40 protein-coding genes are annotated in these 51,384 nt (G+C 69.1%); 20 read left to right on the plus strand and 20 right to left on the minus strand.

Annotated features, from left to right (window positions below; genetic code table 11):
• Nucleotides 1–205 (plus strand): hypothetical protein (locus H7F49_RS19345; RefSeq protein ID WP_214647820.1); only part of this gene is annotated, 205 nt, incomplete at its 5' end.
• A 107-nt stretch (nt 206–312) separates the two neighbouring features.
• Here the strand turns inward: H7F49_RS19345 and H7F49_RS13550 are convergent.
• The 7 genes from H7F49_RS13550 to H7F49_RS13580 all read right to left on the minus strand — a co-directional run bounded on the left by H7F49_RS13550 (nt 313) and on the right by H7F49_RS13580 (nt 12,853).
• Nucleotides 313–1,935: an NAD(P)/FAD-dependent oxidoreductase gene (locus H7F49_RS13550; RefSeq protein WP_185684116.1), complete on the minus strand. Its 1,623-nt coding sequence runs from the start codon at nt 1,933–1,935 to the stop codon at nt 313–315.
• A gap of 48 nt (nt 1,936–1,983) precedes the next feature.
• Complete coding sequence (locus tag H7F49_RS13555; protein WP_214647821.1) at nt 1,984–2,646, minus strand: hypothetical protein; 663 nt, start codon at nt 2,644–2,646, stop codon at nt 1,984–1,986.
• A gap of 66 nt (nt 2,647–2,712) precedes the next feature.
• Nucleotides 2,713–3,279, minus strand: coding sequence for a hypothetical protein (locus tag H7F49_RS13560; protein ID WP_185684118.1), 567 nt, complete (start codon nt 3,277–3,279; stop codon nt 2,713–2,715).
• Nucleotides 3,280–3,401: 122 nt separating this feature from the next.
• Complete coding sequence (locus H7F49_RS13565) at nt 3,402–4,835, minus strand: glutamate synthase subunit beta (RefSeq protein WP_185684119.1); 1,434 nt, start codon at nt 4,833–4,835, stop codon at nt 3,402–3,404.
• 17 nt (nt 4,836–4,852) lie between these two features.
• Nucleotides 4,853–9,493: a glutamate synthase large subunit gene (gltB, locus tag H7F49_RS13570; RefSeq protein WP_185684120.1), complete on the minus strand. Its 4,641-nt coding sequence runs from the start codon at nt 9,491–9,493 to the stop codon at nt 4,853–4,855.
• 203 nt (nt 9,494–9,696) lie between these two features.
• A complete protein-coding gene (locus H7F49_RS13575) occupies nt 9,697–11,502 on the minus strand; it encodes a hypothetical protein (protein ID WP_185684121.1) in 1,806 nt (601 codons plus the stop codon).
• A gap of 76 nt (nt 11,503–11,578) precedes the next feature.
• Nucleotides 11,579–12,853, minus strand: a complete 1,275-nt coding sequence (locus H7F49_RS13580; RefSeq protein ID WP_185684122.1) for a TIGR04063 family PEP-CTERM/XrtA system glycosyltransferase — start codon at nt 12,851–12,853, stop codon at nt 11,579–11,581.
• 65 nt (nt 12,854–12,918) lie between these two features.
• Here H7F49_RS13580 and H7F49_RS13585 point away from each other — a divergent pair, with 65 nt between their 5' ends.
• The 3 genes from H7F49_RS13585 to H7F49_RS13595 are packed head-to-tail and all read left to right on the plus strand — an operon-like array spanning nt 12,919 to nt 15,642.
• Nucleotides 12,919–13,149, plus strand: coding sequence for a hypothetical protein (locus tag H7F49_RS13585; protein WP_185684153.1), 231 nt, complete (start codon nt 12,919–12,921; stop codon nt 13,147–13,149).
• Nucleotides 13,142–14,551: a DUF5935 domain-containing protein gene (locus H7F49_RS13590; RefSeq protein WP_185684123.1), complete on the plus strand. Its 1,410-nt coding sequence runs from the start codon at nt 13,142–13,144 to the stop codon at nt 14,549–14,551. The genes H7F49_RS13585 and H7F49_RS13590 overlap by 8 nt, the downstream gene beginning before the upstream one ends.
• A complete protein-coding gene (locus tag H7F49_RS13595; protein WP_185684124.1) occupies nt 14,548–15,642 on the plus strand; it encodes an acyltransferase family protein in 1,095 nt (364 codons plus the stop codon). The genes H7F49_RS13590 and H7F49_RS13595 overlap by 4 nt, the downstream gene beginning before the upstream one ends.
• 28 nt (nt 15,643–15,670) lie before the next feature.
• Here H7F49_RS13595 and H7F49_RS13600 read toward each other — a convergent pair whose 3' ends face one another.
• The gene (locus H7F49_RS13600) at nt 15,671–16,903 is read right to left on the minus strand and encodes a polyhydroxyalkanoate depolymerase (RefSeq protein ID WP_185684125.1); all 1,233 of its coding nucleotides are present in this window, start codon (nt 16,901–16,903) and stop codon (nt 15,671–15,673) included.
• A 167-nt stretch (nt 16,904–17,070) separates the two neighbouring features.
• Between H7F49_RS13600 and H7F49_RS13605 the strand changes: the two genes are divergently transcribed.
• From H7F49_RS13605 to ribA, 9 genes are all read left to right on the plus strand, one after another.
• Nucleotides 17,071–18,888, plus strand: coding sequence for an ABC transporter transmembrane domain-containing protein (locus H7F49_RS13605; RefSeq protein WP_185684126.1), 1,818 nt, complete (start codon nt 17,071–17,073; stop codon nt 18,886–18,888).
• Between the two features lie 128 nt (nt 18,889–19,016).
• On the plus strand, nt 19,017–21,179 hold the full coding sequence (locus tag H7F49_RS13610; RefSeq protein ID WP_185684127.1) for a M13 family metallopeptidase: 2,163 nt from the start codon (nt 19,017–19,019) through the stop codon (nt 21,177–21,179).
• A gap of 116 nt (nt 21,180–21,295) precedes the next feature.
• Nucleotides 21,296–22,108 (plus strand): undecaprenyl-diphosphate phosphatase, encoded by an 813-nt coding sequence (locus tag H7F49_RS13615; protein ID WP_185684128.1) that lies wholly within the window; start codon nt 21,296–21,298, stop codon nt 22,106–22,108.
• A gap of 140 nt (nt 22,109–22,248) precedes the next feature.
• Complete coding sequence (locus tag H7F49_RS13620) at nt 22,249–22,518, plus strand: GlsB/YeaQ/YmgE family stress response membrane protein (RefSeq protein WP_185684129.1); 270 nt, start codon at nt 22,249–22,251, stop codon at nt 22,516–22,518.
• Nucleotides 22,519–22,594: 76 nt separating this feature from the next.
• On the plus strand, nt 22,595–22,906 hold the full coding sequence (locus tag H7F49_RS13625) for a hypothetical protein (protein ID WP_185684130.1): 312 nt from the start codon (nt 22,595–22,597) through the stop codon (nt 22,904–22,906).
• A 190-nt stretch (nt 22,907–23,096) separates the two neighbouring features.
• The gene (gene rpmG / locus H7F49_RS13630) at nt 23,097–23,264 is read left to right on the plus strand and encodes a 50S ribosomal protein L33 (protein ID WP_068089980.1); all 168 of its coding nucleotides are present in this window, start codon (nt 23,097–23,099) and stop codon (nt 23,262–23,264) included.
• A 72-nt stretch (nt 23,265–23,336) separates the two neighbouring features.
• A complete protein-coding gene (locus tag H7F49_RS13635) occupies nt 23,337–24,029 on the plus strand; it encodes a LolA family protein (protein WP_235982160.1) in 693 nt (230 codons plus the stop codon).
• 352 nt (nt 24,030–24,381) lie between these two features.
• Nucleotides 24,382–25,173, plus strand: coding sequence for an exodeoxyribonuclease III (locus H7F49_RS13640; protein ID WP_185684131.1), 792 nt, complete (start codon nt 24,382–24,384; stop codon nt 25,171–25,173).
• The gene (gene ribA / locus H7F49_RS13645) at nt 25,170–26,240 is read left to right on the plus strand and encodes a GTP cyclohydrolase II (protein WP_214647823.1); all 1,071 of its coding nucleotides are present in this window, start codon (nt 25,170–25,172) and stop codon (nt 26,238–26,240) included. The genes H7F49_RS13640 and ribA overlap by 4 nt, the downstream gene beginning before the upstream one ends.
• A 209-nt stretch (nt 26,241–26,449) precedes the next feature.
• Here ribA and H7F49_RS13650 read toward each other — a convergent pair whose 3' ends face one another.
• Both H7F49_RS13650 and H7F49_RS13655 read right to left on the minus strand, forming a co-directional pair.
• Nucleotides 26,450–26,674 (minus strand): toxin-antitoxin system HicB family antitoxin, encoded by a 225-nt coding sequence (locus tag H7F49_RS13650; protein WP_185684133.1) that lies wholly within the window; start codon nt 26,672–26,674, stop codon nt 26,450–26,452.
• A gap of 19 nt (nt 26,675–26,693) precedes the next feature.
• Nucleotides 26,694–27,617, minus strand: a complete 924-nt coding sequence (locus H7F49_RS13655; RefSeq protein ID WP_235982161.1) for an SPFH domain-containing protein — start codon at nt 27,615–27,617, stop codon at nt 26,694–26,696.
• A gap of 335 nt (nt 27,618–27,952) precedes the next feature.
• On the opposite strand from H7F49_RS13655, the gene H7F49_RS13660 reads away from it, so the two are divergent.
• Nucleotides 27,953–28,120, plus strand: coding sequence for a YdcH family protein (locus H7F49_RS13660; protein WP_185684134.1), 168 nt, complete (start codon nt 27,953–27,955; stop codon nt 28,118–28,120).
• A gap of 43 nt (nt 28,121–28,163) precedes the next feature.
• Here H7F49_RS13660 and recQ read toward each other — a convergent pair whose 3' ends face one another.
• The 7 genes from recQ to H7F49_RS13695 form a co-directional block, all read right to left on the minus strand.
• Nucleotides 28,164–29,963, minus strand: a complete 1,800-nt coding sequence (gene recQ, locus H7F49_RS13665; protein ID WP_407940312.1) for a DNA helicase RecQ — start codon at nt 29,961–29,963, stop codon at nt 28,164–28,166.
• 126 nt (nt 29,964–30,089) lie between these two features.
• Nucleotides 30,090–30,344, minus strand: a complete 255-nt coding sequence (locus H7F49_RS13670) for a hypothetical protein (RefSeq protein ID WP_185684135.1) — start codon at nt 30,342–30,344, stop codon at nt 30,090–30,092.
• Nucleotides 30,345–30,475: 131 nt separating this feature from the next.
• Nucleotides 30,476–31,690, minus strand: a complete 1,215-nt coding sequence (locus tag H7F49_RS13675) for a serine hydrolase domain-containing protein (protein WP_235982162.1) — start codon at nt 31,688–31,690, stop codon at nt 30,476–30,478.
• Nucleotides 31,691–31,758: 68 nt separating this feature from the next.
• On the minus strand, nt 31,759–33,141 hold the full coding sequence (locus tag H7F49_RS13680) for a putative 2OG-Fe(II) oxygenase (RefSeq protein WP_185684136.1): 1,383 nt from the start codon (nt 33,139–33,141) through the stop codon (nt 31,759–31,761).
• Nucleotides 33,142–33,151: 10 nt separating this feature from the next.
• Entirely contained in the window at nt 33,152–34,660 is a 1,509-nt protein-coding gene (locus H7F49_RS13685; RefSeq protein ID WP_185684150.1) for a tryptophan halogenase family protein, read from the minus strand.
• Between the two features lie 113 nt (nt 34,661–34,773).
• Nucleotides 34,774–37,284 (minus strand): TonB-dependent receptor domain-containing protein, encoded by a 2,511-nt coding sequence (locus tag H7F49_RS13690; protein WP_185684137.1) that lies wholly within the window; start codon nt 37,282–37,284, stop codon nt 34,774–34,776.
• 200 nt (nt 37,285–37,484) lie between these two features.
• Nucleotides 37,485–39,764 (minus strand): alpha-galactosidase, encoded by a 2,280-nt coding sequence (locus H7F49_RS13695; RefSeq protein WP_235982163.1) that lies wholly within the window; start codon nt 39,762–39,764, stop codon nt 37,485–37,487.
• A 236-nt stretch (nt 39,765–40,000) separates the two neighbouring features.
• On the opposite strand from H7F49_RS13695, the gene H7F49_RS13700 reads away from it, so the two are divergent.
• The 3 genes from H7F49_RS13700 to H7F49_RS13710 all read left to right on the plus strand — a co-directional run bounded on the left by H7F49_RS13700 (nt 40,001) and on the right by H7F49_RS13710 (nt 43,288).
• Nucleotides 40,001–41,248 carry a cation:proton antiporter gene (locus H7F49_RS13700; protein WP_185684139.1) on the plus strand — a complete coding sequence of 416 codons (1,248 nt, stop codon included), beginning with the start codon at nt 40,001–40,003 and terminating at the stop codon, nt 41,246–41,248.
• 68 nt (nt 41,249–41,316) lie between these two features.
• Nucleotides 41,317–42,231, plus strand: a complete 915-nt coding sequence (locus H7F49_RS13705; protein WP_185684140.1) for an ROK family protein — start codon at nt 41,317–41,319, stop codon at nt 42,229–42,231.
• A gap of 25 nt (nt 42,232–42,256) precedes the next feature.
• Entirely contained in the window at nt 42,257–43,288 is a 1,032-nt protein-coding gene (locus tag H7F49_RS13710) for a LacI family DNA-binding transcriptional regulator (RefSeq protein WP_185684141.1), read from the plus strand.
• Nucleotides 43,289–43,292: 4 nt separating this feature from the next.
• Here the strand turns inward: H7F49_RS13710 and H7F49_RS13715 are convergent, their stop codons facing one another.
• Both H7F49_RS13715 and H7F49_RS13720 read right to left on the minus strand, forming a co-directional pair.
• Nucleotides 43,293–44,405, minus strand: coding sequence for a glycoside hydrolase family 68 protein (locus tag H7F49_RS13715; RefSeq protein ID WP_185684142.1), 1,113 nt, complete (start codon nt 44,403–44,405; stop codon nt 43,293–43,295).
• Between the two features lie 53 nt (nt 44,406–44,458).
• Nucleotides 44,459–45,844: an MFS transporter gene (locus H7F49_RS13720; RefSeq protein ID WP_235982164.1), complete on the minus strand. Its 1,386-nt coding sequence runs from the start codon at nt 45,842–45,844 to the stop codon at nt 44,459–44,461.
• A 278-nt stretch (nt 45,845–46,122) separates the two neighbouring features.
• Between H7F49_RS13720 and H7F49_RS13725 the strand changes: the two genes are divergently transcribed.
• Entirely contained in the window at nt 46,123–47,967 is a 1,845-nt protein-coding gene (locus H7F49_RS13725; protein WP_185684143.1) for a DUF885 domain-containing protein, read from the plus strand.
• Nucleotides 47,964–49,535 carry a M28 family peptidase gene (locus H7F49_RS13730; protein ID WP_235982165.1) on the plus strand — a complete coding sequence of 524 codons (1,572 nt, stop codon included), beginning with the start codon at nt 47,964–47,966 and terminating at the stop codon, nt 49,533–49,535. Before H7F49_RS13725 ends, H7F49_RS13730 begins: the two co-directional genes overlap by 4 nt.
• A gap of 92 nt (nt 49,536–49,627) precedes the next feature.
• Here H7F49_RS13730 and H7F49_RS13735 read toward each other — a convergent pair whose 3' ends face one another.
• Nucleotides 49,628–50,218, minus strand: coding sequence for a DUF2306 domain-containing protein (locus H7F49_RS13735; RefSeq protein WP_185684144.1), 591 nt, complete (start codon nt 50,216–50,218; stop codon nt 49,628–49,630).
• Nucleotides 50,219–50,384: 166 nt separating this feature from the next.
• Here H7F49_RS13735 and H7F49_RS13740 point away from each other — a divergent pair, with 166 nt between their 5' ends.
• A complete protein-coding gene (locus H7F49_RS13740) occupies nt 50,385–51,179 on the plus strand; it encodes a LytTR family DNA-binding domain-containing protein (protein WP_185686597.1) in 795 nt (264 codons plus the stop codon).
• Nucleotides 51,180–51,384: the final 205 nt, after the last annotated feature.

A 51,384-nucleotide genomic window follows, 5' to 3' on the forward strand; every position in this document is an offset into this window, starting at 1 on the left:
TTGGTTGAAAGGAGCCGCGATCGTCTGCCTACTCGCCGCAGACCTCAACTTCGACCAGGCTGCAGATCAGCGGGCTGACCTCAAGGCAAGCACCACTCCCGCGCCAGCGGGTTCGTACAAGTCCCAAGATCTGCCCATGCGCGAGGTGATTCGGCTAGGAGTGCGCCATTCTCGATTCCGGCTTTGGGAATTGAACCCATTTTGAATTCAGCCGTGATGGACCGATTGATGGATTGGCGCTCCAACTGCCCAACAAAATATAAGACATTCAGACTATTGCTTCACCAATTGGATTCCGGCTCGGCCCTTTCCCTAGCCCAGCAGATCGGCCGCCAGCGCCTCGGCGACCTTGATCCCGTCGACCGCGGCCGAGAGGATCCCGCCAGCATAGCCCGCGCCTTCGCCTGCGGGATAGAGACCGCGGGTGTTGAGACTCTGGAAATCCGCGCCGCGGGTGAAGCGCACCGGCGAGGATGTGCGCGCCTCGACCCCGGTCAGCACCACGTCGGGGTGATCGTAATCCTTGATCTGGCGCCCGAACACCGGCAGCGCTTCGCGGATCGCGGCGATCACGAAGTCGGGCAGGCAGAGCGACAGGTCGGTCAGGGTCACGCCCGGCTGGTAGCTGGGCACCACCGCGCCGAAATCGCCCGAGGAGGGCCGCCCGGCCAGCAGGTCACCCACCTTCTGGCCCGGCGCGCGGTAGTTGCTGCCCCCGGCGGTGAAGGCCAGGCTTTCCCACTTGCGCTGGAAATCGATCCCGGCGAGCGGCCCGCCCGGATAGTCGCGCACCGGATCGATATCCACGACCAGGCCCGAATTGGCATTGAACTCGGCCCGGGAGTACTGGCTCATGCCGTTGGTGACGACACGCCCCTCCTCGCTGGTCGCGGCGACCACCCGGCCACCCGGGCACATGCAGAACGAATAGACCGTGCGCCCGTTGCTGGCCCGGTGGCTCAGCGCATAGGCGGCGGCGCCCAGCACCTTGTTGCCGGCGTTGGGGCCATAGCGTGCCCGGTCGATCCAGCTCTGCGGGTGTTCGATCCGCACCCCGATGGCGAAGGGCTTGGCCTCGACGAAAACGCCCCGGTCATGCAGCGCGTGGAAGGTGTCGCGCGCCGAATGGCCGACCGCGCAGATCACGTGGCGGGCGGGCAGATAGCTGCCGTCGGACAAGTGCAGCCCGGCCAACTCGCGTCCGCCGTCGGCTGTGGTCTCGATCGCGAAGTCCTCGACCCGGGTCTCGAAGCGGTACTCCCCGCCCAGGCTCTCGATCGTCTCGCGGATCGACATGACCATGGTGACCAGGCGGAAGGTGCCGATGTGCGGGTGCGCCTCGGTCAGGATATCCTCGGGCGCGCCGGCCTTGACGAATTCGGTCAGGACCTTGCGCGACAGGTGGCGCGGGTCCTTGATCCGGCTGTAGAGCTTGCCGTCGGAAAAGGTCCCGGCCCCGCCCTCGCCGAACTGGACATTGCTTTCCGGCTTCAGCTCGGAACGGCGCCACAGGCCCCAGGTGTCCTTGGTCCGCTCGCGCACGGCCTTGCCGCGTTCGATGATGATCGGCTTCAGCCCCATCTGGGCCAGGATCAGCGCCGCCATCACCCCGCACGGGCCCGCCCCGATCACCACCGGACGTTCACCCCCATAGCCCGCGGGCGCGCGCACCGGGAAGCGGTAGGAGGTGTCGGGGGTCGGACGCACGTGACTGTCGTCGGCATGACGCGCCAGCACGGCAGCTTCGTCGCGCACCACCAGATCGATCACATAGACCAGCTTGATCGCGGTCTTCTTGCGCGCATCGTTGCCGCGCCGGACCACGGTGAAGCGCTCCAGCGCGCCGGGGGTCAGGCCAAGCCGGTCGACGATCGCCGCTTCCAGCGCGTCGGGGCCGTGGTCAAGCGGCAGGGCGAGATCGGACAGCCGGATCATGGTGCCCGCGCTAGCCTGCTTGGGCCAGCGAGGGAAGGGGATGGACGATCAGGCGGCGATCGACCGCAGCCCGGTCAGGTCAAGATCAGGGATCGGCGCGGTGGCATCCACCCGCACCAGCCGGGGCCGTGTCGTGCGCGACCACTGCCAGGACCCGATCCTCAGGAAGCTGTGATGGGCCACCACCGTGCCCCCCATCCGACGATGCGCGGTCAGCGCGGGCAGGTTGTAGTCGGCGATACGGCTGAGCGAGCAAGTCAGCCCGCGCTGGTCCATCCACTCGGCCACCCCGGCCCACAGCGCGGCGAAGCTGCGGCCGAGCCGATGGCGCGGGTTGATCCATAGTCCGGTGTCCCAGCATGCGCCCGACGGCAGGTGGAAGCGCACCGCGACCTCGTCCTCCCGATAGGTTCCGGTGCCCAGCCAGATCAGCCCGGTGAGCGCCCCGCGCGGATCGAACACGCCGAGGCAGGTGAGCCCGGCGGCAAAGCGCAGCGCCCGGGTGGCGGCGTCGGCATCGACCTCGTGCGCCGCCAGGGCCGCAGGCTCCAGTTCGACCACCCGATAGCCGCGCGGCATGGCCGGCAATCCGGCGCGCGGCTGGGCCAGGATGGCATAGCGGTGGAAGGCACCCCGCCGACTGGCACGCGCCACCCGCGCCGCGAGGTAAGACGCCGCGCCAATCACCCCGAGCATCTGGACTGTGTGCATCACCGGCATGCCCGGCCAGCTAACAGGGCTTTGCTAAGGAACCGCAAAGGCCCCCGCGCGGGGGGATCAGGCGCAACCTTCGACCAGCGACAGGGACGAGGGCAGGCCGATATGGATCTGGCCGACCGTGCCGTCCGGATCGATCTCGAACCGCAGCCCGACCGCATCGGGGGCGAGGCGGGACGAGGTCAGGTACTTGGCGGGAGCCTCGGCATACTTGTGCGGTTCGGCCATCAGGTCCGGCAGGGCGCGGCGCACTTCGTCTTCGGTGCTGCCGGGGGCCAGGCCGTTCGGCAGGCGGAAGCCGGAGCCGCGGCCGAAGGTGACCCGTTCCAGCCGCCCCGCGATGACGATGGCATAGGATCGGGGAAAGGCCCGCGCGGTGTAGGTCCGGCACTCATCCGAAATCTGGGCAGCATCGGCCCGCCACGCGCCTCCTGCCGGGATGGGCTGGCCGAAGCTCAGTCCCGGCAGAGCCGGGATCGGCGCGACCGGCGGTGCGGGTGTCGCGGCAGCCTCGACCGAGGGCGCCGCAGCCGGCGTGGCCGGCGCATCGGATGCCGGGGGGGGCTGATGGCAGGCCGTGGCCAGCAGGATGGCGGCGATCGCGACGGGACCGGACAGACGGGACATGCGCATGGACCTTTCCGCTGGGCTGACCACAGGCCAGGCCATGATGGCCGGCTGCGGAGCGATCGCCAACCGAACAGGGCGGACCGCGCGGCCCGCCCTTTCCCTGTCCCGGTTGGCCCCGCTCAGCGCGGCAGTTGGCTCTGGCCCATCAGCGCCAGATCGACCGCGCGGGCGGCCTGGCGGCCTTCGCGGATCGCCCAGACCACCAGGCTTTGCCCGCGCCGCATGTCGCCACAGGCAAAGATCTGCGGATCGCTGGTCTGGTAATCGACCACGTTGGCCGCGACATTGCCGCGCGGATCCAGATCGACCCCGGCCTGGTCGAGCAGACCCTGCTTCCTGGGACCGACGAAGCCCATCGCCAGCAGGATGAGGTCGGCCTGCAGCGTGAATTCGCTGCCGGGGACCTCCTGCATCTTGCCGTCGACCCATTCGATCCGGACGCATTCCAGGCCGCTGACGTCGTTTTCGCCCACGACACGCTTGGTCAGGACCGCGAAGTCACGCTCGCAGCCTTCCTCGTGGCTGGACGAGGTGCGCAGCTTGAGCGGCCAGTTCGGCCAGGTCAGCGCCTTGTTTTCCTTCTCGGGCGGCTTGGGCATGATCTCAAGCTGGGTGACCGAGAGCGCGCCCTGCCGGTTCGAGGTGCCGACGCAGTCCGACCCGGTGTCGCCGCCGCCGATCACGATCACGTGCTTGCCCGTGGCGGTCAGCGATCCGCGCGGGGCGGCGCGCAGCTCGTCATCGCCGGCGTTGCGCTTGTTCTGCTGGGTCAGGAACTCCATCGCCAGCCGGACCGAAGGCAGCTCCGCCCCCGGGATTTCCAGCTTGCGGGGATCCTCGGCCCCGCCGGCCAGGACGATCACGTCGAAATTGGCCTTCAGCGATTCGACCGAGACATTGACCCCGATTTCGGTCGAGGTGCGGAACTGGACGCCTTCGGCCTCCATCTGCACCGCGCGCCGGTTGATCAGGTGCTTTTCCATCTTGAAGTCGGGAATGCCGTAGCGCAGCAGACCGCCGATCCGGTCGTTCTTCTCGAACACGGTCACCGAATGGCCTGCCCGCGCCAGCTGCTGCGCCGCCGCCAGTCCGGCCGGGCCCGAGCCGACCACGGCCACGGTCTTGCCGGTGCGCTCCTTGGGCGGCTGCGGCGTGATCCAGCCCTCTTGCCAGCCCTTGTCGACGATCGCGCATTCGATGGACTTGATCGTCACCGGCTGGTCGACGATGTTCAGCGTGCAGCTCGCCTCGCACGGGGCGGGGCAGATGCGGCCGGTGAACTCGGGGAAGTTGTTGGTCGAATGCAGCACTTCCAGTGCATTCTTCCAGTCCCCTTCATAGACCAGGTGGTTCCAGTCCGGGATGATGTTGTTCACCGGACAGCCGTTGTGGCAGTAGGGAATGCCGCAGTTCATGCAGCGCGAAGCCTGGGCCTTCAGCTCAGGCTCGGGATGCGGAACGACGAATTCCTTGTAGTGCTTCAGGCGCTCCTTGGGGTCCGCATAGCCGCGGTCCTTGCGATCAAGCTCGAGAAAGCCGGTTTCCTTGCCCATGATGTGCTTACCCTAACTTATTCCGCAGCCACCGAAGCGGCGGCGAGCCGTTCGGCCTCGAGTTGCTTGAGTGCCTTCGCATAGTCACGCGGCATCACCTTGACGAACTTCGCCAGAGCGGCGTCGAAATCGTCGAGCAGGGCGCGCGCGCGCTTGCTGCCGGTGTGGAGGTGGTGGCGTTCGAGCAGGATGCGAATGCGATCGGCGTCATGACGCAGCATGTCGCCCATGCCCGGATCGGAAGCGCCGTTGGTGCGCTGCTGCGGCCGACCGGCACCTTCGTCCTCGTCGCGACCCGGGGCGATCGGCAGCAGGTCAACCTGGGCCATGTTGCAGAGCTGGCCGAACTGGCCATGCTCGTCATAGACATAGGCGACACCGCCCGACATGCCCGCGGCGAAGTTGCGCCCGGTCCGGCCGAGCACCATCACCACGCCGCCGGTCATGTACTCGCAGCCGTGGTCCCCGGTGCCCTCGACCACCGCGACCGCGCCCGAGTTGCGCACCGCGAAACGTTCACCGGCCACGCCGTTGAAGAACGCCTCACCGGCAATCGCGCCATAGAGCACGGTGTTGCCGACGATGATGTTTTCGGTCGGATCGCGATCGACATGGGTCGGCTGGCGGACGATCACCCGGCCGCCCGACAGGCCCTTGCCGACATAGTCGTTGGCGTCGCCGGTCAGGTCGAGCGTGATGCCGTGAGCCAGGAAAGCCGCGAAGGACTGCCCGGCCACTCCGGTCAGCGCGATGTTGATCGTGTTGTCGGGCAGGCCGGCATGGCCATAGCGCCGGGCCACCTCGCCCGACAGCATCGCGCCGACGGTGCGGTTGACGTTGATCACCTTGCGCTCGATCCGCACCGGGGCCTTGCTGTCGAGAGCCTCGGCGGCGGCGGCGATCAGATCGTTGTCGAGCGCGTGTTCCAGCCCGTGGTCCTGCGTGCCCGACCAGTTGAGCGTGGTCCCCGGCACCGGATCGACCTGGTGCAGCAGGCGCGACAGATCGACGCCCTCGGCCTTCCAGTGGTGGATCGCCTTGCGGGTGTCGAGCCGGTCGACCCGGCCGACCATCTCGGCCAGGGTGCGGAAGCCCATCTCGGCCATGATCGCCCGCAACTCCTCCGCGACGAAGAAGAAGTAGTTGATCACGTGTTCCGGCTGGCCGGTGAAGCGCGCGCGCAGCACCGGGTCCTGGGTGGCGACCCCGACCGGACAGGTGTTGAGGTGGCACTTGCGCATCATGATGCAGCCGGCCGCGATCAGCGGCGCGGTGGCAAAGCCGAACTCGTCCGCGCCGAGCAGCGCGGCCACGGCCACGTCCCGCCCGGTGCGCAGGCCGCCGTCGGCCTGGACACAGACACGGCTGCGCAGGTTGTTGAGCAGCAGCGTCTGCTGGGTTTCGGCCAGGCCGATCTCCCAGGGCGATCCGGCATGGGTCAGGGAGGTCAGCGGCGAAGCGCCGGTGCCGCCTTCATAGCCCGAGATCGTGATGTGGTCGGCCCGCGCCTTCGAAACGCCGGCCGCCACGGTCCCGACGCCCACTTCGGACACCAGCTTGACCGAGATCCGCGCCTTGCCGTTCACGTTCTTGAGATCGTGGATCAACTGGGCGATGTCCTCGATCGAATAGATGTCGTGGTGCGGCGGCGGCGAGATCAGGCCGACCCCCGGGGTCGAATGGCGGGTCGCGCCGATCGTCTTGTCGACCTTGTGGCCGGGCAACTGGCCGCCCTCGCCGGGCTTCGCGCCCTGGGCCATCTTGATCTGGATGTCGTCGGCATTGACCAGGTATTCGGTGGTCACCCCGAACCGGCCCGAGGCCACCTGCTTGATCGCCGAGCGCATCGAATCGCCATTGGGCAGGGGCAGGAAGCGCTTGGGATCCTCGCCGCCCTCGCCGGTGTTCGACTTGCCGCCGATCCGGTTCATGGCGAGCGCGAGCGTGGTGTGCGCCTCCCACGAGATCGAGCCATAGCTCATCGCGCCGGTGGCGAAGCGCTTGACGATCTCGCTGGCGGGTTCGACCTCGTCGATCGGCACCGGCTGATCCGCCTTCTTCAACTCCATCAGCCCGCGGATGGTCAGCATCCGCTCGGACTGGTCGTTGATGGTCTGGGCGAATTCCTTGTACTTCTCGGGCATGTTGCCGCGCACCGCATGCTGCAGCGCGGCGATGTTCTGCGCGGTCCAGGCGTGCTCCTCACCCCGCAGACGCAGGCCGTACATCCCGCCCACATCCAACATGTTGCGGTAGATCGGACTGTCGCCATAGGCGGCAGCGTGGCGGCGGACGGTTTCCTCGGCCACCTGCTGCAGCCCGACGCCCTCGATCGTGGTCGCCGTGCCGGTGAAGTACTTTTCGATGAACTGGCTCGACAGGCCGACCGCGTCGAAGATCTGGGCGCCGCAGTACGACTGGTAGGTCGAGATGCCCATCTTGGACATGACCTTCAGGATGCCCTTGCCGATCGCCTTGATGTAGTTCTTCTGCACCTCGTAGGCGGTCAGCGGCAGGCCCTTGCGGACGCGGATGTCCTCCAGGGTCTCGAAGGCGACGTAAGGGTTGATCGCCTCCGCGCCATAGCCCGCCAGCACGCAGAAGTGATGCACCTCGCGGGCCTCGCCGGTCTCGACCACCAGCCCGGTCTGCATGCGCAGGCCCTGGCGGACGAGGTGATGGTGCACCGCCGCCGTCGCCAGCAGCGCCGGCATCGGAATGCGGTCCGGTCCCTGGGCACGATCCGACAGGATCAGGATGTTCTTGTCGGCCAGCACCGCGTCGGTCGCGGCCCAGCACATTTCCTTGATCGCCATTTCCAGCCCGGCGGCGCCGCTGGCGGCGTCCCAGGTCATGTCGATGGTGTGGGTGCGGAACGCCCCGTCGAGCGCCGCCTCGACCGAGCGGATCTTGGCGAGGTCGGCATTGGTCAGGATCGGCTGGTCAACCTCGAGCCGCTTGTGCGTGCCGGCGTCATGGCCCAGCAGGTTCGGGCGCGGGCCGATCATCGACACCAGGCTCATCACCAGCTCCTCGCGGATCGGGTCGATCGGCGGGTTGGTGACCTGGGCGAAGTTCTGCTTGAAATAGTCGTAGAGCAGGCGCGACCGGTTCGACAGCACCGCGATCGGGGTGTCGGTGCCCATCGACCCGATCGGATCGTCTCCCTGCGCGCCCATCGGCTCGAGGAACTTGGTCACATCCTCCTGGGTGTAGCCGAAGGCCTGCTGGCGATCCAGCAGGCTGGTCGTCTCCACCGGCAGGGCGGCCAGTTCGGGCTCGATCACCTCAAGGTCCTTGAGGTTGTACTGCGCCGCCTCGAGCCAGTCCTCATAGGGCTCGGCGCTGGCGAGCTGGGCCTTGATCTCCTCGTCCTCGATGATGCGGCCTTCGGCGAAGTCGATCAGCAGCATCTTGCCCGGCTGGAGCCGCCACTTGCGGACGATGTTGTCCTCCTTGATCGGCAGCACGCCGCTTTCGGAGGCCATGATCACCAGATCGTCGGCGGTCACGCAGAACCGGGCGGGGCGCAGGCCGTTGCGATCCAGCGTGGCGCCGATCTGCTGACCGTCGGTGAAGGCCACGGCGGCCGGACCGTCCCACGGCTCCATCAGCGCGGCGTGGTATTCGTAAAAGGCGCGGCGCTTGGGATCCATCAGCGGGTTGCCGGCCCAGGCTTCCGGGATCAGCATCATCACCGCATGGGCCAGGCTGTAGCCGCCCGCGACCAGCAGCTCGAGCGCGTTGTCGAGGCAGGCCGTGTCCGACTGGCCGTGCGGGATCAGCGGCCACATCTTGTCGAGATCGGGGCCGAGCAGCTCCGATTCCATCGTGCGGCGGCGCGCGTTCATCCAGTTGACGTTGCCGCGCACGGTGTTGATCTCGCCATTGTGGGCGATGAACCGGAACGGGTGCGCCAGCTTCCAGCTCGGAAAGGTGTTGGTCGAAAAGCGCTGGTGAACCAGGCCAAGCGCCGAGACGCAGTCCGGGTTGCGCAGATCGTCGTAGAACGAGCCGACCTGGGTGGCGAGCAGCAGACCCTTGTAGACAATCGTCCGGGTCGAGAAGCTGGGCATGTAGAGCTGCGCGACGCCCGGCAGGCCGTGCTTTTCGGCCAGGGCCGCCAGCGGGTTCTGGGTCTGCTTGCGGATCGCCAGGATCTTGCGCTCGAAGGCGTTCTGATCGGCGCAGTTCTCCCCCCGGCCGACGATGCACTGGCGAATCAGCGGCATCGATTCGAGCACGGTCTGGCCGAGCCCGTCGAGCGTGACCGGCACGTCGCGCCAGCCGAGCAGCTTCTGCCCTTCCTTGGCGATGAACTTCTCGAAGGTCTCGACGATCAGGGTGCGGCTGGCCTCGTCCTGGGGGAGGAAGCACATGGCCACGGCATAGTCGCCCGGCTGCGGCAGATCGATCCCGGCGCCCTGCGCCCATGTGCGGAACAGTTGATCGGGCAACTGGATCAGGATGCCCGCGCCGTCCCCCAGCAGCGGATCGGCGCCGACGGCACCGCGATGATCGAGGTTTTTGAGGATTTCCAGCGCCTGGGTAATGATCGCATGGCTCTTGGCGCCCTTGATATGGGCGACAAAGCCGACACCGCACGCATCGTGCTCGTTCCGTGGATCATAAAGGCCCTGGGCCTGCGGAAATCCCATCGATTGTCCTATCCTGTACGCCGCACGCCCCCCGTGGCGCCGGTTCCATGGCGAGTACTAAAATGCGACTCAAGCCACCGCAAAAAGCGATGATGTGTCGCAAAGACCGCCCATGACGACAGGATAATCATTTTGCAACCGCGAACCTAGTGCGGTTCGCCGCTCGATACGAATTCGCCCGAGGATCGGGACTTGCGGGAGGGTCAGGCCGCTCCGCTCATCCGCTGCAGCGCAGCCAGCGCATTGCGCAGGGCCTCCTCGGTCACCGCCGGATCGCCCGGCTGGCCATCGGCCAACTGGCCCCCACCCGCCAGGCGGACCGGCGCCGGCGCATCCTCGGCCGGGCGCGGACGGATGCTGGGCTTCATGCTCAGCAGCGAACTGAAGCGATCCCCCGGGGCTTCATCGTCCTCGGCATCATCCTCGAACGGACCATCGGCCGAACCGAACTCGCCGAACCCGGCCTCGTGACCATGGTCATGGGCTGTGACGTCTGCCGTCGCAGCCGGGAAGCCGGATCGCTCGTCGGACAGGCGGGGGGGCAACAGCGACGCCAGGGCGTGGTCGGCCTCGTCCTCGTCGTCGAACCATTCGACGTTCCCGCCCGGCAGGGGCGAACGGAGCATCTCGGGCACGTCGAACGGACGCCCGGGAGCGGACTTGGCGGGAGCGGACTGGGCCGGAGCGGCGAAGGGAGGCGGCGCGGCCAGTTCGGGCGCGGGAGCCCGGATCAGCGCCGGACGGGGGGCGGGAGATGCGGTCGGGGCGGGAGCGGGCGCCACCCGGGGGGCAGCGAAGGGGTTCGCCGCGGGCTCAACGGCCCGCGCGGTCGCGGGAGTGGGCTCCGCCTGCGCTTCCGCGCGGGCGGCATCGCGGTCGGCACGGGCGGCGAGGGCCAGGGCGAACCGCTCGACCAGTTCGACCACACCCAGCGATTCGAGCGGCGCCTCGCGGAGAATCTGTGCCGCGTTGCCGGCCCGTGGGACCAGTCGGCGCGGGGTGGAGGCCGCGGGCTCGGGCGGAAGATCCTGCGGGAGCGTCGCTGCTGGTTCGACCCTGTCGGCAGGATGCGCCGAGGCATCAGCCGTAACCGGGGGCGCGGGCGGGGCCGGGAAGGACAGGATCACCTCGGGCTCGGCCGCGGCGAGCAGCGCGGAGCCACCACGGGCGGCCTCGAGCGCGGCAGCCAGGGCGCGGGGTCCGAAGGGCGACACGACGATCGGGTCCGCGATGTCGGCCGGCTTGTCCTCATGCGCCGGGCCTGTGGCGGCGAAAGGCGCGGACAGGGGTTCGGGCAGGGGTTCGGGGTGGGCCTCGGGCAGGGCCTCGGAACGGGCCGGCCAATCCTGGCGGCCGCTCGGCACCGCGGGTTCTGGCGCGCGCCACTCAGGCGTGGCGAAGGGTGGCGGGAGATCGTCGGCGACCGGCGGAAGCGGCGGGGGCGGCATCAGCGGCTCGACCGCTTCGAGATCGCCCAGATTGAGGATCGAGGGCCCGGGCAAGGATCCCGGCACCGCGGCGTAAGGGTCTTCGCCGGGGGCGCTGTCGGGCGCTGTCGCGGTCAGTCCGCCCAGCCCGCGCCGACGCACCGGCGCGGCTTCGCGGGCGGCATCCAGCCGCGCCAGATCATCGTTGTCGTCCGCCGTGGCAGCCGCCGGGTCGGGCTGAGCGCGCCGGGACTTGCCACGGGCCGACTTGCCACGGGCCGACTTTGCGGGGGAAGGCTTTGTCCGGGACGTCTGGGCCCGACCCCCGCGCCCGGCACCCCGGGCCACGACCACCCGCGCCAGCAGGAAGCCCAGCGCGGCACCGAACAGGGCGAACAGGAGGGCGATCAGCAGGCGCGCGGTGAAACCGAGCGGTGGGGCCGCAGCGGGCACGACCAGATCGATATGCAGGGCACGGACGGCGCCTTCCAGCGTCTGGGCCCGCAGGACCATGCTCGCCATGCCGAACAGCGTGGCGAACCACACCGCGATGGCGGCCGGGAACAGCGGGTGGCTGCTCATCGGGGCCCCGGTCCTGGAGATTGGCCTTGCCTTGGACGTCATCGTTTCCGCCAGCTTCTCACCTTCTCGGCGGCGATCATGCCGCATCCGGCAGCTCTTGCCGATTCCCTGCCCTTAGCACGGTTTGGTAAACGGCCTGATAACGACTCACGTTGCGGGACCAGTCATGGTGGCTGCGGACGTGTTCACGACCCTGGTCCCGCAGGCGGTCCCAATCGTCCCGCCGGGCTGCCAGTTCGGCCAGGGCCGAGGCGCAAGCGGCCGGGCTGTCGGGCGGAAACAGCACGCCGTTGACCCCGTCGGCAATCAGTTCGGCATGTCCGCCGACCGCCGAGGCGGCGACGATTTTGCCCTGGGCCATGGCCTCGAGCGGCTTGAGCGGAGTCACCAGATCGGTCAGGCGACTCGCCTTGCGGGGATAGGCCATGATGTCCATCAGCGCGTACCAGCGCTCGACCTCGGCATGGGGCACGCGGCCGGTGAAATGGATCGCATCGGCAACCGGGGAGGCTGCCGCCTGGCTGCGCAGCGCCCGGTCCATCGGCCCGCCACCAACCAGCAGCAGGCGGGCCCCCGGCTGGCGCGCGATCAGCCCGGGCATGGCGTCGATCAGCACGTCGAGCCCCTCGTAATCGTAAAAGCTGCCGATGAAGCCGATCACCGGGCCGCTGGCGGTCCCGTCACCAGCCGAGAGGCCAAGCCGGGCCGCCAGGGCCGGATCGGGCGCGGCGACGGCGCCGAACAGCGACAGGTCCACGCCATTGGGGGACAGGGTGATGCGGCCCGGGGCCACCCCGCGCGCCACCAGATCGTCGCGCAGGCCGGCGCAGATCGTCACGATCGCATCGGCGCCGGCGATCACCCGGTTCTCCAGCCCGCGGGTCAGCCGGTAGCGCAGCGATCCGGCCCGGCCGGTGCCGTTGCCGACCGCGGCATCCTCCCAGAAGGCGCGGATCTCGTAGACCACCGGCAGGCACAGCCGGGCCCCGGCGCGGAGCGCGGCCATGCCGCAGAGCGCGGGGGAGTGCGCATGCAGCACATCGGGCCGCCATTCGCCGCAGACCTGCTCGATCGCGCGGGCCAGGGCGGCGATCTCGCGCCATTCGCGCAGCCCCGCCGGACCGCTCACCTCGCCCGGGGTGCGATGGAACACCAGGCCATCGACCTCGTCGCGATCGGCCGCCGTCCCCGGGCGGGTCGTCGCGGCTCCGCCCTGGTGCTGCCGGATCCCGGTGATTCCGCGCACGTCGACCCCGGTCGCCTGCTGGGCCTTCATGATCGCGCGCGTGCGGAAGGTATAGCCACTGTGCAGCGGCAGCGAGTGATCGAGGACATGCAGGACGCGGAGCATGGCTGCGGTGCTAGCCGGTAAGGCTTAACGCGCCGTCAACCGCGTGCGTGTAGGCCGGGGCGACCATGGTGGACTATTTCTCGCTCGCGCTCACGCATGCGCTGATGGCGCTGGCCGTCTGGCGCCTGCTGCTGCGCGACGATCTCGATCAGGACCCCGATCCGGCGCAGGAGCGCGCCTCGGACGGGCGGCGTCCCCGCCCCGCGACCGGGGTCAGCCGGACACTGCGGCTGCCCAACGAAGCGACGGACAGCCATGGCCCGGGCGCCGGGACGGGATCGGACAGCCATGCTTGACCTGTCCCTGGCCGGATTCCTGTTCGGCCTGCTGGCCATCGGCCTGCGCCGGCCGTTCCTCTGGGTGCTGGCCTACCTCTATGTCGATATCCTGACGCCGCAGAAGATCTCGTACTTCCTGCTGGCTTCGCTCCCGGTCTCATTGATCACCTTCGTGCTCGCCTTCGGGGGGTGGCTCGCGCTGGATGAGAAAACGGGCAGCCGGTTCACCTGGCGCCAGGGCCTGATCCTGCTGCTGCTGATGTACTGCGGGGCCACGACGCTTGCCGCCGACTTCCCCGATTCTGCCGCCGACAAGTGGGCCTGGGTGTGGAAATGCCTGGTCTTCGCCCTGTTCCTGCCGCTGGCGCTGCGCACCCGGCTGCGCATCGAGGCCGCGGTGCTGTTCATGGTGCTGACGGCCGGAGCCATCGTGATCGACGGCGGGATCAAGACGATCGCCTCGGGTGGCGGGGGCTATGGCGAGCTGGTCACCCTGGTGGCCGAGAACGCCGGGCTTTACGAGGGCAGCACCCTGTCCACCGTGGCGGTCGCGGTCATCCCGCTGATCGCCTGGCTGGCCCGCCACGGCACGATCTTTCCGCCAAGCCGGGCGGTCACCCTGTTCGCCGTGGCGCTGGGCTTCGCCTGCGCGCTGATCCCGATCGGCACCCAGACCCGCACCGGCCTGATCTGCCTGGTGATCCTGGCGCTGCTGGCGCTGCGCTCGGTCAAGCGCCGGATGCTGTACCTCGCGCTGATGGCCGCCGTGCCGGTGATTGCCCTGCCCTTCCTGCCGGAAAGCTATACCGCGCGGATGAGCACGATCGAGAACCACGGCGCCGACCAGTCGGCCTCGACCCGGGTGGCGGTGTGGAAATGGACCGTGGGCTATGCGCTCGACCATCCGCTGGGTGGCGGCTTCGACGCTTACCGCGGCAACCGGGTCACCGTGGTGCTGCGCGATGTGGCGACCAGCGGCAGCCAGACCTCGGTCACCCAGCGCATCGCCCAGGACAAGTCCCGCGCTTACCACTCGGCCTATTTCGAGATGCTGGGCGAACAGGGCTGGCCGGGGCTGGCGATGTGGCTGACGCTCCAGCTGTCGGGGCTGGTCCAGCTCGAATTCATCCAGCGCCGCCTGCGCCGCAGCGAGGACCGGCTGGATCGCCAGGACCGCGCCCTGGCCCAGGCCCTGCAGGCGGGGCACTGCGTCTATCTGTTCGGCGCCATGTTCGTCGGCATCGCCTTCCAGCCCTTCATGTTCATGCTGATCGGGCTGCAGATCGCCCTCGCCGAACAGGTGCAGCGGCGCCATGGCGGCCCTGACCGGGCCACGCCCCGCCCGGGGGACCGCCAGGCCTCGGGCCTGCGCCATGGGCTGCGCCACGGTCTGCGACTACCGCAGGAGGCAACGCCGTGAGCGCCGCCCCGGCCGCCCGGCTCGAAGCCCTCACCGGGCTGCGCGGCCTCGCGGCGTGGTACGTGGTGTTCTACCACATCCGCCTGACCCTGACCGGACTGCTCCCGGCCCCGCTGATCGCGGTGCTGGCCAAGGGCTATCTCGCGGTGGACCTGTTCTTCATGCTGTCGGGCTTCGTGCTGTGGCTGAACTATGGCGCGCGCTTCGCCCGGCCGGATGCGGCCACGGTGGGCCGGTTCTGGTGGCGGCGGATTGCCCGGATCTGGCCGCTGCACGCGGTGGTCCTCGCCGGGTTCTGCGGCTTCGTCGCGCTGCTGGCGCTGACCGGGCGTGATCGCGCCGGCTATCCGCTGGGCGAACTGCCGCTCCACCTGCTGCTCGTCCAGAACTGGGGCTTCACCCCGCGGCTGACGTGGAACCACCCGGCCTGGTCGATCAGCGCCGAGCTGGGCGCCTATCTGCTGTTCCCGCTGATCGCCTGGCTGACCCGTCGCGAATGGAGCCCGGCCGCGCTGCTCGGCGGTCTGGCCGTGCTGCTCACCGTGCTCCACGCGCTCTTCGCGGCGGGTGGTCACCGCATCCTGGGCGCGGAGATCGTCCACCTCGGCCTGCCGCGGTGCCTGATCGAGTTCACCGCCGGCACCCTGGCGGCGCGCCTGTGGCAGCATTGGCACGATCATCCCGCCGCCGCCCGGTTCGCCTGGCTGGGGGGCGCCGGAGCCCTGGCGACCGGCGCGGCCGGCCTGGCCCTGGACCTGCCCGAAACCGCCTGGGTTCCGGCCCTGTTGCTCCAGCTCCTGCTCGGCCTGGCGCTGGCGCGCGGACCGATCACCGCGCGACTGGCGCGCGGACCGCTGCACTGGCTGGGCGAGGTCAGCTATTCGACCTACCTGTGCCACTTCGGCCTGTTCATCGCGTTCAAGCTGCTGCTGGTGGATGACGCGCTGCAGCTCGACGCCCTGCGGCTGGCCCTGTTCATCGCGGTGCTGCTGATCGTCTCCGGACTGTCCCACAGGTGGATCGAGCTGCCGGCCCAGCGCGCGCTCAATGCCCCGGGGCCCCGCCCCAGACTGCGCCCTGGCCCAGCCTGATCGGGTCCGGCAGGCGCCGACAGTCGGCTCAGCCCTTGCGGCGGCCGTGGCGGGCGATGAAGCCCTCCACCTCGGGCGCGATCCGCGTGCGCCAGCGGCTGCCGTTGAAGATCCCGTAATGCCCGACTTCGGGCGCGAGCAGATACTGCTTGCGCGATTCCTTGAGCCCGGTCGTCAGCTTCAGCGCGGCCTTGGTCTGGCCGATCCCCGAGATATCGTCGTTCTCGCCCTCGATCGCCAGGATCGCGGTGTCGGTGATGGCCCCCAAATCGATTCGCTTCCCGCGATGCTCCAGCTCGCCCTTCGGCAGCGAGTGGCGCTGGAACACGTGCTCGATGGTCTGGAGGTAGAATTCGGCGGTCATGTCGCAGACCGACCGGTACTCGTCATAGAACGCCTTCTTCGCGTCGGCGCTCTCGCCATCGCCCTCCACAAGGTGCTGGAACATCTGCCAGTGGCTCATCAGGTGGGTCTGGAGGTTCATCGACAGGAACCCGGCGAGCTGCAGGAAGCCCGGATAGACCCGCCGCCCGGCACCCGGATAGCCCAGCGGCACGGTGGCGATGACATTGTGCTTGAACCACGACAGCGGGCGATTGACCGCGACGTCGTTGACGCTGGTCGGCGCCTCGCGGGTGTCGACCGGGCCGCCCATCATGGTCAGTGTCGCCGGCCGGCAGGGGTGCCGGTTGGCGCCCATCACCGCCGTGGCGGCCAGCGCCGGGACCGAAGGCTGGCACACCGCCAGCATATGCGTGCCGGGACCGATGTATTCCAGGAACCCGACGATGTAGTCGATGTAGTCGTCCAGATCGAACGGGCCTTCCTCGGTCGCGACGAACTTGGCATCGGCCCAGTCGGTGATGAAGACCTCGGCGCTCTCCAGCATTCGCGCCACAGTGCCGCGCAGCAGGGTGGCGAAGTGGCCACTCATCGGGGCGACGATCAGCAGTTTCGGCGCTCCGGCGGGCAGCCCGGGATGGCTGAAGCGCAGCAGGTTGCCGAAAGGCCGGCGCATCACGATCGCTTCGGTCACGGGGTGGGCAACGCCCTGCACCGTCACGGTGGCGATGCCGAAGTCGGGCTTGCCGCGCGGCGCGGCGGCATGGGCGAAGACGTCGAGCGCCGAGGCCATGACCGGGCCCAGCCCCATGTAGCCCATGGGCAGGGCCGGGTTGTTGAGCAGCTCCGCGGTGACCGATGCCCAGGCGCTGGCACTGGTCAGCAGCGCACGGTTCAGTTCATAGGCGTTGTACAGCACTTCGGTCTTCCTGTCCTGCGGCGCCGGGCGCGCATCTCCCGAGGGGGCAGAGATGCGCCCGGGCCGCCCGTTTTGCAATGCAACAAAGGTTGCATGGCCGGGTTAAATTTCGTCAAGCCCGCGTGTGCATCTTTTTCCGGAGCCCGCGCTGCGCTAGGGGCCGGACCATGGCTCGAAGACCTTCTGCCCGTGTTGCCACGTCCGACGTGCCGGAAGGCAAGCCTGCCCGCGATCTCGGTCCGCTGCGGATGGTCTGGGCCATGGCCGGCCGCTATCCGCGCCAGATCCTGTTTGCGGTCACGGCGCTGCTGACCTCGTCGCTGGCGACGATGGCCATCCCGATGCGGGCCCGTATGATCGTCGATCATGGCTTCGGGGCCGGCGCCAGCACGGACGAGATCAACCACGCCTTCGAAGGCCTGCTGGTGATCATCCTGGTGCTGGGCCTGGCGACGGCGGTCCGTTTCTACTGGGTATCTTGGCTGGGCGAACGGGTCGTGGCCGACCTGCGCGAGGCCGTGCAGCGCAACCTGCTGCGGCTCCCCCCCAGCTTCTTCGAAGCCAACAGCCCCAAGGAAATCTCTTCACGGATGACCTCGGACACCTCGCAGATCGAGGTGGTGGTGGGGACAACGGTCTCCATCGCGCTGCGCAACCTGATCACCGGGATCATCGGCACGGGCTATCTGTTCTACCTGTCGCCCAGCCTCACGCTGCAGCTGGTAATCGCCATTCCGCTGATCATCGCGCCCATCGTCTGGTTCGGACGCCGCCTGTCCAAGGCCTCCCGCCTCAGCCAGGACCGGGTTGCCGATGTTGGCGCGCTGGTGACCGAGGTGCTCGGCGCGATGCGCGTGGTCCAGTCCTTCAACCAGGAAGACCGCGAGGCGGATCGGTTCGCCACTTCGGCGGAGGCGATTTTCGCGGCGGCGCGGCGCCGGATCAAGATTCGCGCGGTCATGACCGCCATGGTCATGGTCCTGGTGTTCGGATCGATCGCCGTGATCATGTGGCAGGGGTCGATCAGCGTGGCCACCGGGGCCCTCAGCAGCGGCACGATCACCGCGTTCGTGCTGACCGGGCTGCTGGTTGCCGGGGCCTTCGGCGCCCTGACCGAGGTCTATGGCGACCTGCTGCGTGGTGCCGGGGCGGCGAGCCGGCTGAACGAGTTGCTCAACGAAAAGCCCCTGATCGCGGCGCCCGAGCGGCCGATCGCCCTGCCGGCGCCCCCGCGCGGCCAGTTGAGCTTCGAGCGGGTCTCGTTCCGCTATCCCGCACGCCCGGACATGGCCGCCATCAGCGAGTTCAGCCTGACCATCGAGCCGGGCGAGACCGTCGCCCTGGTCGGGCCTTCGGGCGCGGGCAAGTCCACCGTGTTCCAGCTCGCCCAGCGGTTCTACGATCCGCAGGCGGGCACGATCAAGCTCGACGGGGTGCCGCTCGCCTCGGCCGATCCCGCCGAAGTGCGCCGGCGCATGGCGATCGTGCCGCAGGAGGGCATCCTGTTCGCCGCCAGCGCGCGTGACAACCTGCGCTATGGCAACTGGGACGCCTCGGACGAGGCGATCTGGGAAGCCGCCCGCGCCGCCAATGCCGAATCCTTCCTCCGCGAGCTGCCCGAAGGGCTCGACAGCTTCCTCGGCGAGAACGGCGCGCGCCTCTCCGGCGGGCAGCGCCAGCGGATCGCCATCGCCCGCGCGCTGCTGCGCCAGGCTCCGATCCTGCTGCTCGACGAGGCGACCAGCGCGCTCGACGCCGAGAGCGAGCGACTGGTCCAGGACGCGCTCGACCGGCTGATGGCCAGCCGCACCACCCTGGTGATCGCGCACCGGCTCGCCACAGTGCGCCAGGCGGACCGCATCGTGGTGATGGACGGCGGGCGAATCGTCGAGCAGGGAACCCACCAGCGGCTGATCGCCGAAGGCGGGCTCTATGCGCGCCTGGCCTCGCTGCAGTTCGACGACCAGACCGTTCCCGCGACCTGAAGCGGCGCACATCGGCCCAAAAACCGCCCCATAACAGGACGGTTGCGCCAAACGCACGAGGCGATATGGTGCCCGCATGGTTGCATCCGTAACCGCATCCCCTGCCAACTGACCGGACCAAGTTCCTCATGACCAAGGCTTTCCTGCTCGCCGCCAGCGGAGCTGCGCTGGCGCTCACCCTGATCGCCCCCGCGACCGCCCAGACCGCCGCCCCGACCCCGTCCGCACCGGCCGCCGCCGCCGCTGCCGCCAGCGACGAGGTGGGTGACTGGGGCAAGGCCGGGCTCCAGACCCAGTGGATCGACCGCGCGGTGAAACCGGGCGACGATTTCTTCCGGTACGTGAACGGCAAGTGGGTCGACCAGTTCGAGATCCCCTCCGATCGCACCGCATGGGGCTCGTTCCACCAGCTTCGCGCCCTGTCGGAATCCCGCGTCCGCGCGATCCTCGACGATCTGGCGGCGAAGAAGCCCGCGCCGGGCAGCGACGAAGGACGCATCCTGGCGGTCTACACCGCCTTCATGGACCAGGACGCGATCGAGGCGGCCGGGCTCACCCCGGCGCGGCCCCTGCTGGACAAGATCGCCGCGGTGCGCAGCGCCGACGATCTCCTGCCGCTGTTCGCCGCGCCCGGGCTGCCCAGCCCGTTCGACGCCGGGGTCGACGCCGACCCGAAGCAGAGCGACCGCTATGCCCTGCAGCTCTCGCTGGGCGGCCTCGGCCTGCCGGACCGTGACTACTACCTGTCGGACAACCCCCGCTTCCCGCCGATCCGCGCGCAGTACAAGGCCTATACCGCCATGCTGCTGGGCGAGGCCGGGATCGCCGATCCGCAGGGCATGGCCGAGAAGGTCTATGCGCTGGAGACCGAACTGGCCCGCGCCTCGTGGGACCGCGCGGTCAGCCGCGACAGCGATCTGACCTATCACAAGCTGACCGTGGCCGAGATTGCCGCCCTGCCAGGCGGGGCTGACCTGCTGGCCTTCATCCGCGCCAACGGGCCCACTGCGGCGGCCGCGCCGGCGGTGATCATGGCCGAGCTGCCGCTGACCCCCGAGCAGATCGAGAAGGCGCGGCTGACCCCGGATGATCTGAAGGCCAAGGTCGGCGGCGGCATCCCCGCCGCCCTGGGGCTGATCCGTAGCCAGCCGCTCGACGTGTGGAAGGCCTGGCTCGCGGCCCGGTTCCTGTCCGGTCACGCCGCGTACCTGCCCAAGCGCATCGATGACGCGAACTTCGCGTTCTATGGCAAGCTGCTGTCGGGCCAGCCCGAACAGCGCGCGCGGTGGAAGCGGGCCGTCGACGTGGTCGAGCGCCAACTGGGCGACCTGCTCGGCCAGATCTACGCGGCCCGCTACTTCCCCGCCGCCAACCGCGCGGCAATGACCGAACTGGTCGGCAACCTGCGCAAGGCGATGGCCGCCAACCTGGCCGAGCTGTCGTGGATGGGCCCGGCCACTCGCGCCCAGGCCGAAGCCAAGCTGGCCGCCTTCACCCCGAAGATCGGCAGCACCGACAAGTGGAAGGACTATGCCGGGCTGACCGTGGCCCCCAACACCGCCTTCGCCAACGCGCTGGCGGCGAGCACCTGGCAGTCGGCATTCTATGACAAGCGGATCGGCCAGCCGATCGACCGCAGCGAATGGTACATGCAGCCGCAGACGGTCAACGCCTACTACAGCCCGCAGCGCAACGAGATCGTCTTCCCGGCCGCCATCCTGCAGCCGCCGTTCTTCAACCTGTCGGCCGATCCGGCGGTGAACTATGGCGCGATCGGCGCGGTGATCGGCCACGAGATGGGCCATGGCTTCGACGACCAGGGCGCCAAGTTCGACGGCACCGGCAATCTGCGCGACTGGTGGACCGATGCGGACAAGAAGAACTTCGTCGCCCTGACCGACCGTCTGGTCGATCAGTACAACAAGCTCTGTCCGTTCGATGGCGGCAAGACCTGCGTCAACGGCCGGCTCACCCTGGGCGAGAACATCGGCGATATCGGCGGGGTCAGCCTGGCCTATCGCGCCTACAAGCTGTCGCTGGGGGGCAAGCCGGCACCGGTGATCGACGGCCTGACCGGCGATCAGCGCTTCTTCATGGGCTATGCCCAGGTCTGGCGCTCGAAGTACCGCGAGGAAACCGCCCGGCAGTTGCTGCTGATCGATCCGCACTCGCCGGCCAAGTACCGGGTCAACGGCATCGTCCGCAACTTCCCCGAATGGTACCAGGCCTTCGGGGTCAAGCCCGGCGACGCGCTGTACCTGCCTCCGGAGCAGCGCATCCGCATCTGGTGAGGAACCAGTCCTTCCCGCTGCCGGCGGGGAGGCCTGCACCGGACCTTGATGACAAATCCGCCATGACGGGCGCGACGGCTTGCCAGTGTCGCTGCCGCCCGGCATGACGCGCGGCCATGACGCTGACCATCACCGCCATCCTGCTCGGCATCGTCGAGGGCCTGACCGAGTTCCTGCCCGTCTCCTCGACCGGGCACCTGATCCTGGCCACCGAGCTGTTCGGGTTCGATGCCGACACCTGGAAGGTGTTCAACGTGGTGATCCAGCTGGGCGCCATCCTGGCCGTGGTGGTGCAGTACTGGCGCACCTTCTGGGCGGTGGGCCTGGGGCTGCTCAAGCTTGAGCCGCTGAGCCTGGCGTTCCTGCGCAACCTGCTCCTGGCCTTCCTGCCCTCGGTGGTGATCGGGCTGGCCGCCAAGCGATACATCGACGTCATGCTGGGCAGTCCCCTGGTGGTCTGCGTCGCGCTGGTGCTGGGCGGCTTCGCCATCCTGGCGATCGAACGCACGGCCAAGCCCGGTCCGGCCACCGGGATCGGCCAGTTGCCCGCGCGCCAGGCGATCGGGGTGGGCCTGGTCCAGTGCATCGCCATGATCCCGGGGGTCAGCCGGTCGGGGGCGACGATCATGGGCGCGCTGGCGATGGGGATCGAGCGGCGCACCGCCGCCGAATTCAGCTTCTTCCTGGCGATCCCGACCATGCTGGGCGCGACCGTGCTGGAACTGCACGACAACCGGGCCGCGCTGATGAGCGGCGCCGGGCCGGTCGGCTGGAGCGAGATCGCGATCGGCTTCGCCGTGTCGTTCGTGGTCGCGCTGGCGGTCATCAAGGGCTTCGTCGCCTTTGTCAGCCGCCGCGGCTTCGCCCCGTTCGCCTGGTACCGGATCGTGGCCGGCCTTGCCGCGGGCGCCTTCCTGCTCCTGCGCTGACCCTGCCCGGATCCTGAGCATAGCCCCTGCGCGGCCGTGGTCGCGACCGGCTCTTTGCGCCCGGCGGGGAACCGGGGCGTCTCCCCATGCTTTTCCTGTGCAGACAGCGACATGCGGTCAGCAGCACAAGGATAACGGTTATGGGCCTCATCATTCTGATCATCGTGGGAGGCATCCTCGGCTGGCTTGCCAGCATCGTGATGCGCACCGACGGACAGCAGGGCATCTTTCTGAACATCATCGTCGGCATTGTCGGCGCCCTTCTGGCCGGTTTCATCCTCAATCCGCTGATCGGCGGCAGCAACATCATGTCGGGCGATTTCTCGGCCAGCGCGCTGCTGGTCTCGTTCATCGGCGCGGTCGTGCTGCTGGCGATCGTCAATCTGGTTCGCCGGGGTTCGGTCCGCTGAGGCGGCCCGGCCCGGCAACGTCGGGGACGGCAGCGCGGCTGCCGTCCCTTTTTCATGCAAGGCGAAGGGCAAGACCATGAAGGCACTGACGAAGGGAGTGATGCTCGCCACCGCCGCCACATTGGCGCTGGGGCTGGCGGCCTGCGACAGCAAGCGCGAGAACGCCGCCGAGGACCGGGCCGATGCGGTCCGCGACGCGGCCGACGCGACCGCGGACGCGATCGACCAGAGCGCCGCACGGATGGGCGGGGCCGCCGAGGATCGGATGAACAACACCGCCGACGCCATTCGCGAATCGGGCGAGGCCAAGGCCGATGCGATGGAGGACGCGGCCGACCGGACCGCAGCGCGCGCGGCCCCCTCCACCGCACCCCGCCAGAACCGGTAGGGCGATTCTCGCCGGCTCAGCGGGAGCAGGGGCCAGAGATCAGGGCCGGAGATCAGGGCCGACGGGATGCGCATGTCCCGTCGGCCTTGACTTTCCGGTGATTCCCCCGCAGAGGCCGCAACCTTGCCGGGCGGCGCATCCCTTGCGCCGCTCGATTCCGTTTACACTGCTTGCTTAGGAAAGCGTCGCCATGGCGAAGCCCGCAACCGTCAAGATCCGGCTGGTCTCCACCGCCGACACCGGCTTCTTCTACGTCACCAAGAAGAACCCGCGCAACACGACCGAGAAGTTCGTGTTCAAGAAGTACGATCCGGTCGTGCGCAAGCATGTCGAATTCAAGGAAGCCAAGATCAAGTAAGCCGTGCCGTCCGGTTCCCCGGAACCGGGCAGGTTCACGCCAAGTTCAAGGCCCGTCCGCAAGGAAAGCGGCATGAACAGCTTGATCCCTCCCTTTCGTCCGGCTCTGAGCCGTTTCCTGCAGGGCGCCGCGGTCTCCGCGGCGCTTTGTGTGTCCGCCGTCGTGCCCATGCCGGCCCTGGCGCCCCTGGCGGCGGCCCCTCCGGCCGCCGAAGGGCCGGTCACCAACGACCTGGACCTGGCGGTTGGCGCGTTGCGCGCCGTCACCACCATGCAGGCCGATTTCCAGCAGACCGACCGCAACGGCCAGCGCGTGGCGGGCAAGCTGACGATCAAGCGGCCCGGCAAGATCCGCTTCCAGTACCAGCCGGGCGTGCCACTGCTGATCGTGGGCGACGGCAAGGCGCTGACCCTGGTCGATTACGAGGTCAAGCAGGTCCAGCGCTGGCCCATCCGCAACAGTCCGCTTGGCGCGTTGCTCGACCCCACCCGGGACGTGAAGCGCTACGGCACCTTGCAGCCAACCTCGGATCCGTCGGTCGTCTCGCTCGAGGTGCGAGATCGCGGCCACCCCGAATACGGGGTGATCACACTGATCTTCCAGCGCAGGGCCAGCGCACCCGGCGGGCTTGAGCTGGTCGGCTGGGTCTCGCTCGATTCGCAGAACCGCCGCACCACGATCCGTCTGGCCAACCAGCGCTATGGCATGGACATCGCCGACGACGCGTTCCGCTACACCGATCCGCGCCCGGCCAACCGCCGGTAAGCCTGCACGAACGGCAAGCAGACCGTCGACGGCCCGGGGCGCTTCACCCCTGCACTGCCCCAAGTCCGCGACAAACCGCGACAAAACAGGCCAGTCCGTTCACCGGGGAGCAAGCGAGGGGGCTCTATACCGGTTCTCGACAAGGCAGTCGGAAGCGGGTTTCCCCCTGTTGCCCATGCTTCCCTGGAGGCTGCCCTGTCACAGCGTGACGAACGCGACAAGGAACCCTCGTGCCCCTGCCCCCGGCACGAGGGTTTTCTTGTTCATGAACCCGTGCCCATGAACCTGCGGACGAACCCCTGGCCCCGATCCGCACTGGAAAACCGCGGCGGCGCTCCCTAAAGCCGCTGGCATGGTTTCGATCGCCACCTGGAACATCAACTCCGTCCGCCTCCGCGCCGATCAGGTCGTGCGCTTCCTCGCGCAGGAATCGCCCGATGTGCTGTGCCTGCAGGAGATCAAGTGCGCCGAGCACCTGTTCCCGCACGACGTGTTCGAGGCGGCGGGCTACACGCACCGCGTGGTGCATGGGCAGAAGGGCTACCACGGCGTCGCCACGGTCAGCCGCCTGCCGCTGCGCGAGGTCTCCCGCCGTGACTGGCAGGACAACGGCGAGGCGCGTCATGTCGGGGTGGAGCTGCTCGGGCCGGGCCAGGGGCTGATCCTGGAAAACGTCTACATCCCGGCGGGCGGCGACATCCCCGACCGCGAGGCCAACCCCAAGTTCGGCCAGAAGCTGGATTTCCTCGGCCGGATGACCCGTTGGGCCGAGACGATCGACCGACCCACCCTGATCGTCGGGGATTTCAACATCGCCCCGCTCGATTGCGACGTCTACGATCACAAGGCGCTGCTCAAGGTGGTCAGCCACACCCCGCTCGAGGTCGAGACCCTGCAGCGCTTCGCCGATGCGCACGGCTGGGTCGATCTGGGGCGCAAGCACATCCCCGCGCCCGAGCGGAACTGGACCTGGTGGTCCTATCGCACCTACTGGCAGGAGAAGGACCGCGGCCGCCGGCTGGACCACATGTGGGCCTCGCCCGAGCTGGCTCCGCAATCGCGCGCGCACCGCTTTGTCGAGGAAACCCGCCGGTGGGATCAGCCGTCCGACCACGTCCCGCTGGTGACGGAGTTGGATCTTTGAGCCTTGCCGCGACCGGCGCGAGCCGCCGCGTCGCGCTGGCGCTCGATGCGCTGCGTCACGGCTGGGCCGTCGCGGTTGACCAGACGCTCGCACTGCTGCCGGCCGAGACCGGCTTCGCCCCGGGGCTGTCCGCCCGGCGCATGCTCATCTCGGCGGCCCGGGCGACCACGCTCAAGCTGGCCAACCAGCGTGATGCGGCCGTGCCCGAAGCCCCGGTGCTGATCCATGGCGCCGACCCGTTCGACCTGGCCCAGGCCCGCGTCCTCGCTGATCCGGCGCTGGATCTGGCCTATCCGCTGAAGGGGCCGTTCCGGGCCGAGCCGCTGGGCAGTCCCGCCGCGACCGCGACCGCGATGGAGCTGGCGCGGCTGGCGGGCATCCTGCCGGCCTTCCTGGTGCTCGACACCATGCCGGACGAGGCCCAGGCGGTCAGCACGGCCGATCTTGCCGTCTGGAAGGACCCCGCTCACCTCGCCATTGCCAGCCGCGCCCGGCTCCCGGTGGCCGCTTGCGAAACGGCGGAGATCGTTGCCTTCCGCGCACGGGACGACCTGCGCGAACATGTCGCGCTGGTGATCGGCGATCAGCGCGGCGATCGTCCGCCGCTGGTCCGGCTGCACTCGGAATGCCTGACCGGCGACATCCTGGGCAGCCTCAAATGCGATTGCGGGCCGCAGTTGCACGCCGCGCTCGGCGCCATGGCGGCCGAAGCCGACACGGGCGGCTGGGGCGTGCTGCTCTACCTGCGCCAGGAAGGGCGCGGCATCGGCCTCATCAACAAGCTGCGGGCCTACCGCCTACAGGACCAGGGCTTCGACACGGTCGATGCCAACAACCGGCTGGGCCTGCCGACCGAAGCGCGCGACTTTCCGGTGGCGGCGCGGATGCTCGATCTGCTCGGTGTCGGGGCGATCAGGCTGATGACCAACAACCCGGCCAAGGTCGCCGCGCTGGAGGCGGTGGGGGTCCGCGTCGCCGAGCGGGTGCCGCACCAGCTTCCGGCCAATCCGCACAACGAACGCTACCTCGCGACCAAGCGCGACCGCACCGGCCACTTGCTGGGCTAGGCGGGCTGGGCACAGTCCGACCGCCCGCTTTCGCCCGAAGTCGGCCTCTTGCCCTCGCGTCGGTAAGGGGAGCGGGCCAGAGCCGCTTCCCAGCACGAAACTGGCCGCGGCCCATGCCTGCCCTGTCGTCTCCCCGGGCTTGACCCGGGGCAGGGCTCCCTTGACGGGCCCGGCACGAAGCTGCTCATGGGCCGGCGCAAGCGGAGCCGTCAGGTCCCCTCTGTCTCGCGTGGAGGGCGGCCGCGACGGACCGGCTCGCTGGAGCCGGGATGGATCCCCCGCCGGGCCAGCGCCTCGCGCAGGAGCACCTCGATTTCGGCATTCACCGAGCGGAAGTCGGCCGCTGCGACCCGTTCCAGCGCCCCGTAGAGCGCGGGATCGAGCCGCAGCGGAAAGGACTTGCGCGGCGGAGCAGGGGTATTCGGGCCGCTCATGGTCGCACCGGCCTGGCCCCTACTGGTAAAGCGTGCCGGTGTTGAGCACGGGCTGGGCCTCGCGCTCGCCGCAAAGCACGACCATCAGGTTCGACACCATGGTCGCCCGCCGCTCGTCATCCAGCTCGACCACGTTCTTCTCGGACAACTGGGTCAGCGCCATCTCGACCATGGTCACGGCGCCTTCGACCAGCTTCTTGCGCGCGCTGATCACCGCTTCGGCCTGCTGGCGACGCAGCATGGCTCCGGCGATCTCGGGCGCATAGGCCAGGTGGGTCAGGCCGCAGTCGTCGACCGTGATTCCGGCCACGGCAAGACGGCTGTTGAGCTCCTCGCGCAGCTCGGCGTTGACCTGGTCATGGCTGCCGCGCAGCGTCACCTCCTGATGCTCGATGTCATCATAGGGATAGCGCGACCCGATCGAGCGGACCGCCGATTCGATCTGCACCACGACGAAGGCCTTGTAATCGTCGACATCGAACAGGGCCTGGGCCGTGTCCGAGACGCGCCACACGACATTGCTGGCGATCTCGATCGGATTGCCGCGCAGGTCGTTCACCTTCAGCTTTTCGGACACGATGTTGTTCGCCCGCACCGAGATCCTGATCTTGCCCATCCACGGCCAGACCCAGCGCAGGCCGGGTTGGCGATCGGTGCCGCGGTAGGCGCCAAACAGGGTGATCGCGGCAGCCTGGTTGGGCTGGATCATGTAGAAGCCCTTGGCGATCAGGACCAGGGCCAGTGGCAGGAGCACGATCGAGCCGAGGAAGCCAGCCACCTGGCTGTCACTGGGCTCGGTCCCGGCGAACGTCACGACGCGCAGGATCAGCAGGAAGGCGAGCGCGAGGAAGACCAGCAGCATCAGGTAGCCGCTGGTGCTCCAGGCGGTCCGTTCGCGGGTGGAGGCCATGGGGTCACTGGGCAGGGCAGGATCGGCAGACATGGGATGCGCCTCTTAATTGTGATATCATATAAATATCAAAATCCACATTGTGGTCAAGCGCAACAAAACATTACAGTCCAGTCGTTTAATATCGGACCGATCTGCTCTATTTCCAATCGTACGGACCGGGCCCCTCTGGCGCGGCATCGCAAGCGGATCGGTCACCACCCCCCCTCGGGACCCTCTGCTAATGACCCTCGGGTCGTGCCGCGTGATGTCGGACCGTATCGGATGACGTCGATGCCGGGCCCGGGGAATGTGCCACCTCCCCTCCCCCCCTCCCCCGGCATCGGCGCATCCGATCGCAGCACTCGCTTGTGAAGAGGAGCGGACGGATGTCCAACTATGCCTATCGCCTGATGGAACGCCACCAGCAGCTCGACGCCGAGCTGCGCGAGGTGCTGACGCACCCCGCGGTCGACACGCGCCGGGTCGCGCGGCTCAAGAAGCTCAAGCTGGCGATCAAGGACCGGTTGACCGGGATGATGCAGGGCCGGCGCTGAGCCGACCGCAGGGCCGATCCGGCAGCCCGGCCGTGGACCAGGCTCAGTGCTGCCGGATCACCTGCAGAAAGGCCTCGCCATAGGCGGCCAGCTTGCGGTCGCCCACGCCGCCGATCCGCCCCAGGTCGTCCAGGCTCTGCGGGCGGGTGGCGGCCATGTCGCGCAGCACCGAATCGTGGAACACCACATAGGGCGGCAGGCCCGCCTGCTGCGCCAGTTCGCGGCGCAGCGCGCGCAGCGCGTCGAACAGCGGATCGCCCACCGGATTGGCCGCCGCGCCGGGACCGCCGCGCTTGCCCCGCACCTTCTCGCGGCGGGGCGGGACCACCACCAGCACGGCATCGTCGCCACGCAGGATGGCCCGCGCATCCCCGCCCAGCATCAGCCCGCCATGCTCGGTGGACAGCAGCGCTCCACGCGCCTGCAAGGCACGGGCGAGCGGACGGATCAGATGGGCCTCCTCTGCGCCGACGATCCCGAACACCGACAACTGGTCATGGCCCCGTTCGATCACGCGCGGATCGCTGGCCCCGGTCAGGACCTTTTCGAGATGCCCCAGGCCATAGGACTGCCCGGTGCGGTAGACCGCCGAGAGCAGCTTGCGGGCGGTGTCGGTCGCATCGACCACGCCGGGGGCTTCCAGGCAGTTGTCGCAATTGCCGCAGCGTTCCGGCGGCGTTTCGCCGAAGTGGCGCAACAGGATCGCGCGGCGGCAGCCTGCGGTCTCGACCAGGCTGGCCAAGGCATCCAGCCGTTGCCGCTCGCCGGGCTGGCGGTCCGGCTCGAGCTCGCCCAGGCGCTGGCGCGCCCGCGCGAAATCGTCGGCGCCCCAGAGCATCACCGCGATCGCGGGATCGCCATCGCGCCCGGCGCGGCCGGTCTCCTGGTAATAGGCCTCGATCGACTTGGGCAGCCCGGCATGGGCGACGAAGCGCACGTCCGGCTTGTCGATCCCCATGCCGAAGGCGATTGTCGCCACCATCACCATGTCCTCGCTGGCGACAAAGGCGGCCTGGTTGGCGGCCCGCACTTCGGGCGCCAGCCCGGCGTGATAGGGCAGGACGGTCCGGCCGCCGCCGCTCAGGGTTTCGGCCAGACGCTCCACCTGGGCCCGGGTCTGGGCATAGACGATGCCCGGGCCGGGATGGTCCGCCATGAGCCGCGACAACTGCCGCACCGGCTGGTCGCGCGGCTGGATCACGTAGCGGATATTGGGACGGTCGAACCCCGCGACGATCAGGCCCTCGCCCGGGATGCCCAACTGGGTGAGAATATCGGCGCGGGTATGGGCATCGGCCGTGGCGGTCAGTGCCAGCCGCGGCACCTCGGGGAACTCATCGAACAGCGGCCGCAGCAGTCGGTAGTCCGGGCGGAAATCATGCCCCCACTCGGACACGCAATGCGCTTCATCGATCGCGAACAGCGATAGCGGCGCCCGACCGAGCAGGTCACGGAAGTGCGGCTGGCTGGCCCGCTCCGGCGCGACATAGAGCAGGTCGAGCTCGCCAGCGCGGAACCGGTCGATCGTCTGTTCGCGATCGAGATCGGCGCTGGTCAGCGCCGCGGCGCGGATGCCGTTGGCCTCGGCCGAGCGGAGCTGGTCGTGCATCAGCGCGATCAGGGGCGAAATCACCACGCAGGTCCCCGGCAACAGGACTGCGGGCAACTGATAGGTCAGCGACTTGCCGGCACCGGTCGGCATCACCGCCAGGGTCGAAGCGCCGCCCAGCACGCGGCGCACCACCTGTTCCTGCACGCCCCGGAACGCATTGAACCCGAAGGTGGCATGCAGCGCCTCGGGCAGGCGATCGACGGCAGCGGATTGCGGGATCAGACGGGACACGCCCCGCCTATGGCAGAAGCCCCGCGGATAAGGAATGCCCGGCGCGGAAAGTGGGGGGTAAGGCTCCGCGCCGGGCAGGACGCCACCCCCGCGCGGGGGCGGCGGAAGGAAACGGGGTCGGGGCGATCAGCGCAGCCGGTCGCGTGCCCGGAACTGGTGGAACTCGGCCTCGGCCGCCGCACCGGTGGTGGCCGCGATCACGCCCAGCGCTGCATCGAGCCCCTTGTGGGCCAGGGCATCGATCGCCGGTTCGGCCGATGCGCCGTGCTCGCTCGCCAGGGCCTTCAGCGCGCGGGCGATTTCCTGGTACTCCACCTCCGACAGTCGTGCCGCTTTCCATTCCTCGCGCCGTTCGAAGGCGCTGTTCAGCTCGAAACTCATGCCACTCTCCACCCAGCAAGACCTGCTGGACGGCAAGCTTATGCCGGGTTGGTCGCGACGGGATTAACCGGAAAACCTGCAGTTATCCGGAGGAGGCGGCAAGACTTTGCCGCCCATCGGCCCGCCTTGGTTCAGCGTCCGGCCCGATCGGTAACGCGCTCTTCCGCGGCGCTGAAGGCGCTGCGCGTCCCCCGGTCGGCCGGATCGACCGCCGTGGTGAAGAAGGCCAGCCCCCGCCCGGTGGCCGGATCGAACCACAGTCCCGAGCGCAGCCCATAGGCATCCCCCGCATGGCCCCAGCGGACCCGGCCATCGGCGAACACGCCATCGCGGCATACCCCCTTGCCCTTACCCTCGCCCTCCCCAAGCCGCTGCAGGGCCAGCCCATAGGCACAGAAGAAGCCCGATGGGGTGCCGTCCTCGTCCAGTCCGTTGGTGCCGTCGAACCGCCATTGCGCTGCGGTCAGGGCGGCGAAGCTGCGCGCGGAGAGGAATCCGCGCCCGCCGCGCGCCAGCATCCGGCCGATCCGCGCCAGATCGACCATGGCGATCCGCAGCCCGCCCTGGGGCGAAAACAACGCGCCGTTGTCCCCCGGGCGATAGGTCGACAGGTCGCAGGCGGCCCCGTCTGCCAGGGTAACCGGGCAGGGCATGACGCCGTGCAGGTCGTCGCGGGCCACCTCGCCGGTCGAACGGTAGAGCACCACCGCCCGCTTCAGCGCCGCCGGGCTGCAGCCCGACCAGTTGAAACAGGCATCGATGCGCAGCGGGGCCAGCACAAGCCGGGCCATCAGCCGGTCGAAGCGCTCGCCGGTGACGCGCTCCATCACCGAGGCAACCACCGGGAAGTTGAGGTTGGTGTACCGGAACCACCCGCTGCCCGGGGCATGGCTGCGGTCCCACGCCCGCGGATCGCCCAGCCGCGAGCGCAGGGTCTCACCCAGCGGAATCAGGTAGTCGGCGTCGTCGGTCAGGCTGGACTGGTGCGACAGCAGCAGCCGCAGGGTGATCGGTCGGTCCGGAAAGGCCGGATTGCGTATTGGCCAGCCCAGGTAGTCGGACACGTCGCGATCCAGCTCGAGCCGGCCCTGGTCGACCAGCCGCATCACGCCCAGCGTGGTCACCAGCTTGGACACCGAGGCGATCCGCACCGGGTCCTGCGCGGTCACGGGCCGTCCCTGCGCCCGATCGGCCAGACCTTCGGCGAACAGCGGGCGGATGCGGTCGCGGTCGAACGCCACCGCCACGGTCGCGGGACCGACCCGTGCCTCCTGGGCATGGCCAGCCGGTGGCGCCAGGGCCGGGCCGGCCAGACACAGCAGGGCGAAGAGCATGGAGCGAAGCATGGTCCCCACCATAGCCCGCGCGGCAGGAAGGTCGAGGCCCCGCAACAGCGCGGGATTGCTCCGCCGGATCAGCCCGGCACCACGTCGAAGGCCAGGTTGAGCCGCTCCCCGGCGGCAAAGGGCACGGTCCCGTGCCACAGGGTCGAGGGAAACAGCACCACATGGCCGACCTGCGGCGCGATCGTCGCATAGGGCGCAAGCTCCACGCCCAGCTCGACCGGCGGGGCGCCGCACTGGAAGTGACCGGCCGGGGCGGCGCCCATCGCCGCAGGATCGGGCAGGCTGACGTAGAACGCGCTGCTGATCCAGCCGCGCGGGTGCGAATGGGCCACGTTGAACCCGCCCGCGGCGAGCCGCACCGACCAGCTTCCGCCAATCAGGAGACTGTCGCGCGGACGGGCGAGCAGAGGGTGGGTCGGGTCGAGCGGCGGCAGGCTCGCGACATAATCGCGCACCGCCGCCAGCAAAGCCTCGCGGGCGCGCTGGAGCAGGGGCTCGTGGCGGAGCAGCACCGAACGATCGGTCTGCGTCCCGCCGCGGACCGACTGTTCGGCATAAGGCAGTTGGAAGGCGTGCAGGCCGCGCAACAGGTCTGCCAGCCCGGCCAGCTCGACTGCTGTCAGTCCCACCTCCGCATCCCGCACGAAGGGCGGCGCCCCGTCGAGCCAGCCGGCCCGTTCGTCGCCGAGCAGGCGCCAGCAGGTCGACACATAGGGCCAGGCCTGTCCCGCCAGGGGCGAACACGGATCGGCCTGGGCCAGCGGCAGCGCGATCGCCAGTGCGCGCTCGGGCTGGCCGCGGCGCAAGGCATGGCGGATCGCCGCGATCCGCACGAACGGCTGCGGCCAGTCGGCGGTGAGCGACAACAGCCGTTCGGCTTCGGCCTCATCGCCGCGTTCGGTGGCGAGGAACAGGCGCGCCTCGACCAGCGGGCGGCTCGGACCCAGCGCCGCCTCCGCCCGGTCGAGCACCGCCTCGGCCCGGGGCCAGTCGCGCAACTGGGCAACCGCGGCGAACCAGCCGAGCCACAGCGCCGGATGGCCCGGCTCGGCGGTGATCGCCCGGGCATAGGACGCATCGAACCCCGCGGTGTTGCCCGCCACCCATTCGAGCGCGGCGAGAACGCGGTGCCCCTCGGCCCAGCCCGGCTTCTCGGCCAGGGCCGCAGCCAGGAGATCGCGCGCGCGCTCGGGCCGGCCTTCGCTCGCCTCGGCCAGGGCGCGGTTGCGCAGCGCGTCGAGGTTGTCCGGCCACAAGCGGCAGACCTCGGCGAACAGGGCCGCCGCCGGGTGGCCCAGCTCATAGCGCGACTGGGCGTGGAGAAAGGCGATCAGCGGGTCGGCCGGGGCCAGCGTCCGGGCCCGAGCGATCGCCTGGTCGGCCTCGACCATGCGCTGGGCGCCGCGCAGCACGCGCGCCTGATCGCGCCAGCGAAGCGCCTCGGCGCTCATCCCCGCCGGATCATGCCGCGGCGGCGCAATGCCGGGCCAGCACGTCGGCGTGGCGCGGCAGCCGGCTGGCCTCGCCCGCCATGGCCTGGCGCAGCTTGGCCAGCCAGTCGCGCGCGTCCACCCCGCGGTAATCGAGCAGCGGATCGTGCCCGTCCGGAATGTTGTTCTGGCCGATATGCACCGCCAGCCACGAGGGCGGCGCGAACAGGTCAAGCTCGCGCGCGGTCAGCCGGCCATAGCGGCGGAAGTGATCGATCTTGAGCTGCAGCGTATCGGGCACGGCCATCGCACTGACATGGCGCCACAGCTCGGAGTCCTGCCGCTGGGTCAGCTTGTAATGCAGGATGATGAAATCGCGGATCCGCTCCATCTCGCCATGGGCCACGCGGTTGAACTCGTCACGGGTGGCGGGATCGAAATCCTTGTCCGGGAACAGCGCGAGGATCTTCGAGATATTGGCCTGGATCAGGTGGATCGAGGTCGACTCCAGCGGCTCGAGGAAGCCCGAGGCCAGGCCGACCGCAATGACGTTGCGGTTCCAGTGCAGCTTGCGCCGCCCAGCGGTGAAGCGCAGCGCGCGCGGATCGGCCAGGGCCTTGCCGTCGAGCCGGCTCGCCAGAAGTTCGCCGGCGCGGGTCTCGTCGAGGAAGCTGCTGCAGAACACATAGCCATTGCCGACCCGGTGCTGCAGCGGGATGCGCCATTGCCAGCCCGCCTCGCGCGCGGTCGAGCGGGTGTAGGGGGTGGGGTTGCGATCGCCCTCCGGGTGATCACAGGGCATGGCCACGGCCCGGTCGCAGGGCAGCCAGTGCGACCAGTCGTCATAGCCGGTCTGCAGCGCCTGCTCGATCAGCAGGCCGCGAAAGCCCGAGCAATCGATGAACAGTTCGGCCCCGAGCACCCGCCCGTCCTGCAGGGTGACGCTCTCGACGAAGCCGGTCTCGCCATTCAGCGCGACATCGCCGATCTTGCCTTCGATCCGGGTCACCCCGCGGGTCTCGGCATAGCTGCGCAGGAACTGCGCATAGAGCCCGGCATCGAAATGGTAGGCATAGTCAAAGGTGGACATCACGCTGCGCGGATCGCCCGACGGATGCGCGAACTTGCCCGCCTTGGCGATGTGCCAGGCCATGGCATAGTCATCGAGCGGGGTGGCATCCCCTTCGCTGCGCGCCTTCAGCCAGTACTGGTGCAGCGGCACCAGATCGAAATCACGGCCGAACGGGCCGAAGGGATGGAAGTAGCGGCTGTCCTCACGGCCCCAGCCGACAAATTCGATCCCCAGCTTGAAGCTGCCCTTGGTGCGGGCCATGAACTCGCGTTCGTCGATCCCGAGCGTCTGGTTGAACAGGCGGATCGGCGGGATCGTCGCCTCGCCCACCCCGACCGTGCCGATCTCCTCGCTTTCGACCAGAGTGATCCGGCAATCCTGCTTCAGCGCGTGCGCCAGCATGGCCGCGGTCATCCACCCGGCCGAGCCACCGCCGACGATCAGCACTTCGCGAATCCTGCGATCCATTCCGCTCACGGTGCGCTCCTCTCCTCTCCCGTCCCACAAACAGGAAAGGCGGGCCGGACGCAATGTCCTGACCCGCCTCCCCTTGGTTCACGTGCCCCGCAGGGGGCGCTCGATCAGAACTTGTAGCGGATCGAGGCGGTCATCGTGCGACCCAGCATGGCCGAGTTGTCGAAGATCGCCTGGTTGGCGGTCAGGCCACCCCGTCCACGGGCCTGGATGCTGCCGTTGTTGGCGCGATAGCCCAGCTTGTTGAACAGGTTGTTGACGTTGAAGCCGACTTCCAGGTTCTCGGCCGGGCGGACCTTGACGTAGCCGTTGGCGAAGATCGCGCTCGGTGCGGTCAGGTCGCCGATCGAGAAGCGCGACTGGCCCGAGGCGCTGATGCCGATCTCGGCGATCCCGGCGTCGTAGGACGGCGAGACCAGGAAGGTCCACTTCGGCATGGCCACCGGGACCTTGCCGGTCTTGGTGTCCTTGCTGTCGGTGTAGACCACGTAGCCGTTCATCGCGAAACCGCCCGCGGCGACGTTGCCCGACAGTTCGACGCCGCTCGAGTGGTAGACCGTGTCGGTGAAGGGGTTCTGGTTACGGCTCACCGCGGTGAAGTCGTAGTTCGATTCCTTGACCTGGGCGCGGTAGAACGTCGCTTCCACGCGGTAACGGGCCCCGCCGGCATTGCCCTGGTGCTTCACGCCCACTTCCTGCTGGGTCACGGTGTTGACCGAGAGATGATCGCCACCCGCGGTCAACTGGCCGGCCGCGGTGAAGCTGTTGCCGCCGTAAAGCATGCGGTCCGCGGCGAAGCGGCCGCCGCGCGAGGCGCGGACGAACACGTTGGTGGTGTCGGTCAACTTGTACAGCGCACCGAGCGACCAGGACGAGTAGCTCTTGGTGTAGTCGAGCCGATCGGCCACGACCGACGAGGTGTTGAAGGTCGGCACCGAGGCGCTGCCCAGACCATCGGTGATGGTCATGTTGGCACCCTGGACCACGCCGTAGGACACGCCCTCGGCCTTGAGCATGTCGCGCCGGAACGACGCCGACAGGTTCAGGCGATCGAGATCGGCTTCGCCTTCGAGGTAGAGCGCGTTGTTGGTGTAGGCCAGGTCATACGATCGCCCACCGCAGCAGCCGCCCCACTGGTTGTTGTAACCGGTCACGCCGTTGGCGGTGAGCTGCGCACCCGCCGCGGTGTAGAGGTTGAGCGGCACCGGGTTGCCGTTGCTGTTCAGCGTCTGGGTGACGTTGTTGATCCGCCAGTCCATCACGATGTTCTGGCGCATGTGGAACCAGCCGCCGCGGACATTGAGCGTGCCGCCACCGAGGTCGAACTTGCCCTTCAGGGTCAGGTCGTTGGCCAGGCTGCCGACGTCCTTCATCGTGGTGTAGGCTTGGGCGCTGTTCGACAGGAAAGCCCCGGTGTAGTTCTGCCCGGCGAGCGGACCCGCGGCATAGCGCACCGCGCCGATCACCCGCGTGTCGTTCGAGCCGTTCACGCTGCCGATCGTCTGGCCGATCAGGCCTCCCGGGCCTGACGTCGCCACTTCGCCGGTCCACTGGTTGGCGAAAACGCCGCTCATGTCGGTCCAGCGCACCTTCTCGTCGAGCGTGAAGGTGGGCGAGAATTCATAGTGGAACTCACCACCGATCGAGGTTGCGACCGGGTGGATGCCCTCCATCCGCACGTTCTGGACAGTGCCGTTGGCGTTCAGGATGTTGAAGGTCTGGTTGTAGATGCCGGTCGACGCATAGCGGCGGGCATCGACCCCCGGGAGCGGCGAGAAGCCGGTGATCTCGTTACCCGAGATCGTCGCCAGAGCCGGCATCGAGGTGAAGGTCGGCTGGCGATCGTCCAGGCGCTTGAAGTTCAGCCGGATGTAGCCCTTGCCGTCGGGCAGGTCCTTGGTGATGTTGCCCTTGATCTGGTAGCCCTGCGAAGCGGTGTAGGGCAGACGCGTGGGGCCATTGCCGTTCACCACATAGCCGCCGAAGTGGTAGCGGACGGTGTCCGAGGCGCGGCCGCCATAATCGAAATCGAGCCGGAACTCGCGGTAGTTCAGCGCGGTCGACAGCGCCACGGCGCCGCCTTCCTCGGTGCCGGTCTTCGACACGTAGTTGATGACCGCGCCCGGCGCCTGGCTGGCGAAGGTCGAGGCGCTGCCGCCACGGACGGCCTCGACGCGATCGACGTTGTTGTCGAAGCGGACCCAGTAGTCGTTGTTGCCGAACTGCATGTCACCGAACAGTACGACGGGCAGGCCGTCTTCCTGCAGCGCAACGTACTGCGAACCGCCGGTGCTCACCGGAATACCGCGGACGCCGATGTTGGCGTTACCGCCCGGACCGGCCGTGTCCTGGACGTTGAGGCCGGGGATCGAGCGCAGCACTTCGGCCTGCGAACGCGGCGTGAAGTTGGCGATGGCATCCTGGCTGATCTGCGAAACCGAGATCGAGCTGTTCTGCGCGGTCCGGCCCGAGCTGGACGCGGTCACGACAATGGCTTCGGTCTCCGGGGCCTCGTTGTCGGCCGGCTTGTCCTGAGCCATGGCCGGCACGGCCAGCGACATGGCGACCACCGCCAGTGCTCCCGCCGAGACACAGTTCATCAGATTGCGCTTGGTCATACCCTCTCCCTAGCAAATCGAGTCGCTTGCGCTTGCAAGTCTCAGCCTTGCATTTGCACGTTGCGATTCGTCGTTGCAATCGATTTTATGCAAACGATTGTCGTTTCGTCGTGTTTCCTGCACGCTGTGGCAATCCGGCTACACCAGGCCCGGCGGGACGACGCGGGCGGCGCGTCGGGAGCCTGGGAAATGACGTGCCCTTACAACTGTTTGACCGCTTCGAAAACCAGTCCCACGCCCACATAGTCGCCCCGCAGCCTGAGGTTGAGGCCCTGATTCATCCACCAGGCGCCGCTCGCCCGCGCGGGAATGCCTTCGGGCAGGGCCCCGCCGCCGAGGACCCGCACGGCGTAGGTCCGCGCGGGATCGAGCCCGGCCAGGCGCAGCGGCGCCCACTGGTCCTTCCATTGCGATCCGCGCTGCATCGCGAACAGCACCGCCTGCCCCCGATCCGGCGCAACATAGACCGTGGCGGTCTGGTCCGCGCCCGACACCGGGCGGACCAGGCGATAGAGATCGCCGCGCTGCACGGTGGCCCGGATGCCCTTGTAGGCGGCGATCCAGCGCCCGGCCGTGGCGGCTTCGGCGTCGTTCCACTTGGTCAGGTCGGCCCCGATCCCCAGCCCGCCCTGCATCGCCGAGAGGAACCGGAAATCAAGCGAGGTGGTACGACCATTGGCCCAGTTGGGCGCATCGGTGACCCAGGCCATCATCACCGCGGGGGCATAGGCCATGGTGAATCCGTCCTGGATGCCGAGGCGATCGAACGGGTCGGTGTTGTCCGAGGTCCAGGCCTGGTCGGTCAGGGCCATGATCCCGGTATCGATCCGCCCGCCCCCGCCCGAGCAGGTCTCGATCTCCACGCCGGGATGGCGGCGGCGCAATTCGGCCAGGATGTGGTAGAGGTTGCGCACGTAATCGACGTAGACGCGCTGCTGGTCGGCCCCGGCCTCGGGCCAGCCGGGCTCGGTCCAGTTGCGGTTGTAGTCCCACTTGATGAACTGGATGTCGTTTTCGCGCAGCAGCTTGTCGAGCACGCCGAGCAGGTGGTCGCGCACGTCGGTCCGGGCGAGGTTGAGCACCAACTGATTGCGTCCTTCGGTGCGCGGGCGCCCGGGAAAGTTGAGCACCCAGTCCGGATGGGCCCGGTAAAGCGCGCTGTCGCGGTTGACCATCTCGGGTTCGAACCACAGGCCGAAGCTCATCCCCAGGGCATGGACCTTGTCGATCAGCGGCTTCAGGCCCTGCGGGAACTTGCGCGGATTGACCGTCCAGTCGCCCAGGCCAGCCTTGTCGTCGTGGCGCTCGCCGAACCAGCCGTCATCCACCACGAACCGCTCGACCCCGAGCCGGGCGGCGCGCTCGGCGAGCTTGATCTGGCCCTCGGCGGTGACGTCGAAGGCCGTGGCCTCCCACGAGTTGTACAGCACCGGGCGGAGCGGGGCCCGCTCACCCCCGGGAATAATCCGCGCCATCTGGAAACGGTGGAACGCGCGTGAGGCACCGCCGAAGCCGCCGGGGCTGTATCCGGCGTAGAACGGCGGCGTGTCGAGCGCTTCCCCCGGCTTGAGCGACCAGGCGAAATCGTAGCTGTTGAAACCCGCCGCCACCCGCACCCGGCCGATGTTGTCGGCCTGGGCCGAGAGGCGGAACGAGCCCGACCAGCCGAGGGCGCCGAACCACACCGGCCCGGCCTCCTCGGTGGTCTGCCCCTGCCGGCTGATCGCCAGCCAGGGCTGGTTGCCGTGGCCGACCGACCCGCGCCGGCTTTCCAGCACGGTCAGCGCCGGCGACAGCGGCACCGTGTGCTGGCTCCATTCGGCGGCATGGCGGCCGGACAGGAAATGCAGCCGGTAATCGCTCGCGCCCGGCAGGGTCAGCGTGGCGGAAGCGAGCGCCTCGACCCGCACCGGCTGGCGTCCATCGTTGCGCACCGTGGCGGATCGGGTGACCACCCCCGTGGACTCGTCGATGGCATAGCGCAGGGTCACCGACAGCGGGCGGGCGATGTCCGCCAGCTCGATGGCGAGCACCGCCCCTTCGATCCGATGCGCGCGATACTTGAGCACGAGATCACGATTGCCATCGGCGAACGTCACCTTGATCCCCGGATCGGTCACCAGCCCTTCGCCCTGGCCCGGGAATTCCTGCGCCGTCTGCATGCCGGCGGGATCGAAACCCGACAGCTCCGTGCTGACGCGCGCCTGCAGCGGCGCCTGCGCGTCAATCTCCGGCCCCCAATAGAGCGGCTGGAGGTAGCCCTTGTCATCCACGCCGAAGGCATAAGTGACGTGACCGCCATCCAGCCGGAAAACCTTGCCACCCGGATCGACCGCCACGCCGGCCAGGGCCGGAGTCGCCCATCCGAACGCGAGCAGGCCGACTGAGGGCAAGCCCATCGCGAACAGACCGATCGCGAGCGGGGCCGCCGCCAGGATCCGGCCTGCTCGCCCCGGCGCTCCGGCCGGTCGCCCAGACATCGCCCCTGTCGCGGCACCTCCACCCATGATCGCGTTCCTTTCCCTTGTCCCGCCCGCTTGCGCGGTGCTTTCGGCCCGCGACTTTCGGCATGGGGCAGGCTGGCATGCGGGGTCGGTGATTGCAATCGATTTAGATCGTGCTAGGCCTCTCCCCCGAAGGCTGGCCGCGCGCTATGCTCGATGTTCGCCGCTGGTGCGACGTCGGGCCGCAGGACCGGCCATCTGGGAGCAACCGCATGACTGCCGCACAGTTGTCCGTGACCTTTTTCCTGCAGATGGCGGCGATTGTCGCCGCCTGCCGCGCGGTGGGCTGGGTGGCGCAGCGCTTCCTCGGCCAGCCGCAGGTGGTGGGCGAGATGATCGCCGGCGTGCTGCTTGGCCCCTCGGTGCTGGGCGCCCTCTTCCCGGACTTCACGGCGGCCCTGTTCCCTGCGGATTCGCGCAAGGTGCTGTTCGTGGGCGCGCAGTTCGGCGTGGGTCTCTACATGTTCATCGTCGGCCTGACGTTCGACCGGCGCGAGTTCGCCAGCAGCGCCCGCTCGGCTGCGGTGGTGGCCTTCGGCGGCATGGCCGTGCCCTTCCTGGCCGCGGCGGCGCTCGCGCCCGCACTGCTGGAGATTCCCGGGCTGTTCATGCCCGTGGTGGGGCCGGCGCAGGCGATCCAGTTCCTGGGCGCGGCGATCGCCATCACCGCCTTTCCGATGCTGGCGCGGATCATTCACGAACGCGGCATCGCGGGAACCCGGCTGGGGGTCATTTCCCTTTCGGCCGGAGCGATCGGCGATGTCGGAGCCTGGATCGTCATCGCCTTCGTGCTCGCCAGCCTGGGCGACGGCGCCCTGGTCGCGATCAAGGCGCTGGGCGGCGGGGGGCTGTTCGCGCTGTTCATGATCGTGGCCGCGCCGCGCCTGCTGCGGCGGCTCGACGCGATCGCCCGCCCGGGCGAGAACGATGACCTGATCCTGGCCGTGGTGCTGGTGCTGTTCACGCTCTGCGCCTGGGCCATGGACGCCGCCGGTATCCATGCAGTGTTCGGCGGCTTCCTGCTGGGCGTGGCCATGCCGCGCGGCGCGGTGGCGGACATGGTCCGGGCGCGGCTCGAACCCTTCACCGTCGTCTTCCTGCTGCCCATGTTCTTCACGTACTCGGGGCTCAACACCGATCTGAGGCTGATGCACTCCACCCAGCTGATCGGCGTGGCCATGCTGATCGTCGCGGTGTCGATCCTCGCCAAGGGCGGGGCCTGCTACCTGACCGCCCGGCTTTGCGGCGAGGACCACCGCACCGCGCTGGGCATCGGCGCGCTGATGAACGCGCGTGGCCTGATGGAGCTGATCGTGATCAACATCGGCCTGCAGCGCGGGGTGATCGGCCCGGCGCTGTTCTCGATGCTGGTGCTGATGGCGGTGGTGACCACCCTGCTCGCCACCCCGCTATACCAGCTTTCGGCGCGGCACCGCGTGGACCAGCTGTTGCCGGGCTGACCGGCGCCCCGCTGGCCGCAACACCCTGACCCGCCCATCCCTGCCCCTGCTCGACCAAGGATTTTCGCATGACCACCCCCCTGATCGGCGCCATCGAAGCCGGCGGCACCAAGTTCGTGATCGCCATCGCCCGGGCTGACGGTACCATCCTGGAGCAGGCCCGGCTCGACACCGAAAGCCCCGCCATCACCATGCCGGGCGTTCTGGCGTTCTTCCGCGAGGCGGCGGCGCGGCACGGGCCGATCGGCGGGCTGGGCATCGGCAGCTTCGGACCGGTCGACATCGATCGCGCCTCGCCCACTTACGGATCGATCACCAGCACGCCCAAGCCGCACTGGTCGGGGGCGAGCTACCTCGAATGGCTTGCGCCGCTGCAGGTGCCGATGCTGGTCGACACCGACGTCAATGCCGCGGCGCTGGGCGAATGGCAGGCCGGGGCCGGCCAGGGCACCGGCACGCTGGCCTATACCACGGTCGGCACCGGGGTCGGGACCGGCCTGGTGCGGCGGGGCGAGCCGGTGGGCGGGTTTACCCATTTCGAATCCGGCCATATCCGGCCCCGGCACGATCACGCGCGCGATCCCTTCGCCGGCACCTGTCCCTATCATGGCGACTGCCTGGAGGGCCTCGCCAGCGGTCCGGCGATCAAGGCCCGCTATGGCCAGAGCCTGGACCAGATGGCGGACACCGCCGACGCGGTCGAGCTGCTGGGCGATTACCTGTCCGACCTCGCCCTCTCGCTGATCCTGCTGCACGCGCCGGACCGCCTGATCTTCGGCGGCGGGGTGATGAAGGCCCCCGGGCTGCTGGACAGCCTGCGCCTCCAGACCGAACGCAAGCTGGCCGGCTATGTCGTCCACCCACGGCTCGATCCCGGGCTGCAGCGTTACATCGTCGGTCCCGGCCTGGGCGATCTGGCCGGAATCACCGGGGCGATCGCGCTGGGCCGCCAGGCCATGGCTGCGCCCAGGGCGGGCGCCTAGGGGTGGTCGGCAAGGGAGCGCACCAATGAGCCAGGACCGCGAGCCGCGGCCGCGCCGGCTGCGCAACATCGCCGAACTGGCGAAGCTGGCGGGCGTGTCCGCCGGGACGGTCTCGCGCGCGCTGGCCGACAAGAGCCTGGTCAATCGCGAAACGCGCGAGCGGATCCAGGCGCTGGCCCGCGAACACGGCTTCCGGCCCAATCAGATGGCCAGCCGCCTGCGCACCGGCCAGACCGGGGTGGTGGGTGTCGTCATCCCGCTGGGTCACGAACAGAAACAGCACATCTCCGACCCGTTCTTCATGACCCTGCTGGGCCAGTTGGCCGATGCCCTGATCGATCGCGGCTATGACCTGATGCTGAGCCGCGCCCTGCCGGTGGACAATGCCGAATGGCTCGAACGGATCGTCGATTCGGGCATGCTCGACGGGGTCCTGCTGATCGGTCAGTCCGACCAGTTCCACAACATCGAAAGCGTGGCCGCGCGCTATCGCCCGCTGGTGGTCTGGGGGACTCACCGCGAAGGGCAGCAGCATTGCGTGGTCGGGACCGACAGCTTTGCCGGCGGGCGGCTGGCCGCCCAGCATCTGATCGCCCGCGGCTGCCGCCGCATCGCCTTCTTCGGCGATACCCGCGGCCTGGAGATCGAGCGGCGCCTGGCCGGGGCGCGCGCCGCTGCCGAGGAATCGGGCACGGGCACCAGGATCGACGGATTCGCCACCCACCTTTCGGCGGAGGAGATGGTCAGCCAGATCGCAGCCGACCTCGATCGCATGGACCCGGCCACAGACGCAATCTTCGCCGCATCCGATCTGATCGCCATGGCCACGCTGCGCCAGTTGCACGAGCGGGGCCGCAAGGTGCCGAAGGATATGGCGCTGGTCGGTTTCGACGATCTGCCGATGACCGAGCAGACCGTGCCCAAGCTGACCACCATCCACCAGGACATCGCGGGCGGCGCGCGGGCGATGGTCGCTTCGCTGCTGGCCCGGATCGCCGGAGAGGACACCCCTTCGACCATCATGGTGCCGCGGCTGGTCGTGCGCGAAAGCGCCTGACCGGTCAGGCGAGCGAAACGGTGTCCCCGGCGAAGCGCAGGCGGAACACCGGCGCCGCGGTGCCGCCGAACCGGCTGCGCACCAGTTCCGGATGGTCGGCCAGGCTGCGGCCCGCCAGGCCCCAGTAGTCGACGAAGCTCCAGACCTCGTCCTCGCCCGTCAGAACCCAGGAATAGGACTGCTGCGGCTCGTCCGGGGCATTGGCCGCGACCAGCCCCGACCCGTTGATCGGCCGCCACGGACCGCGCAGACTGTCGGCCACCATGCCGTAGATGCCGTTCGGACCGGCCGGCGCCGACGGGGCGAAGGTGTGGCGCTGGGTCGACCAGAGCAGGTAGTAGGCCCCGGCACGGTAATGAACCTGGGCCCGCTCCAGCTCGTTGTTGACCCCGATCGCGTCGATCAGCGGGGTGTCGAGTTGCCAGCCCGTGACCGTGCGCGTGGCCAGCCCGACCATGCCGTTGTGCGCGACCTCGGCCCAGCCGGCGCTGGCGGTGAAGATCAGGTGATCCTGCCCGGTGACGGGATCGCGGAAGAAGAACGGATCGCGGAAGGCCTTGAGCGTGCCCGGGGCCAGCTCGACCCGGTCGTTCGCGATCTGGTAGATCGCCCCGTCGGCCACGACCAGCTCTTGCGGCGTGCTCCACGCGCCGATGCCATCGGCGTGCAGGCGGCCTGACACCGCGAACAGTCGCTGTTCGAAGGTCAGGTCCGGCTCGCCCGCGCGGCCGGCGACGGTGTAGTACAGGGTCACCTGATCCTCGGCGGTCAGGATCGCCGACCCGGCCCATTCGCGCGAACCCGGGGTCAGTCCGTCGGGCAAGGCATTGCCGTGATCGCGCCAGCCATCCGCCCCGCGCGACAGCAGACGGATGCGGGCATGAGCATGGCGCTGGACCGGATCGGGGAACTGGGCAGCGCTCAGGAAGAACCACCAGGTCCGCCCGGCATGCTCGGCCGTGCGGCCGTCGACGTGGGTCAGCGGCCAGCAGTCCCACAGGTCGAGCCCGGGGACCAGCGGCCGGACGTCCGCCGCGCCAATCGTCGGGATCCTGGCCCCTTCCGCTCCGAAGGCGGTCGGCCGCCATTGGCCGGTTGCTGCGGGGCGTTCAGGCATGGACAGATTCTCTTCTGAAGGTGGGGTCGCCGTGGGGCGAACGGGGTGTTCGGTCATGAATGGGCGAGACCCTCGGTCGCCCCGGTGGCAGCGGCGCGCCCTTCGCGCACCCGCAACACGGCCAGGCCGGCGGCGATCAGCCCGGCGCCGCACAGGGTGAGCAGGTGGCGGGGGTCGCCGCCCAGCAGCTTTTCGTAAAGGCCGAAGCCCAGCTTGACGAAACCGAGGTCGAGCTCGCTCATCAGCACCGAGAACAGCAGCATCGGCAGCACGATCATCATGTTGAAGATCCCCATGTAGACCCCGGTCCGCTCGGCCGGCACGGCATTGCTGAGGATCGCGTAGGGATTGCCCATGGTGCTGCCCCAGGCCAGGCCGATGCCCAGCATCGGCAGGAACAGCAGGGCCTTGTCGGTGACATGGGCCAGGGTCAGCACCCCGATGCCGCCCGCCACCAGGCAGAGCGCGTGCATCGGCCCCGGCCCGATCCGGCGCACCAGCGGAACCATGGCGAAGGCTGCCAGGCAGGCGACCAGGTTGTAGAACGCTGCCATCTGGCCGTTGGTCAGCACCGCCTCATGAAAGCCGCCACTGGCCGGATCGCTGGTGCCATAGACATTGCGCGCCACCACGTAGGGCACATAGGTCCAGTATCCCCAGAAGCTGAACCACTGGAACAGGCTCATCAGCCCGAGCCGGCGCATGGCCACCGGCATGGTGACGATCGCATTGCCCACCTCGGCCAGGGTCGCGCCGATCCCGCGCGGCGCGGCGACGATGCGCGCCCGCTCCTCGGCGCCGAGCGGGAGTTCGGGCACGCGCAGCACCGACCACAGGATCGTCCCCAGCGACAGCGCCGCGCCGAACCAGAACACCGTGCGCACCGTATAAGGGATGCCATGCGGATCGACCCAGTCGCGGTCCATGCCGAGCATCACCAGCAGCGAGGGGGTGAGATAGGCCAGCATCTGCGCCAGGCCGGTGAAGGCGCTCTGCGTCAGGAACCCGGTGTGCCGCTGCGCCGGGTCCAGCCGGTCCGACACATAGGCGCGGTAGGGCTCCATCGTGATGTTGTTGCCCGCGTCGAGCAGCCACATCAGCGAGACCGCCATGACGATCGAGGCCGAGAGCGGCATGGTCAGCAGGCCGATCGCGCAGAGCACGGCGCCGAACAGGAAATAGGGCGTGCGCCGCCCCCAGCGGCTGGTGGTGCGGTCCGACAGCGCGCCAATCAGCGGCTGGACGATCAGGCCGGTCATCGGCCCGGCAAGCTGGAGCAGCGGCAGTTGCCCCTCGCTCGCGCCGAGGTACGAATAGATCGGCCCCATGTTGCCCTGCTGCAGGCCGAAGCTGAACTGCAGCCCGAGGAACCCGAGGTTCATCTCGAGGATCCGGACCAGCGAAAGACGCGGCCGCTGGGCTTGCTGGTGCTGATCCATCGAGCGCTCTCCCGTGCGCGTGGCGGTGACGGCGGCCTTCGTCGCCCTTGCCTGCCAACGCCCATGGCACAGAGTCGACGCCCTGACAACAATCGTTTGCAGATTGGCGGCAACAGACCGCGTTTCGAGACAATTCCACGCAATCGCAGTTTGTTGGCTGATTGGACAGGTGCCGCTTGAACCGGACGGGCGGGCTGGTAGTCTGCCCCCTCTTCCGGCCCGCGCGGCCGGACGCCCTTCACCAACCCAGCCTCTCCACGACAACAACAGGGTCGACCATGATCAAGCGCGCCATGCTCCTTGCCGGAGCGACTGTCCTGCCGATGTCCGCAGCCGTCCTGGCCCAGCCGGTCGCTGCGCCGGCCAGCGCCGCCGCGAGCCCCGACGCCGCGACCGAGGACGCCCGGCTGACCGCCTTCCTCGACGCCGAATTCGCCCGCGACCTGGCGATGCGCCCCCAACTCGCGACCCGGCTGGGGATGAAGGAGGGCAAGGACCGGCTCGACGACAACAGCGAGGCCGCCCAGCTCCAGCGGCTCGAGGCGCGGCGGGCCAGCGTGGCGCGGATGAAGGCCAGCTTCGTGCGGGACCGCTTGTCCCCCAAGGGTCAGACCAACTTCGACATCTGGGCCACCGAGCTGGAGCGGATGGAGCTGCAGTATCGCTTCCGGGCGTTCCAGCCGCCGTTCTATTCCTTCCTCTATTCCGCCCATTCGACCCTGCCGGATTTCCTGATCAACACCCATACGGTCAGCGATGCGGCCGACCTGCAGGCCTACAACGCCAGGATCCGCGGGATTCCGGCGGCGCTGGACACGGCGCTGGCGCAGACCCGGCAGTCCGAACAGGCCGGGGTCCGCGTGCCGCGCTTCCAGGTCGAGCGGATCATCGCCGGGTCCCGGGCGATCGTCAGCGGAGCCCCGTTCGACGGCGGGGCCGATTCCCCGCTGATGGCCGATGCCCGGGCCAAGGTCGGCAAGTTGCAGGCCGGCGGCAAGATCACCGCGGCCGAGGCCGAAGCCCTGCTGGCCGATACCCGCGCCGCGCTGCTGGCCATGCAGCCGGGCTATGCCCGGGTGGTGGCCTGGGCCGAGGGCGCGCTGCCCGCCGCGCCGAGCGGCCGCGTCGGGGCGGTCTCGCTGCCCGGCGGGGCGGACTGGTACGCTGCGGCGCTGCGCATCAACACCACGCTGGACCTGACCGCCGCGCAGATCCACCAGACCGGGCTGGCCGAACTGCAGCGGATCGCCGGTGAGCAGGACGCGCTGGCCCGGTCGGCCGGGTTCGCCGACCGCGAGGCCTTCTATGCCGATCGCGCCAAGCGCTTCCCGCCGCAGCCCTGGACCGATGCCCTGCGCGAGGACTACCTGCGCCGCGCCAACGCCATCATCGCCCGCAACCGCACACTCCTGCCGGCCCGCTTCAACGCCCTGCCGCAGTACCGCATGGAGGTGCTGCGCGAGCCCTCGTTCAGCGAGGTGGCGGGCGGGGCCGCTCACGCCTCGGGGCCGAGCCCGGACGGGGTGCGCCCGGGGCGGGTCTATGATCACCTGCTCGGCGTGACCAAGGACCCGGCGGAACTGACCGACCTGATGTGCCACGAAGGGGTGCCGGGCCACGTCATGCAGGGCGATATCCAGGCGCGGCAGACCGGTACGCCGAAGTTCCGGCTGGTCGGTGGCTATGTGGCCTTCAACGAAGGCTGGGCGCTTTATGCCGAGCTGCTGTGCAAGGAGATGGGGGCCTACCAGGACGCCGCCGAGGACTTCATGCGGCTGGACGCCGAAACCTTCCGGGCGGCACGGCTGGTGGTCGACACCGGGATCCACGCGATGGGCTGGACCGAGGACCAGGCCGTCGAATTCATGATCAAGACCGGGCGGCTGCCCCCGAACCAGGCACGGTCCGAAGTGCGCCGCTACATCACCATGCCGGGCCAGGCGACCGGCTACAAGATCGGCATGATCAAGATCATGGAACTGCGCCGCAAGGCCGAAGCCGCGCTGGGGGACCGGTTCGACATCAAGGCCTTCGACGATCTGCTCATCAGCGACGGATCGCAGCCCCTGGGCATCCTGGAACGCCGCGTCGATCAGTGGATCGCCGCGCGCAAGGCGGCATGAGGCAGGGCCCGGTGGCGCGCCGTCGTCCGCGGATCGTCCTGGGGACCCTGGCGATGTCCCTCGCCGGCGCGGCCCTGCTGGTGCAGGCCCCGGCGGCGGGTGCACCCCCGGGGCCGAGCGATCCCGACACCCGCGACTGGTGGGCCCTGACCCGCGAGCTGGCCGGGGACGACATGGCCGGCCGGGATACCGGGTCTCTCGAATATGACCGCGCCGCCGCGCTGGTCGCCCGGCGCTTCGCCGCGGCCGGGCTCACCCCGGCGGGGGTCGACGGGACGTGGTTCCAGCCGATCGACTTTACCGAGATGCGGCTCGATTCGGCCCGTTCGCGCATGGCGATCGGCGGTCGCACCCTGCGCTTCAACCACGATCTGACGCTCTCGCTCGGGGTGGACACGCCCTCCCGGCTGGCGGTGCCCGCCACCTTCCGCGGCTATTGCGGCCCGGACGAGATCGGCGACGTGCGCGGCCGGCTGGTGGTCTGCTACGGCCGGCCGGCACCCGCCCGGATCGGCAGCTTCGATCGGGCCAGGGCACTGCGCGGCGCCGGGGCCGCGGGCATGCTGCTGATCGCCGCCCCCGGCTTCGCGGGTGAACCGATGCGCTGGCCGCTGGCCTATTCCCGCACGGTGACCTTTGCCGGCCAGGGTTCGGGCCCGAGTTCCACGGCGACCGGCACATTCCTGTCCGGCATGCTCAACCCGGCCGCCTTCGCGCGGCTGAACCCCCGCGCCCCGGCGATCCTCGCGGCAGGGGCCAGCGATCGCGCGCTGCCCAGGATCGAGCTGGGCCCGCTCGCCGCCGAGCTGACGGTCACCCGTGCGGCGATCCGCTCGGCCAATGTCCTCGGGCTGTTGCCCGGGACCGATCCCGCCCTGGCCGACCAGGCGATCGTCGTGGCCGCTCACCTCGACGGCTACGGCCGCGGCGAGCCGGTCGGCGGAGACGGCATCTACAACGGCGCGCTCGACGATGCGGCCTATGTCGCCCTGCTCGAACGCCTGGCGGCCCGCCGGGCCGGACAGGGCTTTCGCCGCCCGGTGCTGTTTGCCGTGTTCACCGGCGAGGAGAAGGGGCTGCTCGGATCCCGCTGGTATGTTGATCATCCCACCCGACCGCTCGCCTCGCATGCGGCAGTGATCAACCTCGACCAGATCCGCCCGCTCTACCCGCTGAAGGTCCTGTCGGTGCACGGGCTGGTGGAGAGCACGCTGGGCGATCACGTCCGCCGGGTCGGACACCAGCTGGGCATCGCCATCCAGGAGGACCCCGAGCCCGAGCGCAACCTGCTGCGCCGTTCGGACAACTGGCCGTTCATGGCGGCGGGCGTGCCCGGGACCAGCTTTGTCTTCGCGACTTATGACGCCACCTCGCGGGCGCGCTACCGCGACTGGTACCTCCGCCGTTACCACCACCCTGCCGACGATCTGGACACCCCGATCGACTGGCAGGCCGCGGCCGACTTCAACCGGTTCTTCTACACGCTGACCCAGTCGATCGCAGACGGCTCCGAAGCGCCCGCGTGGAAGCCGGGGGGGGCGGCCGAGCGGGAACTGACGGCCCCCTGACGCCGGGCCGCATCCGGCTTCAGCGGGACCAACGAATCCCCCTCGGCGGCCGGACGGGCGGCTGCGCGGGGATGGGCATGGGGCCCGCCTCCTCAGCCCAGCAACCATGAGCCGAGCAGACGCCCGGGCAGCAGGGTGAAGACCGCAGCGGCGACCAGCCCGGTGAACGCCAGGACCATCGCGCGCTGATGGCGCGCGATGTCACCGCGCCGGGCGAAGCGGATGCCGCGCAGCACACTGACGATGGTCAGAATCGACAGCAGGTGGATCGGGCTGAAGTGCCCGGTCAGCTCGGTGATGCCGAAGCTGGTCAGGGCGGTGACCAGCATCAGCAAGGCCCACACCCGGCCGAGCAGCCGGTGCCCGCGCGTGCCCTTCGCTCGGAGCAGCAGCCAGGCACCCAGCGGCAGGGCCGGGGTGACCGTGGCGATATGGATGGCCAGAACCACCCCATAGGCGCTGGGCCAGAACGGTTGGCCGCTGAACAGATGGGCCACCAACGCCTGGCCAATCGCCCCGCTGACCAGGATCGCGGCCACGGCGGCAGGCCGCTGCAGCTCGCCCCGGACGAACCGCCGGGCGAATGATGGCGGGATGGCATCCGTTTGCGGGGCCGGGAAGAGGGACCGGGCCGGAGACCGGACCGGGGTGGCAGGGGAGGACGGGATCAGGGTGGACGGCATCGGGATGAGCTCCTTTCGCCGTCCCGACTGACACAGCCCGGTTGACGGGCAAGCGCTCCTCCGCGAACGGTGCGGAGCCATTCGTGGCCGCCACCGCCGGGGCAGGGCGGGCCATTTGGCGAAGCGTGAACGGGACGGCGAAGGCATGCAATTGCGCAAGCTTGGCATGGAACTGGGAATCATGGCCGCGATCGTCGTCGCGCTGGCCCTGCTCGGCCCGTTCGGCAGCTATGCCACGCCGCTGGCCCAGCGGCTGGCGCAGTGGGCCCTGTTCGTATTCGGCGGCTATGCCCTGTTCCGTCCGGTGATCTGGGCCGGCCGCATCGTCGCGGCGCAGTCTGGCATCCCGCAGTGGCTGTGCATCGCCTGTGCCTGCGTGCTGGCGGCGATGCCGACCACGCTGCTGGTGGCCTGGCTGATCAGCGGCGACACCCTGGGCGAAGCCCCCCTCACCGTCCTGTTGCAACGCTATCTCGAGGTCCTGATCGTCGGGGCGGTCGCCACCCTGGTGCAACTGGCGCTGGCGCGACCGGAACCCCCAAGCACCACGGCCGAGCCGCCGGGCCCTCCGCCTGGCCGATCGCCCGCCCAGCCCGGCCCGCTGGACCCAGTCGCCGCCGCACCATCCTTGTCCGGGCCCGCACCGTCAGGGCCAAAGCTGGCCGAGCGGATACCCGCGCTGGGCGGCGGTCCGATCCTGGCGCTCAGCCACGAGGACCATTATGTGCGGGTGCATCATGCGGCCGGCAGCACGCTGCTGCTGATGCGGATCAGCGACGCGGTGAGCGAACTCGACGGGGTCGACGGCCTGCGTGTGCACCGCAGCTGGTGGGTCGCGCGCGAGGCAGTGACAGGCACCGAAACCCGCGGCCGCGCCCTCTGGCTCAAGCTCTCGAACGGACTGGAGGCCCCCGTCGCCCGAAGCATGGTGCCCGAACTCAAGGCGGTGGGCTGGGTTTGAACCCAGGAGCCTGAGGGTTGACCCGGTGGCGGAGCGGGAGGGATTCTAACTTAAGCCATAAACAGCTGGAGTGATTGGTGTAGCGCGACGATCTGGGTGAGAAGAGCGCGACGATCAGGATGAGAAGTTGATTGTCGCGGCGCGACAGTTTGTGGCCATTCTGATTGTCGCTGGCAAGGTTTATCGGTCGTCCTGATTGTCGCGG

The sequence above is a fragment of the Novosphingobium aerophilum genome (assembly GCF_014230305.1).
GTDB lineage: Bacteria > Pseudomonadota > Alphaproteobacteria > Sphingomonadales > Sphingomonadaceae > Novosphingobium > Novosphingobium aerophilum.

What these genes read in the sequence shown, in the direction of transcription:
- H7F49_RS13650 (WP_185684133.1), bottom strand. Translation starts at nt 26,674, where the DNA reads ATGAGCGGCCCGAATACCCCTGCTCCGCCGCGCAAGTCCTTTCCGCTG.
- H7F49_RS13605 (WP_185684126.1), top strand. Translation starts at nt 17,071, where the DNA reads ATGGCTCGAAGACCTTCTGCCCGTGTTGCCACGTCCGACGTGCCGGAA.
- H7F49_RS13725 (WP_185684143.1), top strand. Translation starts at nt 46,123, where the DNA reads ATGATCAAGCGCGCCATGCTCCTTGCCGGAGCGACTGTCCTGCCGATG.
- H7F49_RS13580 (WP_185684122.1), bottom strand. Translation starts at nt 12,853, where the DNA reads ATGCTCCGCGTCCTGCATGTCCTCGATCACTCGCTGCCGCTGCACAGT.
- H7F49_RS13700 (WP_185684139.1), top strand. Translation starts at nt 40,001, where the DNA reads ATGACTGCCGCACAGTTGTCCGTGACCTTTTTCCTGCAGATGGCGGCG.
- H7F49_RS13685 (WP_185684150.1), bottom strand. Translation starts at nt 34,660, where the DNA reads ATGGATCGCAGGATTCGCGAAGTGCTGATCGTCGGCGGTGGCTCGGCC.
- H7F49_RS13735 (WP_185684144.1), bottom strand. Translation starts at nt 50,218, where the DNA reads ATGCCGTCCACCCTGATCCCGTCCTCCCCTGCCACCCCGGTCCGGTCT.
- H7F49_RS13720 (WP_235982164.1), bottom strand. Translation starts at nt 45,844, where the DNA reads ATGGATCAGCACCAGCAAGCCCAGCGGCCGCGTCTTTCGCTGGTCCGG.
- H7F49_RS13670 (WP_185684135.1), bottom strand. Translation starts at nt 30,344, where the DNA reads ATGAGTTTCGAGCTGAACAGCGCCTTCGAACGGCGCGAGGAATGGAAA.
- H7F49_RS13715 (WP_185684142.1), bottom strand. Translation starts at nt 44,405, where the DNA reads ATGCCTGAACGCCCCGCAGCAACCGGCCAATGGCGGCCGACCGCCTTC.
- H7F49_RS13740 (WP_185686597.1), top strand. Translation starts at nt 50,385, where the DNA reads ATGGAACTGGGAATCATGGCCGCGATCGTCGTCGCGCTGGCCCTGCTC.
- H7F49_RS13635 (WP_235982160.1), top strand. Translation starts at nt 23,337, where the DNA reads ATGAACAGCTTGATCCCTCCCTTTCGTCCGGCTCTGAGCCGTTTCCTG.
- H7F49_RS13560 (WP_185684118.1), bottom strand. Translation starts at nt 3,279, where the DNA reads ATGTCCCGTCTGTCCGGTCCCGTCGCGATCGCCGCCATCCTGCTGGCC.
- H7F49_RS13640 (WP_185684131.1), top strand. Translation starts at nt 24,382, where the DNA reads ATGGTTTCGATCGCCACCTGGAACATCAACTCCGTCCGCCTCCGCGCC.
- H7F49_RS13615 (WP_185684128.1), top strand. Translation starts at nt 21,296, where the DNA reads ATGACGCTGACCATCACCGCCATCCTGCTCGGCATCGTCGAGGGCCTG.
- H7F49_RS13585 (WP_185684153.1), top strand. Translation starts at nt 12,919, where the DNA reads ATGGTGGACTATTTCTCGCTCGCGCTCACGCATGCGCTGATGGCGCTG.
- H7F49_RS13730 (WP_235982165.1), top strand. Translation starts at nt 47,964, where the DNA reads ATGAGGCAGGGCCCGGTGGCGCGCCGTCGTCCGCGGATCGTCCTGGGG.
- H7F49_RS13660 (WP_185684134.1), top strand. Translation starts at nt 27,953, where the DNA reads ATGTCCAACTATGCCTATCGCCTGATGGAACGCCACCAGCAGCTCGAC.
- H7F49_RS13690 (WP_185684137.1), bottom strand. Translation starts at nt 37,284, where the DNA reads ATGACCAAGCGCAATCTGATGAACTGTGTCTCGGCGGGAGCACTGGCG.
- H7F49_RS13675 (WP_235982162.1), bottom strand. Translation starts at nt 31,690, where the DNA reads ATGCTTCGCTCCATGCTCTTCGCCCTGCTGTGTCTGGCCGGCCCGGCC.
- H7F49_RS13610 (WP_185684127.1), top strand. Translation starts at nt 19,017, where the DNA reads ATGACCAAGGCTTTCCTGCTCGCCGCCAGCGGAGCTGCGCTGGCGCTC.
- gltB (WP_185684120.1), bottom strand. Translation starts at nt 9,493, where the DNA reads ATGGGATTTCCGCAGGCCCAGGGCCTTTATGATCCACGGAACGAGCAC.
- H7F49_RS13590 (WP_185684123.1), top strand. Translation starts at nt 13,142, where the DNA reads ATGCTTGACCTGTCCCTGGCCGGATTCCTGTTCGGCCTGCTGGCCATC.
- H7F49_RS13555 (WP_214647821.1), bottom strand. Translation starts at nt 2,646, where the DNA reads ATGCACACAGTCCAGATGCTCGGGGTGATTGGCGCGGCGTCTTACCTC.
- H7F49_RS13695 (WP_235982163.1), bottom strand. Translation starts at nt 39,764, where the DNA reads ATGTCTGGGCGACCGGCCGGAGCGCCGGGGCGAGCAGGCCGGATCCTG.
- H7F49_RS13680 (WP_185684136.1), bottom strand. Translation starts at nt 33,141, where the DNA reads ATGAGCGCCGAGGCGCTTCGCTGGCGCGATCAGGCGCGCGTGCTGCGC.
- H7F49_RS13565 (WP_185684119.1), bottom strand. Translation starts at nt 4,835, where the DNA reads ATGGGCAAGGAAACCGGCTTTCTCGAGCTTGATCGCAAGGACCGCGGC.
- H7F49_RS13620 (WP_185684129.1), top strand. Translation starts at nt 22,249, where the DNA reads ATGGGCCTCATCATTCTGATCATCGTGGGAGGCATCCTCGGCTGGCTT.
- H7F49_RS13705 (WP_185684140.1), top strand. Translation starts at nt 41,317, where the DNA reads ATGACCACCCCCCTGATCGGCGCCATCGAAGCCGGCGGCACCAAGTTC.
- rpmG (WP_068089980.1), top strand. Translation starts at nt 23,097, where the DNA reads ATGGCGAAGCCCGCAACCGTCAAGATCCGGCTGGTCTCCACCGCCGAC.
- H7F49_RS13550 (WP_185684116.1), bottom strand. Translation starts at nt 1,935, where the DNA reads ATGATCCGGCTGTCCGATCTCGCCCTGCCGCTTGACCACGGCCCCGAC.
- H7F49_RS13710 (WP_185684141.1), top strand. Translation starts at nt 42,257, where the DNA reads ATGAGCCAGGACCGCGAGCCGCGGCCGCGCCGGCTGCGCAACATCGCC.
- H7F49_RS13655 (WP_235982161.1), bottom strand. Translation starts at nt 27,617, where the DNA reads ATGTCTGCCGATCCTGCCCTGCCCAGTGACCCCATGGCCTCCACCCGC.
- H7F49_RS13625 (WP_185684130.1), top strand. Translation starts at nt 22,595, where the DNA reads ATGAAGGCACTGACGAAGGGAGTGATGCTCGCCACCGCCGCCACATTG.
- H7F49_RS13575 (WP_185684121.1), bottom strand. Translation starts at nt 11,502, where the DNA reads ATGAGCAGCCACCCGCTGTTCCCGGCCGCCATCGCGGTGTGGTTCGCC.